General features: G+C 63.0%; 47 protein-coding genes (2 of these 47 only partly in view). 23 read left to right on the forward strand and 24 right to left on the reverse strand.

From position 1 onward, the window contains the following. Positions 1–97 carry the 3' portion of a LacI family DNA-binding transcriptional regulator gene (locus HNQ60_RS21395; protein ID WP_184334807.1) on the forward strand. Its footprint begins 983 nt before the window's first position, so the window shows 97 of its 1,080 coding nt (coding positions 984–1,080); its start codon lies beyond the left edge, outside the window; its stop codon occupies positions 95–97. A gap of 2 nt (positions 98–99) precedes the next feature. Here HNQ60_RS21395 and HNQ60_RS21400 read toward each other — a convergent pair whose 3' ends face one another. Further along, the gene (locus HNQ60_RS21400; RefSeq protein ID WP_184334808.1) at positions 100–501 is read right to left on the reverse strand and encodes an SRPBCC family protein; all 402 of its coding nucleotides are present in this window, start codon (positions 499–501) and stop codon (positions 100–102) included. A 108-nt stretch (positions 502–609) separates the two neighbouring features. On the opposite strand from HNQ60_RS21400, the gene HNQ60_RS21405 reads away from it, so the two are divergent. Beyond that, positions 610–1,128, forward strand: coding sequence for a DinB family protein (locus tag HNQ60_RS21405; protein WP_184334809.1), 519 nt, complete (start codon positions 610–612; stop codon positions 1,126–1,128). A 7-nt stretch (positions 1,129–1,135) separates the two neighbouring features. On the opposite strand, the gene HNQ60_RS21410 is transcribed toward HNQ60_RS21405, so the two are convergent. Then, positions 1,136–2,011, reverse strand: a complete 876-nt coding sequence (locus HNQ60_RS21410) for a class I SAM-dependent methyltransferase (protein WP_184334997.1) — start codon at positions 2,009–2,011, stop codon at positions 1,136–1,138. A 167-nt stretch (positions 2,012–2,178) separates the two neighbouring features. On the opposite strand from HNQ60_RS21410, the gene HNQ60_RS21415 reads away from it, so the two are divergent. From HNQ60_RS21415 to HNQ60_RS21435, 5 genes are read left to right on the forward strand one after another with little or no spacing between them, the layout of a single operon-like run. Continuing rightward, a complete protein-coding gene (locus HNQ60_RS21415; protein ID WP_184334810.1) occupies positions 2,179–3,132 on the forward strand; it encodes a hypothetical protein in 954 nt (317 codons plus the stop codon). Continuing rightward, positions 3,129–3,941 (forward strand): 6-phosphogluconolactonase, encoded by an 813-nt coding sequence (locus tag HNQ60_RS21420; RefSeq protein ID WP_184334811.1) that lies wholly within the window; start codon positions 3,129–3,131, stop codon positions 3,939–3,941. The genes HNQ60_RS21415 and HNQ60_RS21420 overlap by 4 nt, the downstream gene beginning before the upstream one ends. Further along, entirely contained in the window at positions 3,934–5,211 is a 1,278-nt protein-coding gene (locus HNQ60_RS21425) for a family 4 glycosyl hydrolase (RefSeq protein WP_184334812.1), read from the forward strand. Before HNQ60_RS21420 ends, HNQ60_RS21425 begins: the two co-directional genes overlap by 8 nt. Position 5,212: 1 nt before the next feature. Continuing rightward, positions 5,213–6,049, forward strand: a complete 837-nt coding sequence (locus HNQ60_RS21430; RefSeq protein ID WP_184334813.1) for a polysaccharide deacetylase family protein — start codon at positions 5,213–5,215, stop codon at positions 6,047–6,049. 2 nt (positions 6,050–6,051) lie between these two features. Further along, positions 6,052–7,422, forward strand: a complete 1,371-nt coding sequence (locus HNQ60_RS21435) for an MFS transporter (protein ID WP_184334814.1) — start codon at positions 6,052–6,054, stop codon at positions 7,420–7,422. 71 nt (positions 7,423–7,493) lie between these two features. Here HNQ60_RS21435 and HNQ60_RS21440 read toward each other — a convergent pair whose 3' ends face one another. Together HNQ60_RS21440 and HNQ60_RS21445 are read right to left on the reverse strand one after the other, a co-directional pair. Next, on the reverse strand, positions 7,494–8,816 hold the full coding sequence (locus HNQ60_RS21440; RefSeq protein ID WP_221304366.1) for a sulfatase family protein: 1,323 nt from the start codon (positions 8,814–8,816) through the stop codon (positions 7,494–7,496). 12 nt (positions 8,817–8,828) lie between these two features. Continuing rightward, a complete protein-coding gene (locus HNQ60_RS21445; RefSeq protein WP_184334815.1) occupies positions 8,829–11,021 on the reverse strand; it encodes a TonB-dependent receptor in 2,193 nt (730 codons plus the stop codon). A gap of 73 nt (positions 11,022–11,094) precedes the next feature. Here HNQ60_RS21445 and HNQ60_RS21450 point away from each other — a divergent pair, with 73 nt between their 5' ends. After that, a complete protein-coding gene (locus HNQ60_RS21450; RefSeq protein WP_184334816.1) occupies positions 11,095–11,790 on the forward strand; it encodes a TetR/AcrR family transcriptional regulator in 696 nt (231 codons plus the stop codon). Then, positions 11,787–12,308, forward strand: coding sequence for a YidB family protein (locus tag HNQ60_RS21455; protein WP_281382810.1), 522 nt, complete (start codon positions 11,787–11,789; stop codon positions 12,306–12,308). The genes HNQ60_RS21450 and HNQ60_RS21455 overlap by 4 nt, the downstream gene beginning before the upstream one ends. A gap of 2 nt (positions 12,309–12,310) precedes the next feature. Here the strand turns inward: HNQ60_RS21455 and HNQ60_RS21460 are convergent, their stop codons facing one another. Next, positions 12,311–13,285, reverse strand: coding sequence for an alpha/beta hydrolase fold domain-containing protein (locus tag HNQ60_RS21460; protein WP_184334818.1), 975 nt, complete (start codon positions 13,283–13,285; stop codon positions 12,311–12,313). 84 nt (positions 13,286–13,369) lie between these two features. Between HNQ60_RS21460 and HNQ60_RS21465 the strand changes: the two genes are divergently transcribed. Together HNQ60_RS21465 and HNQ60_RS21470 are read left to right on the forward strand one after the other, a co-directional pair. After that, positions 13,370–14,212, forward strand: a complete 843-nt coding sequence (locus tag HNQ60_RS21465; protein WP_184334819.1) for an AraC family transcriptional regulator — start codon at positions 13,370–13,372, stop codon at positions 14,210–14,212. Between the two features lie 301 nt (positions 14,213–14,513). Next, positions 14,514–16,739: a TonB-dependent receptor gene (locus HNQ60_RS21470; RefSeq protein ID WP_184334820.1), complete on the forward strand. Its 2,226-nt coding sequence runs from the start codon at positions 14,514–14,516 to the stop codon at positions 16,737–16,739. Positions 16,740–16,936: 197 nt separating this feature from the next. Here HNQ60_RS21470 and HNQ60_RS21475 read toward each other — a convergent pair whose 3' ends face one another. The 3 genes from HNQ60_RS21475 to HNQ60_RS21485 all read right to left on the reverse strand — a co-directional run bounded on the left by HNQ60_RS21475 (position 16,937) and on the right by HNQ60_RS21485 (position 22,099). Then, a complete protein-coding gene (locus HNQ60_RS21475; RefSeq protein WP_184334821.1) occupies positions 16,937–18,082 on the reverse strand; it encodes an amidohydrolase in 1,146 nt (381 codons plus the stop codon). Between the two features lie 47 nt (positions 18,083–18,129). Continuing rightward, a complete protein-coding gene (locus HNQ60_RS21480; protein WP_184334822.1) occupies positions 18,130–21,396 on the reverse strand; it encodes an amidohydrolase family protein in 3,267 nt (1,088 codons plus the stop codon). Positions 21,397–21,475: 79 nt separating this feature from the next. Next, positions 21,476–22,099, reverse strand: a complete 624-nt coding sequence (locus tag HNQ60_RS21485) for an FMN-binding negative transcriptional regulator (protein ID WP_184334823.1) — start codon at positions 22,097–22,099, stop codon at positions 21,476–21,478. Between the two features lie 187 nt (positions 22,100–22,286). Here HNQ60_RS21485 and HNQ60_RS21490 point away from each other — a divergent pair, with 187 nt between their 5' ends. Then, on the forward strand, positions 22,287–23,078 hold the full coding sequence (locus HNQ60_RS21490; protein WP_184334824.1) for an SDR family NAD(P)-dependent oxidoreductase: 792 nt from the start codon (positions 22,287–22,289) through the stop codon (positions 23,076–23,078). An 11-nt stretch (positions 23,079–23,089) separates the two neighbouring features. Here the strand turns inward: HNQ60_RS21490 and HNQ60_RS21495 are convergent, their stop codons facing one another. Together HNQ60_RS21495 and HNQ60_RS21500 are read right to left on the reverse strand one after the other, a co-directional pair. Further along, the gene (locus HNQ60_RS21495; RefSeq protein WP_184334825.1) at positions 23,090–23,905 is read right to left on the reverse strand and encodes an isocitrate lyase/PEP mutase family protein; all 816 of its coding nucleotides are present in this window, start codon (positions 23,903–23,905) and stop codon (positions 23,090–23,092) included. 170 nt (positions 23,906–24,075) lie between these two features. Then, entirely contained in the window at positions 24,076–24,480 is a 405-nt protein-coding gene (locus HNQ60_RS21500; RefSeq protein WP_184334826.1) for a GFA family protein, read from the reverse strand. Between the two features lie 89 nt (positions 24,481–24,569). Here HNQ60_RS21500 and HNQ60_RS21505 point away from each other — a divergent pair, with 89 nt between their 5' ends. Continuing rightward, positions 24,570–25,433, forward strand: coding sequence for a DMT family transporter (locus HNQ60_RS21505; RefSeq protein ID WP_184334827.1), 864 nt, complete (start codon positions 24,570–24,572; stop codon positions 25,431–25,433). Between the two features lie 35 nt (positions 25,434–25,468). Here the strand turns inward: HNQ60_RS21505 and HNQ60_RS21510 are convergent, their stop codons facing one another. Next, positions 25,469–26,833 (reverse strand): FGGY family carbohydrate kinase, encoded by a 1,365-nt coding sequence (locus HNQ60_RS21510; RefSeq protein ID WP_184334828.1) that lies wholly within the window; start codon positions 26,831–26,833, stop codon positions 25,469–25,471. A gap of 19 nt (positions 26,834–26,852) precedes the next feature. Next, the gene (locus HNQ60_RS21515; RefSeq protein ID WP_184334829.1) at positions 26,853–27,656 is read right to left on the reverse strand and encodes a DeoR/GlpR family DNA-binding transcription regulator; all 804 of its coding nucleotides are present in this window, start codon (positions 27,654–27,656) and stop codon (positions 26,853–26,855) included. Positions 27,657–27,858: 202 nt separating this feature from the next. Between HNQ60_RS21515 and HNQ60_RS21520 the strand changes: the two genes are divergently transcribed. Both HNQ60_RS21520 and rhaI read left to right on the forward strand, forming a co-directional pair. Then, a complete protein-coding gene (locus HNQ60_RS21520; protein ID WP_184334830.1) occupies positions 27,859–29,994 on the forward strand; it encodes a bifunctional rhamnulose-1-phosphate aldolase/short-chain dehydrogenase in 2,136 nt (711 codons plus the stop codon). 62 nt (positions 29,995–30,056) lie between these two features. Next, positions 30,057–31,364: an L-rhamnose catabolism isomerase gene (rhaI, locus tag HNQ60_RS21525; protein WP_184334831.1), complete on the forward strand. Its 1,308-nt coding sequence runs from the start codon at positions 30,057–30,059 to the stop codon at positions 31,362–31,364. A 131-nt stretch (positions 31,365–31,495) separates the two neighbouring features. Here rhaI and HNQ60_RS21530 read toward each other — a convergent pair whose 3' ends face one another. The 10 genes from HNQ60_RS21530 to rhaS all read right to left on the reverse strand — a co-directional run bounded on the left by HNQ60_RS21530 (position 31,496) and on the right by rhaS (position 45,263). After that, positions 31,496–33,433 (reverse strand): glycoside hydrolase family 97 protein, encoded by a 1,938-nt coding sequence (locus HNQ60_RS21530; protein ID WP_184334832.1) that lies wholly within the window; start codon positions 33,431–33,433, stop codon positions 31,496–31,498. An 80-nt stretch (positions 33,434–33,513) separates the two neighbouring features. Continuing rightward, positions 33,514–35,031 (reverse strand): MFS transporter, encoded by a 1,518-nt coding sequence (locus tag HNQ60_RS21535; protein WP_184334833.1) that lies wholly within the window; start codon positions 35,029–35,031, stop codon positions 33,514–33,516. 125 nt (positions 35,032–35,156) lie between these two features. Continuing rightward, positions 35,157–36,263, reverse strand: coding sequence for a beta-galactosidase BglB (gene bglB, locus HNQ60_RS21540; protein ID WP_184334834.1), 1,107 nt, complete (start codon positions 36,261–36,263; stop codon positions 35,157–35,159). A gap of 49 nt (positions 36,264–36,312) precedes the next feature. Beyond that, positions 36,313–36,627, reverse strand: a complete 315-nt coding sequence (rhaM, locus tag HNQ60_RS21545; protein ID WP_184334835.1) for an L-rhamnose mutarotase — start codon at positions 36,625–36,627, stop codon at positions 36,313–36,315. A 20-nt stretch (positions 36,628–36,647) separates the two neighbouring features. Further along, the gene (locus tag HNQ60_RS21550; RefSeq protein ID WP_184334836.1) at positions 36,648–39,560 is read right to left on the reverse strand and encodes a TonB-dependent receptor; all 2,913 of its coding nucleotides are present in this window, start codon (positions 39,558–39,560) and stop codon (positions 36,648–36,650) included. A gap of 154 nt (positions 39,561–39,714) precedes the next feature. Further along, positions 39,715–40,830 carry a rhamnogalacturonan acetylesterase gene (locus tag HNQ60_RS21555; protein ID WP_184334999.1) on the reverse strand — a complete coding sequence of 372 codons (1,116 nt, stop codon included), beginning with the start codon at positions 40,828–40,830 and terminating at the stop codon, positions 39,715–39,717. Further along, positions 40,830–41,783, reverse strand: coding sequence for an ABC transporter permease (locus HNQ60_RS21560; RefSeq protein WP_184334837.1), 954 nt, complete (start codon positions 41,781–41,783; stop codon positions 40,830–40,832). The genes HNQ60_RS21555 and HNQ60_RS21560 overlap by 1 nt, the downstream gene beginning before the upstream one ends. Further along, positions 41,780–42,739 carry an ABC transporter permease gene (locus tag HNQ60_RS21565; RefSeq protein WP_184334838.1) on the reverse strand — a complete coding sequence of 320 codons (960 nt, stop codon included), beginning with the start codon at positions 42,737–42,739 and terminating at the stop codon, positions 41,780–41,782. The genes HNQ60_RS21560 and HNQ60_RS21565 overlap by 4 nt, the downstream gene beginning before the upstream one ends. Further along, entirely contained in the window at positions 42,732–44,204 is a 1,473-nt protein-coding gene (locus HNQ60_RS21570; protein ID WP_221304368.1) for a sugar ABC transporter ATP-binding protein, read from the reverse strand. Before HNQ60_RS21570 ends, HNQ60_RS21565 begins: the two co-directional genes overlap by 8 nt. A gap of 90 nt (positions 44,205–44,294) precedes the next feature. Beyond that, positions 44,295–45,263, reverse strand: coding sequence for a rhamnose ABC transporter substrate-binding protein (gene rhaS, locus HNQ60_RS21575; protein WP_184335000.1), 969 nt, complete (start codon positions 45,261–45,263; stop codon positions 44,295–44,297). A 246-nt stretch (positions 45,264–45,509) separates the two neighbouring features. On the opposite strand from rhaS, the gene HNQ60_RS21580 reads away from it, so the two are divergent. After that, complete coding sequence (locus HNQ60_RS21580) at positions 45,510–46,658, forward strand: alpha-hydroxy acid oxidase (RefSeq protein ID WP_184334840.1); 1,149 nt, start codon at positions 45,510–45,512, stop codon at positions 46,656–46,658. A 96-nt stretch (positions 46,659–46,754) separates the two neighbouring features. Here HNQ60_RS21580 and HNQ60_RS21585 read toward each other — a convergent pair whose 3' ends face one another. After that, entirely contained in the window at positions 46,755–47,246 is a 492-nt protein-coding gene (locus HNQ60_RS21585; RefSeq protein WP_221304370.1) for an SRPBCC family protein, read from the reverse strand. Positions 47,247–47,312: 66 nt separating this feature from the next. Beyond that, positions 47,313–48,530 carry an oligogalacturonate lyase family protein gene (locus HNQ60_RS28165; RefSeq protein WP_221304371.1) on the reverse strand — a complete coding sequence of 406 codons (1,218 nt, stop codon included), beginning with the start codon at positions 48,528–48,530 and terminating at the stop codon, positions 47,313–47,315. Positions 48,531–48,878: 348 nt separating this feature from the next. On the opposite strand from HNQ60_RS28165, the gene HNQ60_RS21595 reads away from it, so the two are divergent. The 7 genes from HNQ60_RS21595 to HNQ60_RS21625 all read left to right on the forward strand — a co-directional run. After that, complete coding sequence (locus HNQ60_RS21595; RefSeq protein ID WP_221304372.1) at positions 48,879–51,686, forward strand: TonB-dependent receptor; 2,808 nt, start codon at positions 48,879–48,881, stop codon at positions 51,684–51,686. A 495-nt stretch (positions 51,687–52,181) separates the two neighbouring features. Then, positions 52,182–52,646 carry a helix-turn-helix domain-containing protein gene (locus tag HNQ60_RS21600; RefSeq protein WP_184334842.1) on the forward strand — a complete coding sequence of 155 codons (465 nt, stop codon included), beginning with the start codon at positions 52,182–52,184 and terminating at the stop codon, positions 52,644–52,646. A 100-nt stretch (positions 52,647–52,746) separates the two neighbouring features. Continuing rightward, entirely contained in the window at positions 52,747–53,289 is a 543-nt protein-coding gene (locus HNQ60_RS21605; RefSeq protein ID WP_184334843.1) for a DsbA family protein, read from the forward strand. Positions 53,290–53,303: 14 nt separating this feature from the next. Next, positions 53,304–55,007 carry an FAD-dependent oxidoreductase gene (locus tag HNQ60_RS27970; protein ID WP_184334844.1) on the forward strand — a complete coding sequence of 568 codons (1,704 nt, stop codon included), beginning with the start codon at positions 53,304–53,306 and terminating at the stop codon, positions 55,005–55,007. A gap of 4 nt (positions 55,008–55,011) precedes the next feature. Beyond that, on the forward strand, positions 55,012–55,617 hold the full coding sequence (locus HNQ60_RS21615; protein WP_184334845.1) for a sulfite oxidase-like oxidoreductase: 606 nt from the start codon (positions 55,012–55,014) through the stop codon (positions 55,615–55,617). Between the two features lie 148 nt (positions 55,618–55,765). After that, positions 55,766–56,527: a ferredoxin reductase gene (locus tag HNQ60_RS21620; RefSeq protein ID WP_184334846.1), complete on the forward strand. Its 762-nt coding sequence runs from the start codon at positions 55,766–55,768 to the stop codon at positions 56,525–56,527. A 68-nt stretch (positions 56,528–56,595) separates the two neighbouring features. Next, positions 56,596–57,671 carry the 5' portion of an acetyl-CoA C-acyltransferase gene (locus HNQ60_RS21625; protein ID WP_184334847.1) on the forward strand. The gene runs 208 nt beyond the window's last position, so the window shows 1,076 of its 1,284 coding nt (coding positions 1–1,076); its start codon is at positions 56,596–56,598; its stop codon lies off the right edge, out of view.

The raw sequence follows: 57,671 nt of genomic DNA on the forward strand, positions 1-57,671 counted from the left end.
GCTGACGTTTCGCCAATCGACCGGTCCCGCGCCAGATCGCCCTTTGGCCAAGCACGTTCGCAATGCGCGCGCGGCTCGGGTTGCGGAGACGACCTGACTTCAGCTCCCGGCGTCGTCCAGGGTTTTCTTCATCGCGTGCGAGCCGAGTTCCATCATCTGCCCGATCGCGCCGGCGATCTCGTCCGGCAGCAGATCGGCGATCCAGATGACGTGGCTGCGATCGGCCCCTTCGCGGATCACTTCGAAAGATCCGTTGTGATGAGTGGGCTTGCCTTCGACGACTGAATAGACGAGGCGGTGCGCGGCGTCATCGATCGTCACGATTCGCTCTTTCGCGACGAGTCCGTTTGCAAACGTGACGGTGCGAAGTGTTCCGTCCAGTTGGCAATCCGTCACGAAGTCTCGTGCGAGGCGCGTATGGATCGCGCCGACATCCCGGAAGGCAGCCCAGACCTCATCGGCGTTCGCCTGGACAGTGAATTCTTTGCGGATGGTTGCCATGGGTTTTCCTCCATGCGACTGTCAGAAGCATGATCCTCCGGCCCGCCCGCCCGCACTTGGAGAAAGTTGCGGACTCGCGCTGCCGGTACTTAGGAGTTTCTCCGACGCATGCCGCTCCGCGATAGCCTTCTACGTCAGTTCGACACCGCGTGGAAATTGACGTCCTATCACCTCGACGGACTCACGACCGAGGAGTGCCTCTGGCGCCCGGCGTTACGTGGCCTGCATATATATGACAGCGGGAACGGGCAGTGGCGCGTCGACTGGCCCGAAAGTGAAGGCTACGAGATCGGGCCGGCCAGCATCGGCTGGCTGAGCTGGCACATGATCTTCTGGTGGTCGATGGCGGTCGATCATTCCTTCGGCGATGCGACGCTGGCGCGCGATCGCGTCGTCTGGCCGGGAAGCGCGGAAGGAGTACGGAAGAGGCTGACCGATCTGCACGATCGCTGGCACAGCGAACTGGATCAGCTCAGCGAGGGAGATCTCGAATCAACGGCCCGTACCCGGTGGCCGATGCGCGAGCGGCCGTTCGGCGACGTTGCTGCATGGGTCAATATCGAACTCATGAAGAACGCCGCCGAGATCGGTTACGCCCGCTTTCTCTATGCGGTGCGCGCGGGTTGAGGCGAAATCAGCCCGTCGGCGCTGTCGGCTTCTGGAACCTCAGCGTCATCCGGTCCGATTCGCCGATCGCGTCGTACTTCGTGCGATCGAACTTCGGATCATTGGCGTCAGCGCCTTCGCTGTATGGACGCGTGCGCGAGCTCGGGGGCAGCGTCCAGACGCCGAACGGATGATCCGCCGTGTCGGCCGGATTCGCGTTGACCTCTGAGCTCGCGACGAGCTCGAAGCCTGCCTTCCTCGCAAGGTCGACCACGTAGGCTTCGGTGACATAGCCGCTCGCGGCTTTCGGATCCTGATTGCCCGGCTTTGCGCGATGCTGCTCGACGGCGAGGATGCCGCCTGGCTTCAGGGCGCCATAGAGGTCGCTGAACACCTTGTCGGCGACGCCGCCGCCCATCCAGCCGTGTACGGAGCGAGCGGTGAGGATGAAGTCGAACGTATCGGCAGGCAGCGGCTTGGACTTCGCTCCGAAGTTGACCAGCGTCACTGTGCCGTAGACATCGGGTTTGGCAGCGAAGCGGGCCTCGAAGTCCGATCGTGCCTTGCGAGCGCCTTCCGAGAGCTCGGGATTATCGAGATCCGCGCTGGTGGCGTAGTACTTGCCGCCCGTTGCATGGGCGTAGGGCGCAAGGATCTCCGTCCACCAGCCACCGCCGGGCTGCACTTCCAGGATGATCATGCCCGGCTGCAATCCCCAGAACTCGAGCGCTGCCTGCGGATGCCGGTATTGATCGCGAGCTCGATCCTCCGCGCTGCGCGTCTCGGAATTCACCGCGGTGGCGATCGGATCGGCCGCAGCTGCGGCGGGCGGAGCGCTTTCGGCAGGCGCCGTCGCGGCCGATTCTTCCTTCTTCGAACAGGCGGCGAGGGTCGCCAGCAACATCAGAAAACCAATCCGGACAGCAGTCATTGGATTCTCCAGTAAGTGTTACCCCTGAACAGGGCGGCAGTTAGTCAGTGCAGCCGCGTCCTGTCAACGCTGTGCGCTGTTGCGCAAAAACCTAGCGAGTGCTAAGTTTTATTCCATCACGAACAGAGGATGGCGGGGGAATGCTGCTCGGCTTCGATGGGGGTTGGAACAAATCAGCGCTGGCGCTATGCAGCCTGGAAGGCCGGTTGCTCGCGCGCCTGCGCGGACCGGGAACGGCCATTGTCGGGCTGCCGACCGAGCGCTTCTTCACAGTCGCCGAGTCGATGGTGCAGGAGATCTGCAGGCTCGCAGGCATCCAGCAAACGCAGATAAGTCATCTGGCACTGGGACTCAGCGGCGTCGACTTCGACGATGAGCGGAAGGCGCAGCATCACTGCATTGCCGACGGGCTCAGGCTCGATCCCGCACATCTGACCCTGGTGAACGATGGCGTCGCTGCTCTCTGCGGCGCATCGAAAGCCGAGCGGCTCGTGATCGTCCAGCACGGCAGCGGCATCACGCTGTCATGGCGTGCGAAACCGGGCGAAGAGCAGGTCTTCGACAGCCTCGACGTCGCGAATGTCTTCGATATTCGCCGCGAGGTCACCATTCAGATCGCTCGAATGATCGACGGCCGGGCCGAGCCTACGCGGCTGCTCGGGCAGGTTCTGCGGCATTGCGATGTACCCCCGGAGCAGTTCGCCGAATGGATGTTCCGCGACCCCATTGCGCGACTGCGCCAGACGCTGCTGGAAACCGTGGTGTTCAAGGCCTGGCGGGAAGGCGAGTCAGTCGCGACAGACCTCGTGCAACGTGCAGCCGCGGACTATGTGCTCGCGGCACGCGCGATGGGTGCGCGCATGCCTCGTGGTGCGGGTTTCGTTGCCGCTTTCGGCGGCGGCGTCATTACGCAAGGCGGCGCCGACTTCCAGCAACTGTTGAGTCGTCGTCTGGGCGAGGCGTGTCCGGAAGCAACGCTGACTTCCGTGCAATTGCCGCCCGAAGCGGGTGCCCTGGTTCTCGCCGGTCGTCGCAGCGGCATCGATGCGAGCATGTTGTTCGACCGGTTGCTCGAACAGTGGAGTGACCTGTGACATCCCTCGCAGTGAGCGTGCTTGCATCGGACATCGATGTCGGCGAAGCCGCTGCCGACATCGTGCTCGCTGCACATCAGCAGGCAACAGCAGAGCGGCGCGCATTCGTGCTCGGGTGTCCCGCCGGGCGTACTCCACGATCGACGTACGCCGCGCTGGCGAGACGCGTCGCTGCCGCGCAGGTCGACCTCTCCAATACTCGCATCGTCATGATGGATGAGTATGTCGAGCACTCGACCGGCGATTGGCGCTGGTGTCCATCCCACGCGCACTACAGTTGCAGAGGTTTCGCCGAGCGCGAACTGCGCAGTGTCATCAACGCGGGCCTGCCGGTGTCGAAGCAGATTCCGGCGCACGCTGTTCATACCCCGGAACCAGAACGCCCCGAAGAGTACGAGAGGCTGATCGAGGCGCTCGGCGGCATCGACGTGTTCCTGCTCGCGACTGGTGCTTCGGATGGCCATGTTGCCTTCAATCCGCCAGGTACCTCACTCGGGAGCGTGACGAGAGTCGTCGAGCTCGCACCAACGACGCGCAGCGACAATGTCGGCACGTTCCCCAGGTTCTCATCAGGTGATGAAGTCCCGCGCCATGGTGTCAGCGTCGGGCTGGGAACTATCGTCCGGCTCTCGAGGCGCACGCTCCTGCTGATCTGCGGCCCTTCGAAGCGTGCGTCCTTCCGTCGCGTCATGAGCAGCGGCGGGTTCGATGCTTCGTGGCCGGCGACAGTGATCTGGACGTGTGTCCACGGTGAAGTGCTCGCGGACGAGGCAGCGGCAGGGAAGAGAAAGGACAAGAGATATGCGTGAGTTGAAAGTATGTGTCGTCGGAGCAGGTGGCAGCTACACACCGGAGATCGTCGAGGGCTTGATCACGCATCGATCGCAGGGACTCAATGTGCGTGTCCTGGGTCTTTGCGATACCAATCGCGATCGGCTCGAAGTCATGGCCGGACTCGCGCGCCGCATGATCGATTCAGCCGGTGCCGACATCGAAGTGCAGGTCAGCCAGGAGCTCGGCGAAGCCGCGCGGGATGCGGACTTCGTGGTGACGCAGATTCGTGTCGGCGGCATGCAGGCGCGTCGGATCGACGAAGTCATTCCCGCGAAGTACGGCATCATCGGCCAGGAGACGACGGGCCCGGGCGGCATGTTCAAGGCGCTGCGCACGATTCCCGTCATGCTGGACGTCGCTCGAGTCGTCACTGAGGTTGCGCCGCGGGCATTCATTCTCAACTACACCAATCCCAGTGGCGTGGTTACGGAGGCGGTTCTGACGCTGACCCGGGCGCGCCTCCTCGGGCTGTGTTCGAGCATTCCCCTGATGCAAGTGCAGTTGCGCAAGCTGCTGCAGCCCCGATTTGGCGACGTCCGGATCCACAGTGTCGGGCTGAATCATCTGGGCTTCATCTTCAGGATCGTCGCCAAAGAAGCCGATGTGACGAGTGCGGCAATCTCATGGGCGCGCAGAAACCATGGCGGTGAGGATTCACTGCTCACGTCCGCGCTCGAGGTCGCCGAAACCATCGGCGCGATTCCGGTGCCGAAGTACGGCGATCTCTACTTCCATCGTCGTCGCGAGGTGAAGTTGGCTGCCGAGGCGTCTCGCACGCGGGCCGATGTTGTGATGGACATCGAGGCTGCGGTCCTGAAGGAAGCCGCCGATCCGCACACTGTTGGCAAACCCGCTGCTCTCCTGCGGCGCGGAGGTGATGGCTACAGCAGCGTCACGTTCTCGACGATGCTCTCCATCGTCAGCAATCGCGGCGACGACATCGTGATGAGTGCCATGAATCGCGGCGCGGTGAGTGATCTACCGGACAATGTCGTCGTCGAGACGAACTGCCGTGTCGATGCGCTGGGCGCCAATCCCATTCCCGTGGGATCGCTGCCGCTCGCCATTCGCGGTCTCGTTCAGGCCGTGAAGACGCATGAAACGCTGACGGTGCAGGCAGCGGTAACGAAGCGGCGCGACCTGGCGCTCCAGGCTCTGCTGGCCCATCCCCTCGTAAGCGACATCGATGTAGCTGTGCCGCTGCTCGATGAGATGCTCCAGGCCCACGGACTCGAGTACCACTGACATGAACCTGCCCTCGCTCGCCGAGCGGCTCGGCTACGGCGCCGACGACCGGCTGCTCATCGTCAACTGCGACGATTTCGGCTCCAGTCGCGATGCGAACAACGCAACGCTCGAGTGCTTCGAGCGAGGGATCGCATCCAGCGCGACATTGATGGTGCCGTGTCCCTGGGCGCTCGATGCAGTGCGCAGGTCGACGCAGTATCCAGTGGGTGTCCATCTGACATTGACGTGCGAGTACCCGTCGTATCGCTGGCGGGGGCTCACGAACGGCGCTTCGTTGCTGGACTCAGAAGGGTTCCTGCCCAGAACTGTCGAAGAAGTGCACCGCGCTGCTTCGCTCGACGAGGTCAGGCAGGAGTGTCGGGCGCAGATCGCGCAGGCGCTCTCATGGGGACTGGACGTCACGCACATCGATGCTCACATGGGAACAGCGCAGACCGATCCGCGCTTCTTCGCCGTGTATGTCGATCTGGCGGCCGAGTTCGATCTGCCGCTGAGAATGGTCGGCACGGATCTGGAGGCGACACTCGGATTTCCATGCAGGGATGTCGCCGTGGCGCGTGGACTGATCTTCCCCGATCATTTCGTTTCGCCGTGGGGACGTCCAACCTACGAGGTTCTGCTTGAGGCGCTCGACGTGCTGCCGCCGGGCGTAACCGAGATCTACGCGCACCCCGTCACCGATGGAGACGAGCTTCGGACGTATGACCCAAAGCACGCCGATGTCCGTGTAGCCGACTATGCGTGTCTCATGGATTCCGGGATCCGGGAGCGAATTCAGTCGGCCGGCATTCGTCTGATCAGCTTCCGCGAGTTGCGCGAGCTGCAGAGATCGTAGTCATGAGTGCCGTCGAAGCAGTGTTTGCTCAGGCTCGCGCTGCGCCCACGGCGAGAGGCGCCCGACTAGGCTACGCCGCGGGCTGCTTTGGCACGGATGTCTTCTGGCAGGGCACGAGCTTCTTTCTGCTCTTCTACTACACGGACGTTCTCGGTATCAGCAGCACAACAGCTGGGCTGGTGTTCGCGGCGGCGATGATCTGGGACGGCATCACTGATCCGATCATGGGGCTCATCGCCAACCGGACGCAGTCCCGCCTCGGCCGATATCGCCCGTACATCCTGTTCGGTGCCGTTCCGCTGGCGGCTTCCTACGTCGTGATGTTCGCGCAGCCGTTTGCCGCCGCTGGATTGATCGTCTACACGCTGCTGGCGCAAATGCTGTTTCGCACGGCCTACACCGTCGTTTCGATTCCTTACGGGGCGTTGTCCGCCTCGATGACCAGCGATGCCGCGGAACGCAGCCGGCTCGCGACCTTCAAAGTGCTGGGTGGGGCGGTCGCGGCGCTCTTCGTGGCACTCGCCACTCAACCGTTCATTGCATTGTTTCCGACCGCGGAAGAAGGCTGGTTCGCCCTCAGCATCCTTCTTGGCGCGTGTTCTTGCCTTGCGCTGTACGCGACGTATCGGACGGCGAGCGAGAAAGCGGACACCGTCGAATTGCAGCAGCCGCCGGTCCGACGGCAGCTGGAAGCGCTGTGGCGAAATCCGTCGTTCATCATCGTCATCGCCGCGATCATGTTGTCGAGCATTGCTTCGGTGATCAGCTCGAAGGTGACTGTCTATTACTTCACGTACTACCTCTCGAAGCCGGATCTCGCCGGCATCGGGCTGGCGATCCAGGTCGTCGCAGTCATGGCGTGCACGCCGCTCTGGGCCTGGGTGGCGCGTCGCTATTCGAAGCGCATCGCGTGGCTGGCCGGCGCTGCGATCGCAATCGTGGGGCAGGGCGTGTTCTACGCATACGCAGGTACCGACTCGATCATCGTGATGTCGCTGGTGGCAGTGATCTGGATCGGCGGGTCAGCCGTGCCGGTGATCTTCTGGAGCATGGCACCGGACACCGTCGAAGTCGGCGAGTGGCGCACCGGTGCACGCAGCGAAGGTGCGGCGTTCGGAATCGTATCGCTCGGCCAGAAAGTCGCGCTCGGCATCGGCATCGGACTCACGGGAATTCTGCTGGATGTCATTCGCTACGTTCCCGGCGCTCAGCAGTCCGCGGTGACGCTCGAAGGCATGCACGCAATGATGACGTTGCCGGGGCTCGTTGCGGCCGCTGCGTCGGGCGCGGTGATGTGGTTCTATCGGCTGGATGGGACGCTGCATGCGCGTCTTGTGAAAGCGCTGCAGTGGCGGGCGAAGAAGCGCCGGTAGTGTCATTCCCGCGGAAGCGGGAATTCAGGCCTTTGCTTCGGGTGGATTCCCTCTTTCGCGGGAATGACGAGTCAGGGCTCTGCCGCAACGCGCGGCTCGGTAATCCCAAAGGCCTGCCGCGCCTGCCCCATCCGGGCCGCCATGTCCTTCATCACATCCGGATGCCGGGCAGCCACGTTGTAGTTCTCGCCAGGATCATTCTTCATATCGAACAGCAGCGGATACTTGTAAGCACCGAGCGGAATGCTGACGGTGCGGTAGTAGCTCTCGACGACATACTTCCAGCGATCAGTGCGCAGCCCCGCAAGCGATTCGTTGTTGAACAGCAGCAGTTGTTCGTGGGGAGAAATGGAGCGGGATTTCAGAACCGCGGAGATGTCCTTGCCATCGATCGTCAGCCCGGCGGGCAGGTTGCGGCCCGCCATCGCGACCACCGTCGGCAGCAGATCGATGTTCATCGTGATTGCGTCGGAGACTCGTCCTTGCGGAATGACGCCAGGCTGTCGCGCGATGAACGGCACACGATAGCCGCCGTCCCATCCTGCGCCGCCTTTGCGATCCCGCAATCCCGCAGTGGAGCCTTCAAACCAGGGGCCGTTGTCGGATGTCACGACCACGAGCGTGTCGCGATCGATACCGCGTTCGCGCAAGCGATCGAGCAGGCGGCCCATCTGGTAGTCGAGCTCTTCGACGACGTCGCCGTAATCGGCGGCCGCCGACCGTCCGTGAAAATCAGGGTGCGGGTCCAGCGGAATGTGCGGCGCCGTCGGTGCGAGCACCATGAAGAACGGCGAGTCGTGCCTGTCGTCGATGAAGCGCAGCGCGCGATCGAAGAATCGCTGTGTCAGGCGCGGAAAATCCACGCCCTCCTGAGTGAGCTCCACGCCTGGCCCGGCGGTCTCATACAGCGACAGCGGCTTCATGTCGTGGCTGTACGGCAGGCCGAAGAACAGATCGAAGCCCTGCTGGGTCGGCGGCCAGAACGGCGCTACATGGCCGAGGTGCCACTTACCAACGAACGCTGTCGCATAGTCCGGCTTCAGTGCTTCAGCGATCGTGACCTCTTCGGGCGGCAGTCCATTGCGATCCGTGGGACGAATGACATCCTTCGCAAGGCCGGTGCGGATCGGCATCCGACCCGTCAACAGGCCCGCGCGAGAAGGCGTGCAGACATTTGCTGAAGCATAGGCGTTCGTGAGCCGGATGCCTTCCTTCGCCATGCGATCGAGCCGAGGCGTGCGAATCAGCCGATTGCCGTAGGCGCTGAAGTCGCCGTAGCCGAGATCGTCGGCGAGCACGACGATGAAGTTGGGACGTCGCGCCGCCGCTGGCAAGGCAGTGAGCGGCGCGAGTGTTGCGGCGAGGGCGCCGCCGAGAAAGTGACGGCGCTTCATGGGCTCCTGCGATCAGAACTGGAATGCGATCTCGGCCCCGTACGTCCGCGGATCGCCGCGTTCGACGAAGCGCGTGCCGAAGAAATCGCTCGTCCGGTTCGTGAGGTACTCTTCTTCCAGCACGTTGTTGCCGAACACAGCGAGTTCCCACCGGTCCGCGAAGCGCAGGGCAATCCGCGCGTTCAGCAGTCCCCGCGATTCGAGATACTGCGCCGGGAGATTTTCCTGGCCCGCATACGTGTCCGTACGATACGCATACTGCGCGAAGACCACCAGATCGCCATTCCAGGCTGCGATCGGCTGCGTGTACTGCGCCGATACGCTGCCTGACCACTCCGGAGAGAAGGGGAGCTGGTTGCCGCTGGCATCTGCTCCCGCGGCGCCACCGCCCGGGAAGTTCTCGAAGGAGCCGTCGATGTAGGCTGCATCCAGTGTCAGACGCAGTTGATCGAACGGCACTGCCTCGATGCTGAGCTCAGCGCCTGTCGTGGCGACTTCCGCTGCGTTGCTCAGCTGGATGACCGTGATGCCGCCGAAGCGATTGAAACGGTTGATCTGATAGTCGCGATAGTCGGCCTGGAACGCGGCGATGTTGACCCGGAGCATGCGATCGAAGAACTCCGTCTTCGCGCCGATCTCGTACGACTTCACCGTCTCGGTATCGAACGCAAAGTCGACGCGCCCGTCGCCGTTGAGGTCGAGCACCTGGTTGCGATTGAGGAAGTCGATGTTCCAGCCGCCGCTCTTGAAGCCTTCGGAGTACTTGGCGTAGAGGTTCGAGGTATCACTGATCTTCCAAGTGAGTCCGACGGCGGGCGTCAGCTTGTCTTCCTCGTCGTCGTCGCGGAAGTTGTTGAGCGTTGCAATGCCGACCAGGCCGCTCGTCGAGCCATCGAGATTGAACAGCAGGTCGCGCTTCTCCATCGTGTAGCGGGCGCCGGCGTTCAGGATCCAGTTGTCCGTGATGTTGAAGTCGACGGAGCCGAAGGCCGCGTAGGAATCCGTGACGATTCGCGCGTTCGAGGGTGTGTTCGAGTTCGGTGCCAGGCCCAGTCCGAGACCGCCGGCGCCCGCGCCCCAGAATGCAATGCGCTCGGTTTCCGCCGTTTCCTGCAGGAAGAACACGCCAGCGACGAAGCGAACGCGTTGATCCGTCGGCGACGCGATACGCAGTTCCTGCGAGATCTGCTCGAAGTCGTCGGAGTAGCGCGTGTACACGAGATCGGCGGGGCTGTAGTCGTTGTCGGCCTGGATGAAGAGGCGGCTGTCCCGATAGGCGGAGATCGACGTGAGCGTCATCTCGTTGGCGAACTCGTACGTGATGTTCAGGTTCGCGCCCTTGTTGACTGCTTCCTTCATGCGCGGCGTGTTCGTGTTCGTTTCGAACGGCGCAGGCGCATTCGGGTCGGTGGTGCCGCCGCCCGTCAGATTGGAAACGGACTCAGGTCCTGAGCGGAAGGAGTCGTCCTGCGTGTAGTCGACGATGAGATCCATCGTCAGTGCATCGGTAGGCAACGCCCGCAGGCCGAGGCGCCAGGACTGCAGATCCAGCGAGCCGATGACGTCGTCGCCGCTGTAAAGGTTGGTCGTGAAGCCGTTGCGACGCTCATCGGAGAATGACAGCTTCGTGAGCAGTTTGTCTTCGACGAGCGGTACGTTCACGCCGGCCGTCACGCCCCGGTAGTCATAATTGCCGCCGGAAACGCGCACGTCGCCGCTGAAATCACTGCTGGGTGGGGCGGTGATGATGTTCACTGCACCCGATACCGTGTTGCGACCGAACAGCGTGCCCTGCGGGCCGCGCAGCACTTCGACGCGTTCGATGTCGAGCATCGGCTGATTCAACGCGGAAGGCTGACCGATGTAGACGCCGTCGAGGTAGACGCCGGCGCGCCCGGTGAATCCGATATTGCGACCACCACCGCCGACGCCGCGGATGTAGACCGTGTCGTTGGCGGAACCGCGATCCAGGCTCAGACCCGGTGCGACGTTGGCCAGATCGGAGAGACGCGTCGCGTTCAGTTGCTCGATCCGGTCAGCGCCGATCGCGCTGATGGCAATGGGCACGTCCTGCAGGTTTTCGGTGCGCTTTTGCGCGGTGACGATGATCTCTTCGAGTGCCGCCGACGGTGTCTCCTGTGCGGCGCTGACGCCAGCCATGCCGGCCAGCCCGGCGCAAATCGCGGTCGATACGAAACGCTTCATGACTCCCCCTGTTGTGCCAGGACGCTGTTCCTGTGTTCCCTAGTGGTCACTAGGTATTGTGTAAATATCTAGCATGCACGAGGTATTTCGTGCAACACTTTTCGCGATGGCGGCAAGACGCAAGAACACCAAAAGCCCGACGGATACGGGGCCGGCACGGGTTGTGCTCCCGGCAGGTACGCGACAGTCGCGTGGCCGTGCGCGGCGCAAAGCCGTATTGCAGGCGGCCCGACGGCTGTTCGCGCAATCCGGTTTCAAGGGCACGAGCCTGATGAGCGTCGCGAAGGAGGCGGGCATCACCGATGCCGGCCTGCTGTATCACTTCCCGACGAAGATCGATCTGCTGCTGGCAGTGATCGAAGAGGGCGATCGCGAGCAGGATCTGGCGCTAAGCCGCGTTCCCGACGATTCAGGCATGGCGCTCATCGAACGCATGGCGACGTTCGGCGCGGACCTCGAGGATGATCCCGTGTTGACGGCTCTGGACGTAACGCTGTCGGCGGAGCACTTGCAGGACGAGTCGGCGGTCAACCGATACTTTCGCGAACGCTATCAGCGTTTCCGTCGCCAGATCGCCAATGCGTTTACCGATGCGCGCGACAAGGGAGTCCTCTCGAAAGCGACGGATCCCAAGACGGAGGCCGAGCTCATGATCGCGGTCCTCGACGGCCTGCGGCTGCAGTGGATTCTTAGCGGGGGCAAGGTGTCGATGGCGACCGGAATGCGTCGCTACGTGCAGAGCGTCTTCGAGCGACTGAAGGTTCGCTGACTCCGTCGAGTCAGCCGCTTCCGTGCGGTGGTGTATTCCCCGATGCGAATCGTGAACCCGGCGCGCATGCTCCGCGCGCACGGGATGGTTCACGCGGAGATGAAGTCATGGGTCTACTCGATCAGGTCGTCGGCGCTGCGCTCGGCGGGGGCGCGGGTGCCAAGGGCGGCGGTCTCAACGCCGTGTTGTTGCAGCAGTTGATCGGGATGCTCAGCAAACCCGGCGCGCTCAACAACCTCATGGCTGCATTCCAGCAGCAAGGGCTCGGCAACATCCTGCAATCGTGGCTGGGCACCGGAGCGAATTTGCCGATTTCGCCGTCGCAGGTGCAGCAGGTGTTCGGCGACGGGGCGTTGTCCGCGCTCGCCAAGGGTGCCGGCATCGGCGTTCCGGAAACCGCCAACGCGCTTTCCGGCTTGCTGCCGCAGGTGGTCGACAAGATCTCGCCGGGCGGCAAAGCACCGTCCGCGAACGACCTGGGTGGCTTGCTCGCCTCGGTCGGTAAACTTCTGGGATAGCTTCAGCCAAGCTGATCGCGAAGCCACTGGGACGTTTCAGCGAGCGCACGGTCGCTGACAGCCGCGATGGAAACGGCTTCGAGAAAGCTGTGTGATGCACCGCTGTAGATCGCGCTATGCGCGGGAACGCCTGCGGCTCTGAGTTTTGCCGTCAGCGCAACACTTTGCTCGGCCAGGACATCCAGCTCCGCAATCGCAAGAAAGGCCGGCGGCAGTCCCGAGACATCGGCGCGCAGCGGACACGCCAGAGGATTGTCAATGTCAGTCGCGTCGCGAAGATAGTTGAGCCAGAACTGTTCCATCTCCGCGGCCTCCAGCATCGCGCCCGGCGCTCCGAGCCGACTCGCTGCGAGGTCGGAGATGCTGCGATCGAACGCGCCGTAGTTCAGCACCATCGCTCGCACCGCATCGTCATCGCCGGTGTCCCGCAGTGACAGGCAGGTGGCGAGAGAAAGATTCGCGCCCGCGGAATCTCCACCGATTGCAATTCGTGCCGCATCGATATCGATATCCTGCGCATGCTGTCGAAGCCAGCGAACGACGTCGACACTTTCATGGAGTGCACGCGGAAATTTCGACTCTGGCGATAGCGAGTAATCGACACCGATCACAACGATGTCGGCGCGCGCCGCATATTCGCGCATCAAGCGGTCGTGAGTGTCGATGCTGAACAAGGTCCAGCCGCCGCCGTGCAGATAAACCATGGCGGGCTTGCCTGGGGCAGGTGATGGATCATGTATCCGCACGCGCACGGTTGCTTCGCGCGTCGGCACCTGAAGCTCGCTTCGGCGATGCATGGCCGGTCCGCCGGCGGTCCAGGGGGCGCGCACTTCTTCAGCGATCCGTCGCCGTTGCGGTGGCGGAAGGTCAGCGAAATCAGGGTATCGACTGAATCCCGCGCCCACGGCTGCATTGAAGCGGCCGACCTCGGGGTCGAGCAGCGTCTGCGGTACGGCATCCTTCCCTGTGGCGCTCAAGTTCGGGGGCTCCATTCGCGGCGGTTCGAATCTGTGATATGAGTGAAAAAATCTACTGACCTCACCCCGCGGGTGCCGTCGCCGATGGAACAACAATCGTCTCGTCCGGGCCAGATCCGGAAAGCGCCAGGCGCTCCGGAACGCAGCACTCGCGGCATCGACTACCAGGATGTGCCGAGGCCGGTCGCCGGTCTCGCCGATGAATATCCTGGAGGATTCGTCGATCCGCGGCACTCGCACAAGCGGGCACAGTTCCTCTACGCGATCACTGGCGTTACACAGGTAACGACGGATCATTCGAGCTTCGTTGTCCCGCCGCAGCGCGCAGTATGGATTCCTGGCGGCGTTGCGCACGAAGTCCACTGCCGTGGCCATGTTTCCGTGCGCACGCTCTATATCGATCCGCGTGCACGGCCGGATCTGTCGGACACCTGTCGCGTGCTCGAAGTGTCCGATTTACTGCGCGAGCTCATCCTGGAAGCGACACGCATGCCGGTCGAGTACGACGTGAACGGCCGCGATGGTCGCGTCATGGCCTTGATTCTCGATGAAATTGCAGCAGCCCCCAGCGTGCCGCTGCACGTTGCCATGCCGCAGGATCCGCGATTGACACGAGTGTGTCGCGCGATTCTCGCCGATCCCGCGCACGCCGATACGCTCGACGACTGGGCGCGCGTCGCCGGTGTGGGACGTCGCACTTTCACGCGGATGTTTCGCCGGGAAACGCGCATGAGCTTCGCGGCATGGCGTCAGCACGTGCGGTTGATGGAAGCGCTGTCCCGGCTGGCGACTGGCGAGGCGGTCACGGCTGTGGCGCTCGATGTCGGTTACAACAGCCCCAGTGCTTTCACAGCAATGTTTCGCAAGGCGTTCGGTGCCGCGCCGACCCGGTACATCAAGGAAAGCGCGTCACACACAGCGGAGTGACGCGACGAGGCAACGACCGATCCGGTCGTTGCTGCATTCAGGTTGTGCATGACCTCGTCCTCCCGCCTCAGCGCGGTGCGCAGGCCGTCCGTTCCGCACAACAGCCACGACCCGGTGGCCCGATCTCAATAGAGATCGACCCTGCCACATCGGCGAACGACCAGCCCCCGGGCGCAAGCTTTTGTCCTACGTCCATAGAGCCGGCCGCTCGAAGCATCGATCGGAACCGGTCGTGGCGGTTGATACATGTCGGCCGACCACACTGGCGCCACGGGGCAACGCTGAATAGATCGAGGGGACCATGCGTCACAACACACTGCGAACCATCATCAGATCCACTCTCTGCCTGGCGGCTGGCTCCGCCGGCCTCGCGGCATCCGGCGTAATGGCGGCGGAGAACCTGAAGGACGACGTGCTCGTCGAAGTCATCGTGACGGCGAACAAGCGTGCGCAGGAACTGCGGGACGTCGCCGGATCGGTGAGCGCCTACACAGGCGATCAGCTCAAGGAGCTGGGTGCGCAGAGCCTCTCCGACTACATCACGCGCCTGCCGGGTGTCGTCTTCAACGACTATCAGCCGGGCGTTTCCGAAGTCGTGATCCGCGGCATTTCAGGCACGACCTATCACGAGCAGGGCCAGGCCGTGGTGGGTTACTACATCAACGAAATTCCCCTGAGCGAGCCGGGCTGGCCGATCGTCATCCCGGACGTGGACACGTTCGATCTCGAACGCGTCGAAGTGTTGCGCGGCCCGCAGGGCACGCTGTTCGGTTCGGCGTCTCTCGGCGGTCTCGTGAACTACATCGTGAAGGAAGCGGACACCGAAGGCTTCGACGCAGCCGTCCAGACGTCCGCGTCACAGACGCATGAGTCCGACGACTTCAACTACGGCATCAAGGGCATGGTCAACGTGCCGCTGTCGGACACGTTCGCCGTGCGTGTTGTCGGTCTAGAGCGCCGCGACGCAGGCTTCGCGGACAACGTTCGCACGGGCCAGGACGACTCGAACGATCTGACGACGCGCGGCGCGCGCTTGTCGGCGGTCTTCGAGCCGAGCGATGCAACGAAGCTGTCGTGGCTCACGCTCTACCAGAAGACGGATCTGGAAGATCAGACGTATGTGACGATGCCGACACTGACGCGCGATACCTATGTCGCCGAGCCGCACAAGACCGAGATGCTGGTGAACAGCCTCCGGCTCGATCAGGACCTGAGCTTCGGTTCGCTCACGATGCTGGGCGCGCTCGCGAACAAGGAAAGCGATCTGATCTTCGACTACACGCGCGATTTCCCGACCGGCATTCTCGGCAGCGGGCTGGGTACGCCGGTCTATGGCATCGGCGAAGCGGAGTCCGAGTCGAAGAGCATCGAAGTGCGCATCGCGTCGCCCGGCGACAGCAAGATCGGGTGGGTGATCGGCGCGATGTATCTCGAAAGCACGAAGGATTCGCTCGACAGCATGCACCAGGACGGCTTCGCGGGTTTCCTCGATGACGAAGGATTCGACGGCGACGCACTCGCGCCCGGCGACAACCAGGATCGCTACTTCGTGCATCGCAAGGACGAAGAAATGGCGCTGTTTGGTGAAGTGACGTTCAGCTTCACGGATACGGTGTCGCTGACGGCCGGCGGGCGACTCTTCGAAGCGAAGAGCGACAACAACATCGGCCGTCTGCCGCAGGCGGTGTTCGGAGCGGAGGGAATCGAGGCTTCGCCGGGTTACTCCTACAGCGAAGACAAGAAGGATGATGGCTTCACTCCAAAGGTGACGCTGTCGTGGAAGCCGAACGAAGACTTCATGGGCTACGCGTCCTATTCCGAAGGTTTCCGCGTCGGCGGCGCCAACCCGAATCCTCCGGGCCTCACGCCTTCGCAGCTCACGTACGACAGCGACTCGGTGCAGAACTACGAAATCGGCGTGCGCTCGACGCTCGTCGGCGGCGGCTTGCTCGTCGATGCCACTGCGTTCCACATCAAGTGGGACGATATCCAGGTTCGTCTGTTCGGGCCCGCACCGACGTACTACGCCTATGTATCGAACGCAGGCGGCGCCGAAGTGGATGGCGTCGAACTGTCGACGACCGTTCGCGCCGGCCAGGTGTTCGAGTGGCAGGCGAACGTGTCGTGGATCGACGCAGAAGTCACGGCATTCGTGCCTGACTCGTTTGCGCCGAACGGCGGTTACCCGATCGGCACGACGTTGCCGGGTTCGTCGGAATGGACGGTGTCCAACACGATCTCGCTCACCTTCGACGACGTGTTCCTGAGCCCGCAGTTCGTTCTGGCGCACCGGTACCTGTCCGAAGCGCCCGTGGCCTTCGCGAACGTGAGCGAAAAGGGTGACTATCACCTCGTCGATCTGCGTGCGAGCACGCGGTTCGGTGACTCGGTCATGGTGACCGCGTTCGTGAACAACGTGTTCGACGAGTACGGCATCCTCAACTGGCCGTTCGGCGACTTCGGCGTGCCGCTCGCGTCGGTGACGCGCCCGCGGACGATCGGGGTGAGCCTGGACTGGTCGTTCTGAAGAAGTGGATGGCGGATAGCGGATAGCGGATAGCGGATGGCGGATAGTGATCGGGACTATCCGCTTTTCCTTGTTGTGGGTCCGGCTTTAGCCGGACGTCATCGCCGTAGGCGATCCGGCGCCTCCGTCACTCCCGCGCACGCGGGAGTCCATCTGGATCAAAGGCATGGATTCCCGCTTTCGCGGGAATGACGAACTCAACCGAGCAGCTTCGCGATCAGCTCCCGGTAGATCCCCAGCCCCGTCCCGATCAGCTCATCCGGAAAATCATAGTCAGGGCTGTGCAGCGCAGGTGCGTCGACGCCAGCGCCCAATCCAAACATCGCGCCCTTCGACACCTGCGTGAAGAGTCCAAAATCCTCGGACCAACGGAAGGGCTGCGGAAGACGCTGCGAGTGGAGGCCCAGCGATTCGGCTGCCGCGACGATCAATCGAACGGCTTCCGGATCATTCATCGTCGCGGCGAAGTCGTCGTGCCACTGCACATCGAGTGAGAGATTCGCCGCCTTCGCGGCCTGCGTGACCATCGCGACTGCACGAGTCTTCAGTGACTGCAGATCCGAATCCTTCGCTGCGCGCAACGTCGCAAGAACCTCTGCAACGCCCGGCGCGATCCCAAACGATCGCTCGCCCAGCGTCGCGTGCGTCAGTGTGACCAGGCGGAACTGATCGATGTCCGATGTATCCCCGAGCGACGGGAGTTCACCCAGCAAGCTTGCGACGGCGGACGCCGGGCTCACGCCGAGTTCGGGCTGCGAAGCGTGCGAGGTGCGGCCTTCCAGTCGCGCAGCCATGCCGACCGATGCCATCGCGAATGTCCCTTCGCGTGTCAGCACCTGGTGCAATGGGTAGCCCGGCATGTTGTGAATCGCGAAGCAGTAGTCCGGGGCAATCGCCGCAAAGCGTGGATCGCGACGGATTGCGGCCGCGCCATCTCCAGTCTCCTCCGCGGGTTGAAAGAGCAGAACAACCCGACCGCGCGCGAGCGGTGACCGCACCAGCAGCGGTGCAATGGCCGCGACCATCGTCATGTGCCCGTCATGGCCGCACTTGTGCGAGACATGCGCATGCTGCGAGCGATGTCCGAAGTCGTTGGGTTCGTCGATCGGCAGCGCATCGAGCTCGCTGCGGAACAACACCGTCGGTCCTGGCGCTGCCCCCCGATAGATGGCCGCAACGCCCGTGCCGCCCAGTCCTGTGATCACTTCGTCGGGCCGATGATCGCGAACGAAATCGACGATGGCGCGCGCCGTACCCGTCTCACGGTTGGAGATCTCGGGTTGTCGATGCAGCTGATGTCTCAGCGCGACGGCATCGCGAACGATGGAGGTGTCGACGGCCATGGGCATCTCGTCAGGCGGGTTTGACGCGGAGTATGACGCGGAATCGATCATGGCCGGTCATTGCTGAACCACAAAGCAGGCAACGCGCGCTCGCGCGGCCAGACTTCTTTCAGTGTATCCGCGTCGTAGAGCCGGCCGTTCTTCATGACCTGTCGCAGCGACAGAGTGTTGCGGATGTCTTCGAGCGGATTGTGCTCGAGGATCAGGAGATCCGCGAACTTGCCCGGCTCGAGGCTGCCGATCTCGTTCGAGCGACCGATGATGTCGGCACTCTGCATCGTTGCGGCCCGCAGGAGTTCTTTCGGGGTCAGACCGCCGGAGGCCAGTGCCTGCAATTCCCAGTGATAGCCGAGTCCCTGGAACTGCCCATGGCTGCCGACGCCGATGCGTCCGCCGGCACGCATGATCCTTGCGGCGCCTTCGGCGAGCTGCGGATAGATCTGATCGCTGTCGCGGAACCAGATGGCGCGGCGCGTGCGTGCGTCGATGACATCCGGCGGCATGAAGCGGCGGATCTTCGGATCGTCCGCCGGAGCCTGTGTCATGAAGAAGTGGTCTTCAGCGAAAGGTCCGCCATAGGCCACGAGTGCCGTGATCGTGTAGCCGATCCCGCTGCGCGCAAACAGCTGAACGACATCCTCGTAGAGCGGCACGGTCGGCAACGCATGCTCGTTGCCTGCGAACCCGTCGAGTGCATGTGTCAGATCGAGTTTGAAATCCAGCGCGCCCTCGGTGGTAGGCATCATGCCGAGCTCCGCGGCAGCAGCGACGACGAACTGTCGTTCGCGACGATTGCCGATGGCGTACGACTTGAGATTTCGCGTGCCGTAGAAATCTCGATAGCGCGTCAACAGGTCACGGGCCTCCTGCATTGATTTCAGCCGGTTGTCGGAAAACATCCCCGGCCCGGTGGAATGAGCGCGCGGTCCCGGCATGAGGCCGGCTTCGATCATGTCCTCGTAGACGAACATGTCGCTGGTGAACGGCTGCACGTCCAGTCCGGTCGTGACTCCATAGGCGAGGTTCGCCAGGAAGCTCCAGTTCTGCAGATCCAGTACACCGCGCCGGATTTCGAACCAGTGGGCGTGCGTATCGACGAAGCCTGGGACGATGAAGCGCCCCGTGACGTCGCGAATCGTCGCGGCGGCTGGAATCGAGACGGTACCCTGCGCGCCAATGGCTGCGATGCGGTTGTTCTCGATCACGACATCCGCGTTCTCGATCACCTCATCGCCCTTCATGGTGATCGCGGTTGCCCCTCGAAGCACTACGGTTCCGCCAGGAACGTCTCGCGGCAACTCGACTTGCGCGACGAACTGCTGCGGCTCGCTCTTCGGCGGCGAGGTCGGAGCCTGCGATTCGCCAACGCTCTGCGGCTGATCGAAGGTGATCTGTTCGAACGGCAGGCGGAAGAATGTGGAACCCAGTGACCATGTCACCGTCTTGCCGCCATCGGCCCAGGCAAAGTAGTCGGCACCGAACTGCGTAACGCGCTTGTGGGGAACACTTGGCTGCGCGAGGTTGACGGAGAAGTCCGTATCACCGGTCTGCGGCACGGCGATGAGATGCAAGTGTGAGCCGAGGCGGGCAAGCGCCCACTTACCGTCGGGACTGAGCTGCGCGTCGAGTGCATTCACCGGATCGGGCTGCACGCGTTGTCCAAGTCCTTTGACTTGCACATGGGTTCGACGATCGCTGCCGTCGAGCCGCACCGATTGCAGTCCCCCATCGGAATAGAAGAACACGCGCTGCGTATCGGAAGTCAGGTGCAGGCTGCGTGCGCCTGATGCGTGAGAGATCAGCGCAACGTCACCACCGCCGGTGGGGATGCGCACGATATCGGCAACGCGGCCGGGCGAGAGGTCAGTCAGGGTGCGCGTGCGCGCGTAGTTGCTGGAACGCAGCGCAAAGACGCTCTTCCCATCGGCAGCGAACAAGGGATCGCTGTAATAGCCCGCAACGGTCGTCAGGCGCTGAGGTGAGCCACCGCCGTCCGCTCGCGCCTTCCAGATGTGACCCCCATTCGCGGACCACGTGACATACGTGATCCATCGCCCATCCTGCGACCAGGAAGGATGGAACTCAGCATCGTTGCTGCGAGTAAGCCGCTTCGGCGCCGCGCCGTCGCGCAAAGGCATGACGTAGAGCTGGCCGAGTGCGGAAAGAACGAGCGTCTTGCCGTCGGGCGACTGACGTGGCGTTTGAACGACGCGAGCGCGAACGGGACCCGTCGGCGTCGTTTGTTGACCGCGAAGATCGGGGCCGATGTCGAGTTTGACACGCGCGGTGAAGGGGACTTCCGCAGCCGTGCCGCTGTCGACAGCGATGCGCCGGATCTTCCCGCCGTACGCGATCAGGATCGCCTGGCCATCGGGCGTGAAGTCGTAGCCCGGCATCAGGTCGCGGGACGTCATTGCTTCCTGCTCGTCGCGCTGCACCGGATAAGCGAGCCAACGATCTTCGCCGGTGTCGAGATTCCTCAGGCGCAGACCCGTCTTGCCCTCGAAGCGCGTCGCGTAGGCAAGCACCTTGCCGTCATGCGAAACGACCGGGCGCATGGCGCTGCCGGGCGCGGAGATGAGCGTCTCTTCCGTGTTGCTGCGCAGGTCGCGCCGCAGGATGCTCCACATGGGCAATTCTGCGTTGTACTCGAAGCCACCGAGTTTCTGTGAGTAGTAGAGGTAGCGACCATCGGGAGACGGTGCGGCTCCCATGGCGTTGGGGCGCACATCGACGGGCGATGCGGCGTGCATGTCGCCGCCGCCACCCTTGGCGCCGGCTCCATTCGCGCGCGTGATCTGCACACCGCTGCCGCCCTGCACGTGATACATCCACAATTCGAAGATGCCGTAGCTCGGAATGGATCGGGCCACGTAAACGTACTGACCGTCCGGCGACCAGGCGGGCGACACGAACGTGCGATCGTCTTCGTCGCGAGTGAGTTGCTGCGCCGAAGAGCCGTCCGCGTTTGCAATCCAGAGGTTCTCACTGCCCGAGCGGTCCGAGAGGAAAGCGATCTTCCTGCCATCCGGCGAGAACACCGGCTGCGATTCGAAGGGCAGGCCGCCCAACAGCAGCTTCGCTTCCCCGCCGCCCGCGTCGATCGAATAGATGTCGCCGAGCAACTCGAAGACGATCGTGCGCGCATCCGCGGAGATGTCCAGCGAAAGCCACGTCCCTTCGTGTACATCGAACTCGATCTGACGGGCCGGCTTCAGCGGCGATTCGTCAGCGGCCGTCGCGAACGGGGCAGTGCCGGCGAGACTTGCGATGGCACAGCACTGGAGCAGGAATCCGGAGAACGTCGCTTTCATTACGCGCGCAACCTCGATCGATTCATGAATGCATTGTGCCGCGAGGACAGCTTCGGGCGAAGCTCGCTCGCTGCCCGGATCAGGCAGGCCTTTGCGGGTTGAACTCTTTCATCCATTGCAGCAGATCGTGCTGACCTTCGCGATTCAGCGCGACTGTGATATCGCCGAGAACGGCATCGCGCTCGTCCTGACCCAGCTTGAATCTGGCCCGGGTCTCGACGATCCGCGCGCGGAAGCCGGTTACGTGCCGGGCGAGCGTCGCATAGCGCGGGCCCATCAGGCCGATATTCCAGGCTTCCGGGCGACCGGCCTCCATTGTGGTCACCAGCTCGCTCAGGTGCTCATCGGTGTACGCGGGATCGTCGATGAACTCGATGTCCACTACGAACTGCACGGCCGCGTAATTCCAAGTCGGGCCCCAGGTCTTGTCGTGTATCCACGAAGGCGAGATGTAGCCGTTGGGTCCCAGAAACAGGACCAGGGCGCGCGACTGTGCGCGCAGCTTCTCGATGTGGTCGTTCGAGCGTGCGAAATGCCCGGCCAGCCCTTCGAGGCCTCCCGAGGGACCGAGGATCGGAAGCAGTGGCAGAAGGGTGGCCTGAAAGTCCCCGTCGTTCGCCGAGACGACCCACGCCAGGCGTTGGGTCCGGACCAGGTTCACGATGTCTTCGCCCGAACGCGGGGCGAAGCGATGAGTCGTCACGGGAGAAACTCCGGAAGCCTCGGCCTGATCGCCGATATCCCTTGGAAATTAGGCAGCGGCGGCGGATAGAGCCCACCGGGGCGGGTCAATCTTCGGCGAGTTCGGGCCAGACCGGCGCCCGTAGGAATGCGACTTGCGCGGTTGAACCGGGCAGTCGACGATCCGGCCTCACTCGAACGGAGCGCCCATGGATCTGCAACTCAAGAATCGACTGGCACTGGTCTCCGGCAGCACTGCCGGCATCGGCTTCGCCATCGCCGAAGCGCTGGCTCGCGAAGGCGCCAGAGTCATCGTGAACGGCCGCAAGCAGGCGGCGGTCGATGAAGCGATCGCGAAGATTCACGCATCGACGGGCGCGCAAGTGCTCGGGTTCGCCGGCGATCTCAGCACGGCCTCCGCCGCCGAGTCCCTGGTGCAGCGTCATCCGGGCATCGAGATCCTGGTCAACAATCTCGGCATCTTCGAGCCGAAGCCGTTCGAGCAGATTCCCGATGAGGACTGGATGCGCTTGTTCGAGACCAACGTGCTCAGCGGCGTGCGCCTGACGCGTCTGTGCCTGCCGGCGATGAAGCGCGCCAATTGGGGCCGCGTCATCTTCATTTCGAGCGAAAGCGGCGTGCAGATTCCGGCCGAGATGATCCACTACGGCGTGACGAAGACAGCGCAGCTCGGCGTCTCGCGCGGACTCGCCGAGGCGCTTGCCGGCACGGGGATCACGGTGAACTGCGTTCTGCCCGGACCGACGCGTTCTCGCGGCGTGGGCGATTTCGTCGATGCCCTCGCAAAGAGCGAAGGCAAATCTTTCACCGAGTTCGAGAAGGAGTTCTTCGAGAAGGTCCGCCCGACGTCGCTGATCAAACGCTTCGCGACGCCGGAAGAAGTCGCGGCGCTTACGGTTTACCTGGCGAGCCCGCTTGCGTCCGCGACGACGGGGGCGGCGGTCAGGGTGGATGGGGGGACGATCAAGAGTGCGTTCTGACGGGTCACCCGTCACCTCTTCATGAACCGGTTGATGTCCTGCAGCCCCTCGACATACCCGAACGTGCCGCTCTCCCTGATCTCATTCGCTGCGTGGATGAGTCCGCTCATCGCTGCGCGATACAGCGACGTCGCGAGGCTGATGCGCTTCACGCCGACGGCTTCGAGCTGCGCCTTGCTGAATGACTTGCCCGGCACGCCGACCATGAAATTCACGGGTTTCGAAACGGCGGAGCAAACCGCTTTCACCGTGGCCAGGTCGGGAAGAAGCGGCGCGAAGAGCACATCGGCACCGGCTTTCTCGTAGGCCTGAAGTCGCCGGATCGTGTCGTCCAGATCGGCGATGCCATGCAGGAAATTTTCGCAGCGACCGGTCAGCGTGAACGGAAACGGCAAGCTGCGAGCGGCAGCGACGGCTGCCGCGACTCGATCGACAGCCAGTTCGAAGTCGAAGATCGGTTTCGCACGGTCGCCGGTGGCGTCTTCGATCGATCCGCCGACGAGACCCGCTTCAGCGGCGAGCCGGATCGTTTTCGCAGCGGCTTCGGGCGAATCGCCGAACCCCTTCTCGAGATCGCCCGAGAGCGGCAGGTCCGTTGCGCCTGCGATCGATCTGATCTGCGACACCGCTTCATCGAGCGTCACCTTGCCATCGAGACGTCCCAGCGTATTGGCCGACGCGCCGCTGGAAGTGGCCAGCGCTTCGAATCCAAGACCGGCCATGATGCGAGCCGATCCCGCATCCCAGACGTTGGCGATGACGAATGCGCCAGGCCGCTCATGCAGTGACCTGAAGGCGCGGGCGCGATCGGCTTGGGAGATCGTCATGAGGGCATCCTGTTGATCGAGATCACGATGGGCCGGCGTGCGCCGCCAGGTGTTCGCCACTATCGCGCGTCAGCATGGCTCGGCTCGAGGCGCCTGGCGATGACGGCGAGTATGGATTCGCTGCTGCGAAAACACTCGCTGTTTTCGGACTTCGCCGAGGCGCGACGTTGTCAGAGATGCCGCGTTTCTTCAGGCGTCCGTTCCCAGTGATTGTGCCGACCGTCGAAGTACTGCACGGGCGCGGCAATGAGCTCCGCGGGTCCGACGTCATCCAGCGCGCCGAGGTTGATCGAAACGAAATGACCGCCGATCTCCTCGATGTAGCCCCGACCGAAGGGCCGGATGCCGCAGTGCCTGCAGAACAGATGATGGACGCTGTTGCTGTTGAACTGGTAGTCCGAAAGATCGGCCTCGCCGCTCAGCAGGCGGAAGGCATCCGGCTTGATGGAGGTGCCCCAATGACGTGCCTTCGTGCAAATCGAGCAATTACACTTGCCGGTGCCGGCGCTCAGGTCGATGTCGGCTTCGAACTGAACCTTGCCGCAATGGCAGCTGCCCCGATACGTCTTTTGCATCGCAATCGCTCCTGTTGTTCCTGCATGCCGTTATATCGACTAACCATGACAAGTAATGTCGTGAATCGGACTTCACTCACCGGAAGCCCATGCCGCTGACCGCTCTGCTCGCCGTGTTGCTGGCCGCAGCAACTCATGCGACATGGAATCTCTACGCGAAACGGGCCGCGGGATCGCGCCACTTCGTCTGGCTCTATTCCATCGGCTCGGTGGTGATCTATGCGCCGATCGTGCTCTGGATCGCCATCGTGGAACGCCCGGACTTCGAATTGCGGCACTGGATCGCGCTGACCGCCACGGCGATTCTTCATCTCGGCTATTCGCTGGTGCTTCAGGCCGGCTATCGCGCTTCGGATCTGTCGCTCGTGTATCCGATCGCGCGCGGATCGGGCCCGTTGATGTCGTTCTTCGCGGCAGTGCTGCTGCTCGGCGAGCGCATCACGTTGCAATCGGTGCTCGGCGTAGTGCTCGTCGTGTCCGGCATCGTGCTCGTCGCGGGTCTCTTGCGAGAGCCGCACAAGGCGCCGCGAGCGGGCATTGCCTACGGGTTGGTCACGGGGGTGTTCATCGCCGCCTACACGATCAACGATGGGTGGGCGGTGAAGGTGCTGCTGATCTCGCCGTTCATCGTCGACTACGCGGGCAATCTCTTCCGGATCATTGTGCTGTCGCCGCAAGCCTGGATGGATCGCGTGCGCGTCCGGGAAGAAATCCGTCTGTACCTGAAGCCGGCGCTGGTCGTCAGCATCCTCGGTCCGCTCGGCTACATTCTCGTCCTCTACGCGATGCGCGTCGCGCCGATCAGCCATGTCGCGCCGATGCGCGAGCTGGCGACGTTGATCGGGACGTACTTTGGCGCGCGGTTGTTGAAGGAGAAGGCGGCGCCGGAACGGATGGTAGGAGCGGCGTGCATCGTCGCGGGAGTGATCTCGCTCGCGATGGCGGACGTGTAGGAAGGCTACTGGCGACTGGCCAGACAGGGAGAAGGTCAACTTGGCAGGTGTCGGCGCCAGGTGGAGCGATAGGTGTCGAGGTTTGGAATCGTGCACGCGCGGACGACAGCGTATTTGTCGTCGCCAGGGAGTTCGTAGCCCGCGAGATAGGTTGCTGCTCGGGTGCAGGCGCCGCTGGCGGAGCGCGATAGAACGCCGGACTGCGGGCGCCACGTTGCGAGCAGGGAGAGAAAGAGAGGATTCGACGCGAACGGGCCGTCGACGAGTACGTCGCCGCTGGCACCGAGTAAGTCGAGTAGCAGATCGCTGAGCAGAGCGCAGTAGGCGCTGGCGAGCGCCTGGCGTTGCGGATCGGTCAGATCAGATGCGTTCAGCAGATGGCCTTTCGACCCCGCGAACGGGCCTGCCGGCGCGAATGCCGGCAGGGCGAAGGCGCCACGCTTCACGATGGCCGCGAGATCATCTTCGGTCGCAGCGCCTGCCCGTCCGGCAATCGCCTCATACTCGCGGCCGCCCATGAATCGCGCTGTTGCAACCGGTGAGCCGAAGGCATCGACGTTGGCGAGCATGTCGCGCTGGTCGTCGAGATTCGAGAGATCGCCGCGGTTCGCCATGAGCACCGTCCAGGTGCCGCTCGAGATCACGGCGAAAGGCTGCTCGCGCGGACGATCGATCAGGTACTGCAGATACGACGCATTCGAATCGTGGATACCGCAGATCACGCGGCAGCTGCGCGGCAGTCCGGTCTGGACAGCAATCGATTCCGACACCGTGCCGAGTGCTTGTCGCGCAGGCAGAACATCGGGCAGCAAGCGATCCCATCCATTCGCGCGTGCCAGCGCCGAGAACTGTCCGGCATGCGGCCGCCACAGATCAGTGTGACATCCCAGCGATGTCGCCTCGCTCGCCATGACGCCGCTGAATCGCCAAGCCCAGTATTGAGGATATAGAAGGACGTGCCGCGCGCGATCGTAGGCCTCCGCCTGGCGATGCTTCAGATAGAACAGTTGGCGCGCGAGATTCAGACCGAGCGGCAGGGCAGGTGAGAGCGTCTCCACGAACGGATCGCGCTCGCGGGCATAAGCATCATTGATCTGCTCGAAGCGCGGATCTTCATAGTCCGGGGCGGCCACGACATCGCCGTTCGCATCGACCAGCACCGCGGTTGCGCCGTGAGCAATCGGCACGAGTGCTGCGACGTGAGCCGTTTCCGGCGCTGACCGAAACCGTTCGATCAGCCAGCGCTCGATGCCGGCGACATCGAGTTGTCGGCCGATCGCCGAGTCGATACTGGCGTTCGCGTGCTTGTGGCTCGAAGCCTCGCGGCCGGTGGCCGCGTCGATGAAGCTGAGCTTCGAATGCGTCTTGCCGATGTCGATGATGGCAATGAACGTCGGCATCGCGCGATTCGAGGCCCGCTCAGGCCAGCTTCTGCTGCGAGTCTTCGTCGGTGGCTTTCGCGAGAATGATCTTGATGCCGGCGGTGCGGAAGGCTTCGAGCTCTTCTTCACGCGCTTCGTCGTCGGTGATGATCGTGGAGATGCGATCGAGGCCGGTGACGATCATCGCGGATTTCTGTCGCAGCTTGCTGCTGTCGGCCATCACGATCACTTCCTCCGTCCGCTTCAGCAGCTTCGTTTGCGCCTGCACGATCAGCGGATCGGCTTCCATCATGCCGAAGCGGTTGATGCCGTAGCAGCCGGTGAAGAGTTTGTGGCCCCAGAAGTTGTCGATCGTGTCGTTGCTGAAAGGGCTCAGCACGATGTTCTGTTCACGGTAGATCGTGCCGCCGGGAAGGGTGATGCGATTGCGGCTGGTGGCGAGCAGCTTGGCCGCGATGGGAAAAGAGTTCGTGAGCACATCGAGATCGTGGTCCGCCAGGAATTCGACCAGCGCGAACGTCGTCGTGCCGCCGTTGATGATGATGCTTTCGCCCTTGTTGATCAGCGCCGCGGCAGCTCGTGCGATGGCTCGCTTCTGACCGACTGCGATGTCCTGGCTCACCGAGAACGGCATCCCGACCAGATGCGACTGCAGTCGCGGCCGCAGGGCCTCGGCACCACCGCGGATCCGGCGCAGCTCACCGCGTTCGGCCAGCGTATTGATGTCGCGGCGGATGGTGGCTTCGGAGGCATCGAGCAATTCCAGCAACTCGGCGACCCCCACGAAGGAGCGTTCCTCCACGAGCTTGAGAATCAGATGGTGCCGTTCGCGTTCGAGCATGAGCCCCCCTTGATGCGCGCCTCTCTTCCCCTCCGACCAAACCCTCCGACCGGGCGCACTGGCCCGGATCCGGCCCGGAACCGGATTCGCGAAGTTGATCGAAAATGCGCGATGCTGATTGTAGCTGATCGATTCGTATGATACACAGTGCGCCACAAGCCCCGGGGTGTCACCCGTGGGTCAATGCTGACGGGGGAGTCTGATGGACGCGTCCAAGTTCAGGCAAGCGGCGGAGGACGTGCCTCCGTCCAGGCAGAACTTGCTGGAAAATCGCTGGGATACGTCGGTCGCCGCCAAGCTTTCCCCGCCCGAGCTGCTCCTCTATCGATCGAATCTGCTCGGTTCCGACAAGCGCGTGACCAATTTCGGCGGGGGCAACACCTCGGCCAAGGTGACTGCAAAAGACCCCCTGACCGGTCATCCGGTCGAGGTGCTCTGGGTGAAGGGATCCGGGGGCGACCTGGGAACGATGAAGCTGGACGGCTTCGCCACCTTATATATGGAGAAGTTCCAGTCGCTCGAGGGGTTCTTCCAGGGACCCGAGAGTGACGCGGAAATGGTCCGGCTCTACTCGCACTGCACCTTCGATCTGAATCCCCGCGCCGCCAGCATCGACACGCCTCTCCATGGGCTCGTGCCCTATGCCCATGTCGATCACATGCATCCCGACGCAATCATTGCGATTGCCGCTTCCGCCGACAGCCGGGCGCTGACGCAGAAGATCTTCGGCGAAGAGATCGGCTGGTTGCCGTGGATCCGACCCGGCTACGAGCTCGGATTGCGGCTGCGCAAGTTCGTGCGCGAGAACCCGAAGGCGCGCGGCGTCATTCTCGAAGCGCACGGTCTCTTTACGTGGGCGCAGTCGTCGGTCGCGTGCTACGAGAACACGATCGACATCATCAACCGCGCGACGCAGTGGCTCGAAGGCCAGAGTGAAGGCCGGCAGCCGTTCGGGCCGCAGAAGTCCGCGCCACTGTCGGCAGAGAAGCGCCGCGAAGTTGCCGCGGCAGTAATGCCACGCGTGCGTGGTTTGATCTCGAAGAACGTCCGCAAGATCGGACATTTCGACGACAGTCCCGCGGTGCTCGAGTTCGTGAACAGCGGCAAGCTCGACGAACTCGCCGCACTGGGCACGTCCTGCCCCGATCATTTCCTGCGCACGAAAATCTGGCCGCTGGTTCTGCCATTCGATCCCGCGAAGGAAACCGTCGAGCAGCTGATCGCGCGCATCGGCCCTGCAGTCGAAGACTATCGAGCGCGTTATGCGGCCTACTACGAGCGCTGCAAGCGACACGGATCGCCGAAGATTCGCGATGCGAATGCCGTCGTCTATCTCGTTCCCGGCGTCGGCATGTTCACGTTCGCTGCCGACAAAGCCACGGCGCGTATCGCCGGTGAGTTCTATCTCAACGCGATCAATGTGATGCGCGGTGCAAGCGCCGTGTCGACCTACCGCGGCCTGCCTGAGCAGGAAGCGTTCGATATCGAATACTGGGATCTCGAAGAAGCGAAGCTGCAGCGCATGCCGAAGCCCAAGCCGCTTGCGGGCCGCATCGCGCTCATCACCGGCGGTGCCGGCGGCATCGGAATCGCAAGCGCCCAGCGGTTGCTCGACGAGGGCGCATGCGTCGTCATCTGCGACATCGATCGCGATGCACTCTCGGGTGCGGAAGAACGTCTGCGGACGCAATACGGCAAGGACAGCGTCGCCGGCTGCTGGGTCGACGTGACGCGCGAAGATGCCGTGGGCAAGGCATTCAGCGATCTCGGCTGGATCTTCGGCGGGATCGACATCTGCGTGTCGAATGCGGGCATCGCATCCGCGTCGCCGATCGATGAAACCTCGCTGGCTACATGGCAGCGCAACATCGATATCCTGGCGACGGGCTACTTCCTGATCGGCCGCCAGTCGTTCCAGCTCATGAAAGCGCAGGGCATCGGCGGATCGATCGTCTTCATCGGCTCCAAGAATGCTCTGGCTGCGTCGGCTGGTGCGGCTGCGTACTGCACAGCCAAGGCCGCCGAGCTGCATCTGGCACGCTGCCTCGCGCTCGAAGGCGCAGTCGCGGGCATTCGTGTGAACGTCGTGAATCCGGACGCCGTATTGCGCGGCTCGCGCATCTGGCAGGGCGAATGGGCCCAGCAGCGCGCCGAGCAGTACAAGACCAGCACCGACGAGCTCGAATCGGTTTATCGTGAGCGCAGCCTGTTGAAGCGCAGCGTGTATCCCGAGGACGTGGCGGAAGCCGTCGCGTGGTTTGCCTCGGAGCGCTCGGCGAAATCGACGGGTAACATCATCAACGTCGATGCGGGGAATGCCCAGGCATTCACGCGCTGACGACATCGAGCGGCCCGCGGTCGTTACGACATGACGGGCCCCGGACGACGAGGGGGTAGGTCATGACGGGAAATCCCGCAGCCACGTTCATCCAGGCGCGTGCGATCGAGCAAGCGAACGCACGCCTGCAGGCGGATCTCGAGCAGGACTATCAGCGCCTGGGCGAGCTGCTCACGCGCAACGGTATCGAGATCGACTCGGTCACGAACGCCGTGGCTGCATTCGAAGTCGCGATTCCTTCGTGGGGTGTCGGCACTGGCGGGACCCGGTTCGCGCGCTTTCCGCAGCCCGGTGAGCCTCGCTCTGTTTTCGAGAAGCTCGAAGACTGTTCCGTGATCCAGCGATTGACCGGTGCGACGCCGCGAGTCTCGCTGCACTTTCCGTGGGACCAGACGGGCGACATCGCGGGGCTGAAAGCCTGCGCCGATGAGCTGAAGCTCGGCTTCGACGCGGTCAACTCGAACACGTTCCAGGATCGTCCCGGGCAGACGCAGTCCTACAAGTTCGGCAGCCTGACGCATACCGATCCCGCGGTACGAGAGCAGGCAATCGCGCACAACATCGAGTGCATCAAGATCGGTGCGCAGCTCGGCTCAAAAGCACTGACGCTGTGGATCGGCGACGGAGCGAACTTCCCGGGCCAGCAGAACCTCGCGCGTGCGTACGAGCGGTATCTCGAGTCTGCTGCAAAGATCTACGCAGCGTTGCCTTCGGACTGGCGGCTGCTCATCGAGCACAAGATGTACGAGCCGGCGTTCTATGCGACGGTGATCCAGGACTGGGGCAGTTCACTGATGGCGGCGCAGACGCTCGGTCCGAAGGCATTCTGCCTCGTCGACCTCGGCCATCACGCGCCCAATGTGAATATCGAAATGATCGTGAGCCGGCTCGTGCATGCGCGCCGTCTCGGCGGCTTCCATTTCAACGATTCGAAGTACGGTGACGACGACCTCGATGCGGGATCGATCGACCCGTACCGGCTGTTCCTGATTTTCAACGAGCTCGTCGATGCTCAATGGCGCAAGACGCCGGACCTCGCGCTCGCGCATATGCTCGACCAGTCGCACAACGTCACTGACCCCGTCGAGAGCCTCATGAGCAGCGCGATCGAGCTGCAGCGGGCGTACGCGCAGTCCCTGCTCGTCGATCGCCGCACACTCGATGAGTACCAGCAGGACAACGATGCGCTCATGGCCTCGCACACGCTCAAACGTGCGTTCACGACCGACGTCCAGCCGATCCTCGCGATGGCCCGCATGCGTCGCGGCGCGGCGATCGATCCGATCGGCACCTATCGCAGCAGCGGTTATCGCGCGGCCTGTGCGGCGCGCAGGCCGGCGAACCTGAGCTTCGGGGGCGGAATCGTCTGAGGCTTCGACTGTGGGTCCCGCTTTAGCGGGACGTTATCGCCGACAGGCGATCAGCATCGTCATTCCCGCGAAAGCGGGAATCCACTCTGCTTCGTCATTTCCCGCGTTCGCGGGAATGACGAGTGTGGCGCCTACTCCGCCGTCACCACGAACCCACCTCGTGCCGCGATCGTCAGCTCGAGCGCCTTGCCGCGCTCAACCTGCATGCTCTGCGTCCGGAACGACAGGTTCCCACCCGGTCCATCGGTGATCAGCGTGCCCTTGCTCACGCCGAGCTCATCGAGCCTCAGCGTCACGCTTCGCGATTCCTTCTCCGCATTGATCCCGCACAGATACCACCGCTTGCCGCTGCGACGAGCGAGCACGACGTAGCGGCCGGGAAAGCCATCCAGGAACTTCACCTCGTCCCAGACGCTCGGGACACCCTTCATGAATTCGCGCACGTAGTCCGGGGCGCGTGCCATGCCTTCGGGAATCTCCGCGTAGTGAGTGATACCCGAGGTGAACAGAACCGACAGCGCCAGCTCGAAGGCGCTGCTCGTGCGCCGCTCGATGTTGTTGATGCGATCGAGCACGACGGGCGTGAAGTCCATTGGATCGAACACGTTGCGCGTGAACGGCAGCATCGCGGCGTGCGTCGGCTCGTCCTCGGCGTTCTTCTGCTCGAACGTCACGAACTCGAGCCCGCGCACCGCTTCCATCGTCATCAGGTTCGGATAGGTGCGCTGCCAGCCACGCGGGAGCGTCGAACCGTGGAAATTCATCAGCAGTCCGAAGCGGGCGGCATCTTCGAGAATGTCGTGGTAGTACGCGATGGCGGACTGGCCGTCTCCAGGCAGGAAGTCGACTTTGAGCCCAACGACGCCCAGCGCCTTCACGCGGGTGAATTCGCGTTCGCGATCCTTTCGCGTGAGGAGCAGCCCGCGTGGCGTTTGCGGCGCCGTGTTCCAGTCACCGGCCGAGTTGTACCAGGCAAGAACGCTGACGTTGCGCGTGCGGGCGTAGTCGACGAGTTCCTTCATCTTCGCATCGCCGATCTGCTGGTCCCACATGCTGTCGATCAGCGTGTAGCGCCAGCCCATGTCCGCCGCATAGTCGATGAAGCGCTTCTGCGTGTCGTAGGTCGTGAGCGGATCGCCGAGCAATGGCCAGCTCCAGGAAGCCTTGCCCGGACCCGGTCCGGGGATTTTGGCGCCAGGCGCGGGCTTGTCCGCGAGATCGGTGCCGAGTGTCGATTCGACGATCGTCTTCAGGCTGCCGACGACGACGAGTCGCCACGGTGTCTGCCAGGGCAGCGTCGACTGCGGATTCACCGGACCGTTCTGGAAATGCTCCAGTGGATCCGGGAAGCCGACGCGGTATTCGGTGCTGCGCCAGGTGCCTTTCAGTCGTGTGCCTGGGTAGTTGCGATCGAGTCCCGTCTCGCTGATCAGCAGCCAGGTGTCGCCGCTGCGGAAGAGTCCGGGATAAACCCAGCCGGCGCCGGTCGGCGAGGGCGTGCCGACGATCCACTCGCGATCGTAGATCTCCTCGTAGGAGGGATTGGTTTCGCTCCAGCCCGTCTTCGCCGCCGCGATCGGCTGCAGCCAGGTCATCGTGCCGGGCAGGAAGTTGAACGACGAGGTCTCTTCGCTGAGCCGATGCACCCGCGAGCTCGTTTCGGGGAACCGATAGCGGAAGGCCACGCCGTCGTTCGAAACCTGGAAGACGATCTCCAGCTTCTGGCCCGCTGCGGTCTGCAGCGATGCGACCTGGCGATTCGCCCGATACTCGTTGAGCCGGCGCTTCGAGGTCAGCAGCTCGTAGCGATCGACGACGGATTCCGATGCGGATACTGACGTGAGCCGCAATGCGCGAGTGAAGTCGGCGTCGTCTCGCACGAGACCCAGCTTCGAGGATTGCAGTAGAGGTTTGCCGGCGAGCTCGATGGAGTAGCGAGGCGAGCCTTCGGTGCTCACGTCGAACACTGCGACAACGCGCCCGTCGGGGCTCGTGATGCGCGTCGGTGCCGCGATGGCGAATGCCGTGGGCAGAAGGATCAGGGCGGTCGTCGCGATGGCTTTGAGCATCAGGGCTTCCTTTGGTATTCGAGCGGCGAGAGTATCGCCGACCTTTCGTCACACCCGCGAACGCGGGTGTCCATCTCCATCTAAGGCATGGATTCCCGCGTACGCGGGAATGACTGAGGAGGGTTGGCCGCCGCCCCGCGCCCCCACAACCGCTCATACGGCCACCCCGACAGATCTTCCACGATGCGCCGGTTCTCCGGCGTCGGCTCGGTGCCGGGTTGTTCCTTGAAGCGTTTGATCTCGCCCATCAGGACTTCGTGCGTCTCCCGGTTCAGATGGAAGCGCAGCGACACGAAGAAGCCGAACGTGAGCAACGTCAGCGTGCCGAGTCCCATCACGATGAGAATCGTGGTGACAGCTTCGGACGACTGCGTCGCACTGCCGGCCACGAACCCGCCTGCCTGCAGGATCAAACCGACGCCCATTACCGCAGCGGCCTGTGTGGTCTTGCGCACGAAGGTCATCACGCCCGCGAACGCACCCTCGCGACGCCGGCCCGTCACGATCTCGTCGACGTCAGCCATGTAGTTGTAGACGTTCCAGGGAATGTAGTTGAGGCCGCCCCGGCCGAGGCCCGCCACGAGCACGGGCACATAGATCCACCAGGCCTGCGCGGGCTGAGCGTGATGCAGCGCCAGAAATCCGAGCACGGCGACGCCGAACAGCGATACCGCGATTCGATACGAAGGCGCGGGGTGATAGTGCAGGCACATCGGAATGAAGACAGCGACGGAGAGCAACTGGGCAAATGCCATCGCTCCAAGATAGTTGGATGCAGCGACCACCGTGCTGCCGAGCGCGAACACGACGAAGTACGTGAACGCAGCGTTGAATATGTCCTGGCTGATATAGCCGCCGAGATACATGCCGAGATGCAACCGGAACGCGCGAATGCGCATCGTCGCCCAGAGATCGGAATAGAGGCGACGCAGGCTGCGCAACGGCGAAACATGATCTTCGCTGGCGATGCTTTCGATCTCTTCGCGCGGTCGTTCCCAGCTGAACGTGAAGACGGCCAGTGCAACCAGCATGAAGATGACCGAGAAGATGATGCCCAGGTACAGGAACGTCTCGGCCGACTGCTTGCCGAAGTGCTCGATGATCCGGCCAGGCAGGACACCTGCCAGGATCGCGGCGATCTGCCCGCAGAGGATGCGTGCACCCGCGAACTTGGCCTTCACCTTGTAGTCGGGCGACATCTCCGCGGCGAGCGTCTCGTACGGAATCAGCTCCATCGCATACACGACTTCGAAGAAGACGTATGTGACGAGGTAGTACCAGAAGCTCTGACCCTCGATCCACATCAACGCGAAGCTCGGCAGCAACGGCACGGCCAGCAGCACGAAGAAGCGCCGGCGACCGAATTTCCTGCCGAGCCGCGTGCGATGGAAATGATCGGACAGATAGCCGATCAGCGGGCTTGCCACCGCATCGAACAACCGCGCGATAGCGAAGATTGCCGCCGCCTGCACCGGCGTGAGCCCACAGAACGTCGTATAGAAAAACAGGATCCAGCCGCTGATGACGGCCATCGCGCCGGCACCGAGGAAATCGTTGGAGCCGTAGGCGAGATAGTGGCCGAAGCGGACGGGGCGCATGGAGGTGACTGTGAGCTATGAAATGACCAGGTCAGGGCTTCTCGTCATTCCCGCGAAAGCGGGAATCCATCGGAAGCCAGGGAAGGATGGACCCCCCGCTTGCGCGGGGGTGACGACGTTGATGCTCAGATGAACGCCCTCTTGAACTCCACCAGCGCCAGCATCGCCATCGCCTGCCCATACGGCATCGACGTCAGCGGCACTTTGCGATAGCCATCCAGGTCATCGAAGACCGGGGTGCCGAACGACACGTTCCGCAGTTCGCCGGAAGGAGCGATGTTCGCGATGACGGCCTTGAGGGCGCGGACGCCCGCGTCCTCGTACTTCGCGTCGATGTAGCGCTTCCGCACGGACTTGAGGATGCCGTAGGCGAATCCCGCGGTGGCGGAAGCTTCGAGATAGGAGTTCGGATCGTTGATCAGCGTGTGCCACAGGCCGCTCTTATCCTGGTGGCGTACCAGCGCGTCGATCTGTGCGACATGTGTTTCGAGCAGGAACTCACGCAACGAATCGCCGGGCTGCAGATCCAGCAGCTCGATGAACTCCGGGATCGCGATCGTGACCCAGCAATTGCCACGCGCCCAGAGCGCTTCGGCGAAGTGATGGTGGCCCTGGAACGTCCAGCCATGAAACCACAGACCGGTCTTGCGATCGACGAGGTACTTGATGTGCACCATGAACTGCCGCCGGGCCTCTTCGACGTACGCCGGACGATTCAGCAGCTTGCCGATCTTCGCCAGCGGCAACACGCTCATCATCAGCGTGTCGTCCCAGAGCTGCTGCGGGTTCTCGGAGTTGAACACGATGTGCTGGAAGCCGTTTTCCTGCGTGCGCGGCAGGCCGTGCATCACCCATTCGGCCCAGGTGTCGAGATAGGGCAGGTAAGTCTTGTCGCCGTGCTCCTCGTAAAGGTATGCGAGCGTCAGCAAAGCGGCGACCGTGTTGATGTTCTTCGTCGGCGTACCGCTGTGGAAGCGGTCGCGGAACCAGCTCTGCATGATCGCAAGGCAGCGCGCGCCGTTCGTGAGCTGGTAGTACTTGTAGATACCGTACAGGCCGACGCCGTGCGTCCATTCCCAGTCGTTCCAGCCCTTGGTATCGATGACCCGGCCGTCGTCGAGGCGCAGCAGGAACTCTCCGGAGCTGTCCTTGATGTCCACCAGGTTGCTGATCAGAAGCTGGATGTGACGCTCGACATCGGCGGCATCGATGCCATGGGCAAGATTCGGCACGTCAGGTCCTCGGTACGTTCATTCGCACACGCTGCCAGTATTCACACAATCAATCCAGATGGAACAGCGGCTGCAGCGGCCATTCGCGCGGACGATTGTCCGGATGCGTCTCCATCAGATCGGCCATGTACTTCCACCAGCGCTGCATCACAGGATGCCGCGGCAGCGCCTCGCGCTGATTGTCGGGCGTGAGCTTCAGCACCGCGAAGAGGTGCAGCGTTTCCTCATCGAGGAAGATCGAGTAATCGTAGATGCCGGAGTCCGTCAGCAGCTGTGACAGCTCCGGCCAGATCTCGTCGTGCCGGCGTCGATACTCTTCCACGACGCCGGGCTTGAGCTTCATACGGAATGCATGGGTCGTCATGCGGGTCTCGCTGCAGTCTCCTACTGGAACCGGTACTGCACGCCCAGGCTGAACTGCCGGCCCGTATGGCCATACACGAACGTGCTGTCGCGGTCGGAGTCAATGTACTGCCGCTTGTACTCATCGAACAGGTTCAGCGCCTCGAAAGTCAGCTTGAACTGGTCGTTGAGGCTCCACGAAGCGGAGGCATCGAAGGTCAGCATCTCGTCCGTGCCCTCGACGTCCTGCAGCGGATTGTTCGCCGGCAGCGCTTCGAGGAACTTGTCGCGATACGATGCCGACAAGCGGGCGCTGACAGTCGTGTTCTCCCAGTAGACCGTCGCGTTGTATGCGTTCTTCGACAGGCCGAGCAGATCGTCGCGCGTCGTGGTCGTTGCGCTCTGCGCGAGGTAGTACTCGATCTCGGAATCCACCCACGTGTAGTTCAGCAACGCGCCGAAGTTGCTCATCCAGCCCGGCAGGAACGAGAAGGCCTGCTGGTAGTTGATCTCGAAGCCCTTCAGCGGACCGCCTGGGGTGTTGACCGGACGGCTCACGGTGAACGGTGTGTTGTCGGGATCGAGATTCGTGCCGATCAGCAGCGCGAGCGGCAGGCCGGTCTCGCGGAAGCTCATCTGCTGCGACTGGTTCTGGATGTACGTCTCGATGTCCTTGTAGAAGAGACCCAGCGCCAGCAGCGAGCTTTCCGCGAAGTACCACTCGACCGACACGTCGTACGTCGTCGCGAGGATCGGTTCGAGGAACGGATTGCCCGAGCTCACGCCCGGTGTGCCCGTCAGATTCACAGCGCCGCCAGGTGTCAGGAACCCGATCTCAGGCCGCGACATCACACGTGCGACGGAGAAGCGACCGATCAGTTCGTCGCTGAGCTCCGCGGCCAGATTCAATGCCGGCAGGAACTCGCCGTAGTCGTGATCGACGGTGACCTGCACGGGAGTCGTGGCGACCTGATAGCCGGTCGATTCCAGGTCGGTCAGCACATAGCGCACGCCGATATCGCCGCGCAGCGGGATGCCGAACACATCGAAGCGGAAGTCCTGCTGCAGATAGACGCTGGTGTCCTTCTCCGTCAGGTGCCGGATATTGCCGCGCGGTCCGGGAAGCTCCGAGCCGCCGAGTACCCACAGGCCGGTGCCGCTGTAGATGTCGTACTGATCGATGAACTTGTCGTAGTCCGTCGTGAGCCACGACGACGGGAAGCGCCCCGAGAGACCGCCGTCACCAAAGCCGGTCACGAGACGCGTCACATCGGTGAGCTGCGCGGTAGTGAGATCCGGCACGAGGAAGTTGTTCGGACGCGCCTTGGCGTGAATGTCGTAGTCGAACTCCGTGAAGCGCGCGCCGAACTTCAGTGTCATGTCGTCGGCCCACGTCCACGCGAGACTGGCGTCGCCTGTGCGGTATTCGTTCTCGACCCAAAGCGGCGTCATGCGGACTTCGGCATTGCCCGCGCCGAACGTGTATTGCGCGGGATCAGTCACGTCGAAATCGTGCGTGAAGGTCGGGCGGTCGCGATCCTGGGTGAAATCGATCGTCATGCCCGCGTTCGGCCGCTGGAACATGATGGTCGTCTGCACCGGCTGATCGAGATTGTTCGTCGACTGGCCCGCGACGATGTTCAGCCGCAGCGTATCGCTGAACTCGTGCGATCCGGTGAGCGTGAACTGCATGAACTCGCTCTTCCACTCATCGTGCTGCGTATCGGCGCGCACGTCGACGCCCTCGAAGGTGCCGAGGCCGATGTCGAAGACGTCCAGCCCGAAGTTTGTGCCCTGTGTATTGCTCACGCCGACGGGGATCAGTTCGGCGAAGCGGATCGCCGTCTGCGGCTTGCCGTTCTGGGAAATCGCGCGCGCGAACGAGAAGCCTTCGAGCCAGCTTTCCTCGCGTTTCACGTCGTAGTCGCTGTAGAGCGCGTCGAGCGTAAAGAGTGTCGAGTCGGCGGGCTGCCATTGCAGCGAGGCGCTGACACCGAGCCGTTCCTGGTCGTGCTCGAAGCGGCCATAACGAGGCAGGCGGGGCAGGAATACGGTGCTGCGGTTCACGAGGTCGTAGTAAGGGTCGTTTGCGGCTGGACGTTCGACACCGGTGGCACAATTCGCCGCGTCAGTGCCGCGAACCGGATCGTTCGCCGGATTCTGCGGCGTGCGGCCGACAGGCGTGCAGAAGCCGCCGTCGACGGTGGCCGGATTCCAGCCGCCGGAGCCGAATTCTTCTTCGAAGTAGTGGCGCTCGGTGTAGGCGATCGACGCGAGTGCGCCGAACTTGCCGTCGGCCCACGTGTTGCTGATCAGCGCCGAGAAGCGCGGCTCAACGTCTTCGGACAGATCGTTGTAGTTGCCCTGCACGCTCGTGACGAACGTGAGGCCGGGGAAGTCGAACGGCCGTGCCGTCGTCAGGTCGACCGTCGCACCGAGCGAGCCTTCGACGATTTCCGCCGAGGTGGTCTTGCGAACGGCGATCGTGTTGAACAGCTCGGACGCAAAGACGTTGAAGTCGAAGCCGCGGCCGAGATTCGCGCCGCGGTCACTGACCGTGCCGCTCGCCGCGCTCTGCGCTTCCATCCCGTTGATGCGAACGCGCGTGAAGCTGGGATTCAAACCGCGAACGGTGATCGCCTTGCCTTCACCGGCGACCCGGGAAATCGAAACACCTGGCACCCGCTGGATCGATTCGGCGAGGTTCGAGTCCGGAAAGTCCGCGATGTCCTCGGCCTTGATGACGTCGACGACGCCGCTCTGTTCGCGCTTTTCGGCCAGGGCGCTCTCGAGACTCGCGCGATAGCCGGTGACGACGACTTCTTCGAGATTGGCGCCATTGGCCGCTCCGTTCGGAGTCGATGCCTCTTGCGCCGCAGCAGATGAGATTGCCAGGACCAGTGCCGGCGACAACGCCTTCACGGCGCACGAAATCTTCTTCGATCCTTTCGACATGACCCCCTCCGGTGATATGGCCCGGTTCGCGCCTCTACAGGCGTCTGCCGGCCTGCTGTTTCGATGCCGGCCGATCATGGCAGTTTGTGATCGAAAATGAAATATTATGATTGTAGTTGACCGATCAAGGCGGCGAGACGCCGCCGTCGATCGGTCATCCCCGCGCACGCGGGGATCCATCTGTCTCCAGCTGCTCGGCCAAATGACCCGTCAATCGCGCGTCCGCCGCCCGCATCCCCTCCACAACCCGCCTTGCCAGTTCATACGCCCCGTAGTCACTGTGATGAGTGAGATCGCGACCTTCGTCGGCGAAGGCGCGGGGCGCGCGTTGTGGGCCGAGCGATTCATAGAACTGTTTGCTAGCCGACCAGAGATCGATCACCGCGACGGATTCTTCCCGGGCAACTGCGCGAACCGCCTCCGGATAATCACCATGACTGTTCACGATGTGGCCGCCGTCGTCGAAGCGGCGCCGTTCCGGTGATGTGATCAGGATCGGCGTCGCGCCCCGTCGTCGTGCTTCGCCGATGTAGGCACGAAGATAGTCGCGATACGTTGTCGCCGCCTCGGCGTAGGTCTGCGGCCACTGCGCTTTCTGATCGTTGTGGCCGAACTGGATCAGCAGCCAGTCGCCCGGCTGCAGTGTCGAGAGGATCTTGTCGAGGCGCAGCCCAGTCATGAAGGACTTCAGCGTCTCGCCGGACTCGGCGTGATTCGCGATCGCGACATCGGGCTTGAAGAACCGCGGCAGCATCTGTCCCCAGCTCGCGGACGGTGCCGCTTGCTGGTCGGTGACCGTTGAGTCGCCGGCGAGATAGACAGTCGGCACGTTGGCGCGCTCGATCGTCACGGAGCGAGGACGCGCGCCGGTGAAGTCGAGCGTCAGCCGGTCGTCCCATGTGAACGTCTCGAGCTCACGAGGATTCAGCCGGACCTGGGTCCCGCCCGGCGCATTCTCCGGCAGCGGCGGAAGCGAGCGATTGCGAATGTTCACGATGAAGCTGCGTGTCGCGTTCTCAGGCCCGCTGTCGGGCTCGATCATCAGCCGCCGGGTTTCCGCGAGGATTCTGGCCGATCGGGCTGATGCAGCGTCGGCGAACTCCACTGTCACACGGTAGTTGCCCTCGGCGGCGCGGATCGAGAATGCAGTCGGCACCGATGTCTCGAACCCGTAGCCGCGCCGGTCGTCGTAGCTCTCCGTGCGCGTCAGATCAAATGTCTGCGCATCGACGATTGCCGGCGCCAGGAGCAGCAGCGGCACGAGCCGCATCACGGTCGTGCTCCGATGCGCAATCGCTCTCCAATCGCGGGAACCGCAACGACGGCAATCAGCAGCGCGCCGACGAAGATCGACATGACGATACCGGGAATGTTCAGCAGGCTCAGACCGAAGCCGAAGATGCCGAGCGCGACCGCCGCCATCAGCACACCAGGAATGGTCCCTTTGCCGCCCCAGACGGAGACGCCGCCGAGGATCACCATCGCGATGATCTCGAGCTCCCATCCCTGTGCGATGGACGGGCGTGTCGATCCGAGTCGCGACGTCAGGAGCACTGCCGCCAGTCCGCTGCACATCCCGGTTGCGGCGAACAGCATGAGGCGATAGCGATTCACGGCGACGCCCGAGAAGCGGGCGGCGACCGGATTCGATCCGATGGCGTAGATGCAGCGGCCCCAGCGCGTGAAGTGCAGAACCACGCCCGCAATCAGTGCGAGCACGACAACGATGCACAGCTCGTACGAAACGAGACCGAACACATAGCCCTGGCCGAGATGGGTGAATGACGCGGGATAGTTCTTCAGTACCCGATCGCCGAGCACCGCATAGGCGATCCCGCGAAACAAAGACATCGTGCCGATCGTGGCGACGATGGACGGAACGCGGCCGATCGTAACCAATGCTCCGTTGATGATGCCGGCAGCGAGACCCGTTGCGAGTCCGATGGCTACGAGTCCTCCGGTCGGTACGCCTTCTGCCGCGGCGAGTCCCATCGCGACCGAGGCAAGCGCAATGATCCCCGCGACGGAGATGTCGATGTCGCCGCTGATGATCACGAGCGCGAGCGGCAACGCGATCACGGCGCGTTCCGTGAAGCTGAACGTCGCATCTGACAATGTCAGCGGATCGAGGAAGTAAGGTGTCAGCATCGAGAACACGACGAACTCGCCGACGAGGACGAGCGCGAGCATCGATTCCCAGCGCAGCCACGCAGCCGCCTTCATGCACGCTCCGCTTCGAGAATCGATCGCTTCTCGGTGCGCTGGCGTGCACTCATCAGTGCCGCGACAGTGATGACGACGCCATTGATGTACATCTGCCAGAACGGTGAGATGCCGACGAGCGGCAGGGCGTTGCGGATCACGCCGATGAAGAGACAGCCGAGCAGGACGCCGGTGACGGTACCGATGCCTCCAGCAATCGCGACGCCGCCGATGAGGCAGGCTGCGATCACTTCGAGCTCGAAACCCAGCGCGATGTCGGTGTAGGCAACCGCGAATCGCGCGACCCAGAGATAGCCGCACACACCGGCGATCGCACCGCAGATCGTGTACGCGATGAACTGCATGCGACCGGGGTCGATGCCCGCCGCGGTCGCCGCTGAAGGATTTCCGCCCGCTGCGTAGAGGTCGCGACCCGTGCGCAGGTATCGCAGACAGATGAAGGCGGCGAGCGCTGCGATGACTGCAGTCCACGCGAGCGTAGTCAGCCCCAGGAAGCGATAGCGCACGAGATCGAGGAAGGCCGGCGACATTTCGTTGTCGTTGACCCATACGCCGCCCGACAACTGGTAGATCGCGCCACGAAAGATCGACATCGTGCCGAGCGTGACGACGATCGGCGGCAGGCGCAGCTTCCACACGAGCAGGCCGTTGCACGCACCGAGCAGGGCGCCGCAAACCAGTGCGATCGCGACCGTCGACAGGGCGCCCGCGTCAGGGAAATGGCGATTGAACAGCGCGGCGATCATGCCGCAGAGCGCGAGATTGGCCGCGACGGAGAGATCGATGCCGCGCGTCAGGATCACCAGCATCTGTCCGAGCGCCAGCAGGATGAGAATCGCGCTGTCGTTCAGCACGCCAGCGAGATTGTCGGGGCGGGCGAACTGCGGAAAAGCGGCCGTGACCGCGGCGAACAGCAGGAGCGTCGCGATGCCGAGCCGGAGATCGCGACTAAGCATCTGTTGCCGCCCGGACAATGGCTTCTGGCGTTGCCGCCTCGCGCTCGAAGACGCCTCGTGCTCGACCTCGCCGCATCACCAGCACGCGATCCGAAAGGTTGAGGACCTCGGGTAGCTCAGACGAGATCATCACGACGGCGTGACCTTTCGCGACGAACTCGCGCATTACCGCGTGCACGGCTGCCTTCGCGCCGACATCGATGCCTTTGGTGGGTTCGTCGACGATGAGGATGCGCGGCTGCCTCGCCAGCCATTTAGCGAGCACGACCTTCTGCTGGTTGCCTCCGGACAGCGCGCCGACGAGCTGATCGGGACCCGGCGTCTTCACCGACAGCGAGTCGATCCATTTCTGCGCGAAGGCGGATTCGCGATCGCGCTTGCAAATGACTTGCGGTGCGAGCGCCTGCAGGCTGGGCAGGCAGACATTCGCAGCGATGGAGAGCGACAGGATGGCGCCCTCGGTCTGGCGGTCTTCCGGGACGTAGGCGAGTCCGTGACGAACGGCGTCGGTGGGGCTGGCGATCGTGACGGGCATGCCATCGATCAGAATCCTTCCGCTGTCGACTGTCGACAGCCCGAAGAGCGCATGCGCGACTTCGCTCCGACCCGCTCCAACGAGGCCATAGATTCCCAGGACCTCGCCTCGGCGCACGGAGAACGAGATGCCGTTGAACTCGCCCCGGCGCGACAGTCCCTCGACACGCAGGAGTTCGGTCTCCGACGGCGCTGCATGTCCCGACACCGATGGTTCGACTGCCCGCCCGACCATCAGCTTCACGAGGACGTTGGTGTCGACTTCATCGATCCGTCCGGCGTCCACCGCGGCTCCGTCGCGAAACACTGAGTAGCGATGCGCGAGCGAGAAGACTTCCTCGAAGCGATGACTGATGAAGAGCACCGCACACCCGTCGCCTGTGAGCTGCCGCGTAATGCGAAACAGGTCTTCCGCTTCGCGATGCGACAGCGCTGCGGTCGGTTCATCGAGAACGAGCACCCTGGCGTCGCTGTCGAGGGCGCGCGCGATCTGCACGATGTGCTTCTGCGCGATGCTCAACCGACCCGCAGGCAGGTCGGGATCGAACGTTGCGTCGAGCTGTCGAAGCATGGTCTTGGCGCGTTCGCGCATCTGTCGCCACGATACGAGTCCGTGGCGCTGCGGACGTGCGTGAATGCAGATGTTTTCGGCAACCGAGAGGTTGTCGAACACCACGCATTCCTGGTGGACGATGCTGATGCCGAGTGACCTTGCGTGGTGCGCATCGGTGATGCGCACAGTGCGTCCGTCGAGCTGAATCTCGCCGGCGTCGGGTTGATGCAATCCCCCGATGATCCGCACGATCGTCGACTTGCCCGCGCCGTTCTCACCGATCAGCGCCGTGACTTCGCCGGCGTGCAGGGTCAGCGTTGCGTCGCGGAGAGCGTGGACGCCGCCGAAGGATTTGCGGATGTTTGCGAGGCGGAGCATTGGAACCCCGTCATTCCCGCGAAAGCGGGAATCCATCCGGAAAAGATGGGCTCCCGCTTTCGCGTGAGCGACAGGTCGCCTCCATTCCCATCAGAACACCCCCGCAAACTCATCAATATTCCTCGCGTCATATACAAACGGCTTGCCCATCGCACCGACGCCATTCGCATCGAACGTCACGCTGCCCAGGCGCTCGATCGAGATCGGCTGGGAGATGCTTTCGCCACGGGCAATCCGGGCCGCGATCTGCGTCGTGGCGTAGCCGAGGTCGATCGGATTCCAGATGGCGAACTTCGGGACCACGCCGCGCTTGACGTAGCCGGCGAGCTCGGAAGGTAAGCCGAGACCGGTCACTGGCAACTTGCCTGTGAGACCGCGATCTTCGACGGCGCGGGCAGCTGCAACGATGCCGACGGAACTGAGTGAGATCATCACTGCGAGATCGGGATGCTGCTGCAGGAGTGCTGTGGTCTCACGATACGACTTGTCAGAAACATCGTCGCCGTAGGCGACTGCGGCCAGTTCCAGTCCCGGATGCGCAGTCAGCGCCTGCTTCAATTGCGCGAGCCAGGCGTTCTGGTTCGTCGACGTCGGTGTTGCGGAAACGACAGCAATCTTGCCCTTGCCACCCGGTGCCAGTTCGGCCGCGAGTTGCGCGACTGTTTCACCGATGAGCTGATCCGATGACGGTGCGAGATGCGCGACGCGTCCTGCTTCCGCGACTGCGGAGTCGTACGAGATTACCTTGATGCCGCGCTGTGCTGCGCGCTGCAGTGCCGGTACGACGGCATCGGGATCGTTGGCGGAGATTGCGATCGCATCGACGCGCTGAGCGATCAGCGCGTTCACGACTTCGATCTGTCCTTCCGCCGTCGGTGTTGTCGGGCCGGTGAAGATCAGATCGACGTCGAGCGGCCCCGCTGCTTCAGCCGCGCCTTTGTGGACGGCATCGAAGAAGCCGTTGCCGAGTGACTTCGCGACGATGCCGATGCGCACTCGCTCTGACGCGTTCGTCGCATCGCGCGAGCCGCAGCCGATCAAAGCGGCTGGCAATGCCATCGCCAATGCGAGTGCCGCGAACGAAAGCCCCCGTCGTGTCATCGTCGTCCCCCAGCAAGGCCGGGTCTGGTGCCCGGCGTCGTGACCGAAGTTTATCGGAAATGATTGTATATGACCGATTCGCATGCTACACAGGATCCGCACGCGAAGCATCGGCGCTTTGCGCGCTGTCGTGCGTCCGCCTTATAAGAAGAGTGATCCGGGCCGGACGGCGCGACGAACATTGAACGGGACTCATCGGTTGTCATGACGGTCATCAACAGCATTGCCGACCTGCGCGAACGCGCGCGGCGGCGTATTCCGCGCGCGATCTTCGAGTACGCAGATCGCGGCTCGTACGATGAAGTGACGTTCCGGCGCAATCGCCACGATCTCGAAGCACTCGCGTTTCGCCAGCGTGTGATGGTCGATGTCTCGAAGCAGGCGCTCGCAACGACATTGCTCGGTGAGCCGGCGGCAATTCCGCTCGCCATTGCACCCACGGGGCTGACCGGCCTGTTCCATGCGGACGGCGAGATGCTGGGTGCCCGCGCGGCCGAGGCGTTCGGGATCCCTTTCTGCCTGAGCACGATGTCGATCTGTTCGATCGAGGACGTGCGCAGCGTGACGAAGAAGCCCTTCTGGTTCCAGATCTACCTGATGCGCGAGCGCAGCTTCAACATGGAGCTGATCGAGCGGGCGAAAGCGGCGCAGTGCTCGACGCTCGTCCTGACGGTCGATTTGCCCATCATGGGTCTGCGGCGCCGCGACGCGAAGAACGGTCTGAGCATTCCGCCGAAGCTGACGTTCGGGAATCTGTTCGACGTCGCCACCAAGCCGGCGTGGGGATTGAAGGTGTTGTTCGGGCGCCGCCGGACGTTCGGCAATCTCGAAGACCTGATGAAGCGGTCCGGTGGTTCGCTCACGACGCTCTCCGCCTGGATCGCTTCGCAGTTCGATCCGACGGTGACGTGGGCCGACATCGAGTGGGTCCGCAAGGCCTGGCCGGGCAAGCTCATCATCAAGGGCGTCCTCGATGCGGAGGATGCACGCCATGCCTGTGCCGCCGGTGTCGACGGCATCGTCGTTTCGAATCATGGGGGGCGTCAGCTCGACGGCGCGCCATCGACCATCTCCGTGCTGCCGGAGATCGTCGACGCAGTTCAGGGCCGCTGCGAAGTTCTGTTCGACGGTGGCGTGCAGTCGGGCCAGGACATTCTCAAAGCGCTGGCGCTCGGAGCTCGCGGCTGCCTCATCGGCAAGACGTTTCTTTATGCGCTCGCGGCGGGAGGCGAAGCCGGCGTTACGCAGGCGCTGGGTATCCTGCGAGACGAGCTTCGTGTGAGTCTCGCGCTGACGGGCGGCGCTGATGTCCGGAGTGTGGACTCGAGCATTCTGCGAACGGCACGCACCTGAACTTCGTCATTCCCGCGAAAGCGGGAATCCATCTTGATCCGACGCTTGCCCCGGATGGACACCCGCGTTCGCGGGTGTGACGACGAAATCGCCTCGTCATTCCCGCGTACGCGGGAATCCATTCCGGCTCTGACAATACGCTGCAAGGTTCGCGAGCGACGACGCCAGTCCCTGCTGATGGTCCTCCGGCCTGATTCCTGAAGGCACATCGGTCGCAGCGACCGCGACTCGCGTGCCCGCGCCCTCCGGCGAAAACGTCCATGTCATCGTCATAGTGCCTGCGAACGCAGGATCGTCCGCGACGAAATCGATCGCCCACACGATGCGCTTGTCAGGGATGAGTTCGACGAATCTTCCATCCACGACATCCGAGTTATCCGTCGTCTTGCCCTGATGTGCATCGAACACGAGTGTCACGCGGAGGCTGCCTCCTGCGTGAGGCTCGAACGCATCGATGATTGCATGCGCGCCGGTCGGCGGAAGCCACTGCGCGAGTGCCGACGGATCGACGAACGCGCGATACACGCGCTCCGGTGACGCCTCGATCAGAATCGACGCCCGATCGACGCGTTTCTCAGTTCTTTCCACGGTTGTGCCGCCGTGCATGGAGGGGGCACGAGCATAGCACTCAGTCCGCGGCGCCTCGGCACCAGGTCATTCCCGGCTCGCTGCCTTCGCGACTTCGACCATGTATGCGTAAGCGTCGCCGTGCATGTTCGACCGGAAGATGACCCACTTGCCATCGGGCGTGAAGATCACATTCGGCTCGAGCCTGTAGTCATGCGCCCGCATGTCGACGAGCTTCTCCGCACGCAGCTTGCCCGGACGAACGAGATGCTCGGCGTCTGGCGCCGAGATGCCGGCCACATCCTTGATCGGCTCCGGATAGAGCAGGTAGAGCCACTTCCCGTCCTTCGCTTTCGCAACCATCTCTTCATCGCCGCCGTCGCCCGCGAAGAACGTGCCGTCGGGAGAGATGTTGTAGTGAACGGACCAGAGATCGCGTTCGACGTGATACCACTGACGATTGCTGCCGTCGGCGTTCGCGCGCGCAAGCCAGAAGACTTCGCCGCGTGGAGTCTGCAGGTCGTACCAGATCGTCTTGCCGTCGATGTCGAAGAACTCATGCCCTGCAATCTCCATGTTCATCGTGCGCCGGTGAACGAGTTGCGGCGGCTTGTCGTCGCCCAGGCGCAGGGTCCAGATGCGATCGACTTTGTGCCAGGGACCTTCGTGACAGAACATGATGAGCGACGGATCGGTGGGAGAGAACTGCAGGTGATTCAGCCAGGCGGTCGACTGGTGAATGGCGCGCTGCTTTCCGGTCGCGACATCGATCGTGAACATCGTCATCGGGATCGCGGCCTCGACTCGTGCGTCGAGCCGGACTTCCTTTGCTTCCGCGAACGTGAGGGGTTTGCCGTCGCGACCGAGCGCCGCGTAGTTGTTGTCGAAGCGCGGGTCGCGCGGTCCGCTTTCGAGTGCGAAGTCGCGCTCCGCGTATACGCCGAGCAGCAGTGTCTCGTCGGCGTTCACGGAGCCGACGAACCCGCGCTCGAGTGTCGCGATCTTGCGCGCTTTGCCGCCGGTCGCCGCAATGGCGAAGATCGTCGTCGTCTTCTGCTGGCCTGAGTCGTTGGCATTCGAGGCTTCTCCATCCTCGATGCGTGAGAAGTAGAGCAGCCCGGTCCTGCGTCCGACGAACAGCGGATTCGCTTTGCCGGAGACGATGAGCTGGTTGCGACGCGTAGCGATCTCGACCGCGGTGATGCCTGAGTTTCCCGAGACGATCACGAACCGGCCATCGGGCGTGATGCTGTTCTGATGAAAGTAGAGCGATCGTGTGCCCGGCTCATCGGAAAGCCGGATCACGCGGTGTCCGGTTGACGGGTCAATCCATTCGCGGGGAGGCGTCGGACGCGACTCTGCCAAGCTCCCTGCCGATTGAAACAAACCCAATGCAATCAAGCCGATGGCAATGCGGCAACGATGGCGCACGGTGAGGTCCCCCTTCGATCTGTTTCCCGCAAGTCTAGTCGTCTTTGTTCAGAAAGTTGCAAATTCGTTCAAACAGGCGCAAATTCTTGCACGCGATGTCACCGGTGTCAGGGTGACGCGCGCGCGGAAGAGGGGCAAGAGCGGGGCACACCGCTTCGGCTGCTCCGAAAGCTACCTCTACGCGAATTAGAACTTCTGCAAACGTGCGAGGGGGATCGAGCCGTGGACAAGTCCAAGCAAGGTCGCTGGCGCCTGGGCGCTGGCATGTCGGTGTGTGCCGTTGCGGCACTGGTGCAGAGTGCAGCGTTTGCGCAGGAGGCGAAACCGGCATCGACACCGGCCAGCACCGAGCTCGAGGAAGTCATCGTCACCGGTATTCGTGCCGGTCTGCGTTCCTCGCTCGAAGCGAAGCGCGATTCGATCCAGGTCGTCGACGCCATCTCCGCCGAAGACATCGGCGACTTCCCCGACAAGAACGTCAGCGAAGCGTTGCAGCGCGTGACGGGCGTACAGATCAGCCGGCAGGACGGCGAGGGCCGCGGCGTCAGCATTCGCGGTGCCGATCCCAGCTTGAACCGCGTCGAGATCAACGGCTCGTCCGCGTTGTCGATGACGGTCGGCGGCGGTCGCGACGTGGACTTCCGCGATATTCCCGTCGAATTCATCTCGCGCCTCGAGGTCGTGAAATCCGCAACGCCGGAAATGACCGAGGGCGGCATCGGCGGCACAGTGCGCGTGATAACGCGCCGGCCCTTCGATGCAGTCGGCGGCTTCCTCGCCGGTTCGGCGCAGATGGTCTACAGCGATCTGGCCGACGAATATGATCCCAAGTTCGCACTCATCGGCAGCCGCACATTCTTCAATGACACGCTGGGCGTGCTGCTGTCAGCCACTTATGAAGAGCGGAACCTGGACAGCAACAACGCGCGCACGACGGGCTGGATCCGGCGCGATCCCAATGCACGCAACGCCCAGGGTGCGCTGATCAACCCGCCGGGTCGCCACACTGACATCAACGGCGATGGCACTCCGGAATGGATTCCTGAAATTCCGCGCTACATCATCGATCGTCGCGAGACGAAGCGTCCCGCGTTCAACGGCGTCGTCGAGTGGCGTCCTTCGGAAGACTTCTCGATGTTCGCCGAAGGAACCTACACGGAGGCGAAGGAGGAGGTGAGCAGCATGCTGATGCAGCTCTCGGGCTCCTCGGGAATCATCGACTATGCGAACACCGTCGTCGGCCCCGACAACACCATCGAGCACATCGAGATCACCAGCGGTGCCATTGGCACGACGCAGTTCCCGGTGGATCTCGCTTACCGCAACATCAACGGCACGCTGAAGCGCGATCAGTACACGACGGCCGTCGGTGCGAAATACGAGATCGGCAGCTTCGTGCTCGACGGTCGGGTGGCTTACGCGAACGCGGAAGTCCAGAACGACGAGAAGAATTCCACTGCCACGATCTTCGGTGTGCCGCGGGCGATCATCGACTACACCGGTGGCGAAGGCGCGCCGAATTTCACTTTCCCCGGCCTCGACACCACGACTGGCCAACTCGTGAACCAGCTCGCTGCGGTCTTCAATCCGCGCACGAACACGCAGGACGAAACGTCGGGCGAGTTCAACGTCGAGTTCAAGCCCGACCTCGCGTGGATGCCTTCGGTGAAGGCAGGCTACCGTCACAGCGACCTGACGATGGACAGCATCCTGTATCAGCGCACGATCCAGTTGAGCAGCCGCACGCCGTTGCCGGCGAGCAGCGGCGGCACAAGGACCATTGCGGCCTCGCAGGCGACCATCGCAGGCATCATCGATGCGAACTCGGGTGTCAACTCGATCCAGTTCTTCGAGACCGGCGACCTCGGTTTCGGGGGCGGTGTCCGCTACTGGAACGACAACGGCGATGCAACGTACGACGCAACCGTTGCTGCCAGCGGCGTACCGGGCGGCCTCGACCCGTACGGCGTGAACACCAACCCGAATACGAACGGCACATTCCAGAACTATCTCGATACCTGGTCAGTGGATGAGAAGACCAACGCCGCGTATCTGCAGGCGTCGTTCGAGTTCGAGCTCGGCGTTCCGGTGAGCACGACGCTCGGTGTGCGCTACGTCGATACGGACACGCTCTCGTCGGGCTACAACCGTGTGCAGACGGGCAGCGGCGCCAGCCAGGTCGTGACCTTCCCGCAGGCGGAGCAGGCTGGCGGCTATGCAAAGTGGCTGCCGTCACTCAACATGAAGATCAACCTCACGGATGAGCTCGTCGGCCGCGTCACAGCGGGCAAGGTGATGGCGCGCCCGAATCCTTCGCAGCTTGCGCTGCGCCGGTCGACCGACCTCGTGGGCCTGACGGGCTCGCGCGGCAACCCGAATCTGCAGCCGTTCGAGGCGACACAGTACGACCTGGGGCTCGACTGGTACTTCAGCGATGTGAGCTACGTGTCGGCAACGCTGTTCCGCAAGGAGATCTCGCAGTTCATCATCAACACGGCGACCCCCGAAGACGTCGACGGCACGATCTACACGATCATCGTGCCGGTCAACGGCAATGACGCCGTCACGATCACCGGCGTCGAAGCCGGCGGCCAGTACGCCTTCGACTTCCTGCCCGAGCCGTTCAACGGTTTCGGTGTGCTGGCGAACGTCACGTACTCCGATGACGAAGGCTTCAAGGGCACGAACCTGCTGACAGGCGAGTTGCTGCCGTTCCCCGGTCTCTCCGAGCTCAGCTACAACGCGTCCATCTACTTCGAAGGCGAGCAGTTCAGCGTCCGCACGTCGTACAACTGGCGCGAGGAATGGCTGATCACGGCGGCCGGCCGCGGCAGCCTGCCCGAGTTCAACGAAGACTACGGTTCGCTCGATGCGTCGGCGAGCTTCAGCTTCACGCCGAACTTCACGGTGTTCGCCGAGGCAATCAACCTGCTCGATGAGCAGCGCATCGAGAACAACAATCCGTATCGCCGGATCGGCAACGAAACGTTCGGCAAGCGCTACTTCGTGGGCTTGCGCGGGAAGTTCTGAAGGAACGAAGCGGTTAGCGGTTGGCGGTTAGCGGTTGGTTCGGAAGGAGACTAGTAGACCGCAGCCGATGTCTTTGGAAGTTTTGGCCCCCCGGAAGGCGCGAGGGTGGGAGTGTCCGTGCTCCTGTCCTCGCGCCGATTCTCCCGTCTCCTCCGTCATTCCCGCGAAAGCGGGAATCCATCCTTTCCGCTCTTGTGGGTCCCACTTCAGTGGGACGTCAGGCCGAAGGCCTCTCGCTGGCGCGATGACGTCCGGCTGAAGCCGGACCCACAGTCCATCTTCGTCAAGCCAGCGCGCATTTCCGATGGACAACCCGCGTTCGCGGGTGTGACGACGTGAAGGCTGGCGTCATCTCGCCGTCTTCTCCGGCACGCATGATGCACGACACCCAGGCACTCCCCCGATCGGGGGAGAGAGACGCTTCTCTTTACAGGGTGTCGCAATCGCGCGCTTGCACGCAGCATTACACCCGAGGTCCACGATGGCAGCATTCTCATGAGCATCGATCTGCACTCCTTCGAGCCGTCGCATGACAGCGCGATCCACTCGCCGCTGCTGCATCCGTCGGTGTTCCTGCACCAGAATGCAGCAGTGCCTCCCGTTCGAGGGCTGAGCCGCAGGGCACTGCGCCTGGCACTCACATATATAGAGCAGCACCTGGGCGATCCCTTCACGCTCGAAGATCTCGCTCGCGCGGTCGGTGTGAGCCGCTTTCATTTCGCGCGGCTGTTCAGGATCAGCACCGGCGAAAGCCCCATGGAGTTTCTGCTTCGCTCTCGTATCGAACGGGCCAAGCAGATCCTCGTATCGAGCGACCGGCGCATGAGCGAGATCGCGGCGACGCTGGGCTTCTGCGACCAGAGCCACTTTTCGCGGTCGTTCCGTCGGTACGCAGGAGTGACGCCGCGCCAGTTCGCGCGGACGCATGGCGAGGTGCTGCAGACCGCCGCTGGCGCGTAACTGCGGCGGTGCGGAAGGGTCATTGCGGCGAATGCAGGGCATCGTTGCTGCGCCGCGCGAGTAGTATCGTCGAAGCCTGAAGAATCCCCGGAACCCGCCCATGAACCGCAATCATCCGTTCGAGCTCAGCCTCCCCGTCACGGCGGTTGATCATCGCCTGGGCCCTGAACACGCACCGCTCACACTCGTGGAGTACGGCGACTTCGAGTGCCCGAACTGCAAGCAGGCTGCGCCTGCGGTGAAGTTGCTGCTCGAGCGCTATGCCGAGCGGATCCGGCTCGTCTTCCGTCATTTCCCCCTCGAAGAAGTCCATCCGCATGCGCTGCATGCCGCGGAGGCAGCCGAGGCCGCGGGTGCCCAGGGCAAGTTCTGGGAGATGCACGACCTGCTGTTCGACAATCAGCGACATCTGAAGCAGCAACAGTTGCACGGATACGCTGAGCGTCTCGATCTCGACATGGCTCGCTACACCGCGGAGATGGACGATGAAATCTATCTGCAGCGTGTCCGCGAGCATCAGCACAGCGGCACCAGCAGCGGCGTGCGAGGAACACCGACGTTCTTCCTGAACGGCCGGATCCAGGATGTGTCCTTCGGGATGCAGTCTCTGTTCGATGCCGTTGACGCGGCGTTGCGGCGTTAGCCCCAGCCGATTCCATGGCCACACAACCTGAAGTGACCACCGCCGCGCAATCTCTCTACGAATCGCGTCGGCCGCAGATGTTTCCCAAGCTCTCGGCGCAGCAGTTGTCGCGGCTGTGCCCCCACGGCAAGCGCGTGGAGACAAGGGCGGGAGAAGTGCTTACGGAACCTGGCCAGCGCCATGCTCCGATGTACGTGGTGCTCGACGGTGCCCTCGACCTCTCGCTGCCGGGTGCGGGTGGACGCATTACCGTTCTGACGAAAGGCGACTTCGGCGGCGAGATCAGCACGCTGCGCGGAGCGCAGGGGTTCGTGCGCATCAGTGTGGTCGACTCGGGCGCGGTCCTCGCGATCGACGAGGGGCAGTTGCGGGAGCTCGTGCAGACCGATGCAGAGCTCAGCGAGATCTTCATGCGTGCGTTCATCCTGCGACGGATGGGATTGATCGCCAGCGGGCAGAGCGACGTCATGCTGATCGGTTCGCGTCACTGCGGCGGCACGTTGAGACTGCGCGAGTTCCTCACACGCAACGCGTATCCGTTCACGAGCGTCGATGTCGAGAGCGATCCTTCGGTGCAGGATCTGCTCGATCGGTTTCACGTTCGCGAGAATGAGCTTCCCGTCGTCGTGTGCCGCGGAGAGAAAGTCTTCCGCCGGCCGCGCAACCAGGACATCGTCGAATGCCTGGGGATGAATCCGAAGCTCGACATCGAAGCAGTGCGCGATGTCATCGTCGTCGGCGCGGGCCCGGCCGGTTTGTCCGCAGCCGTCTACGCGGCGTCGGAAGGTCTCGATGTGCTCGTGCTCGAAACGATGGCTCCTGGCGGACAGGCCGGATCGAGCTCGCGAATCGAGAACTACCTCGGGTTTCCCACCGGGATTTCCGGTCAGGCGCTGGCGGGGCGAGCGCTCGTGCAGTCGCAGAAGTTCGGCGCCAACGTCGGCATCGGCTGGCAGGCGCAACGATTGCTCTGCGATCGCTGGCCCTACGGCATTCAGCTCGAAGATGGTCACGTGCTGCGGGCGAGAAGCATCGTCGTCGCAACAGGCGCGCAGTACCGCAGTCTGCCGCTCGAGAACCTGCAGCGGTTCATCGGCCTGGGCGTGTATTTCGCGGCGACGCATCTGGAAGCGAGACTGTGCAAGGACGATGAGATCGTTATCGTCGGGGGCGGCAACTCCGCGGGGCAGGCTGCGGTATTTCTCGCGAACAGCTGTCGTCACGTTCACATCGTCATCCGCGCCCCGAGCCTCGCGGCCAGCATGTCGCGCTATCTGATCCGACGCATCGAAGAAAATCCGAACATCACGCTGCACCCGCAGACCGAACTTACCGGCATCGAGGGCGGTGATCGTCTCGAGCGTGTGAGCTGGTTCTGCGGCGCCAATGGGGACGCAGTGACTGAGGACATTTCGCATCTCTTCCTGATGACGGGTGCGGTACCCAACACCCAGTGGCTCGAAGGCTGTGTGAAGCTTGACGACAAGGGATTTGTCCGCACCGGCGCTGATCTGACGCGTGAGGAGCTTGCGCAAACGGGCTGGTCGCTGCAGCGATCGCCTTATCTGTCCGAGACGACCCTGCCTGGCATTTTCGCGGTGGGCGATGTGCGTTCGGGAAGCGTGAAGCGGGTGGCGTCATCCGTCGGTGAAGGATCCATCTGCGTTCAGTTCGTGCATCGCGTGTTGACCGAAATGGCGACACGCGCTTCGGCATAGACGCATGGCTACCCGAGGCTTCGGTGGCCGACGTCCGCCTCGCGACACGGCAGGCCGCATTCCGCCCGGTCAGTCGGCCACTGACGGGTTTCCCGTGCTGGCAGCGACACCGACGCCGTACATTCCGCTCGATCAGTGGTCGTTCACGTTGAAGGTCGGACCGAGAACCGTCGCGACCTGGAACTGGGAGCAGTTCAACGCGCTGCCGCGCACGCAGTTCACTCGCGACATTCATTGCGTCACGAAGTGGACGAAGCTCGACACGATCTGGGAAGGCGTGTCGATCGATGATCTGCTGAAGGCAGCCGGCCTGGAGCCGCCGACGAAGTTCACGCTCGCTCATTCCTACGGCGGCTATTCCACCAACGTACCGATCGATGATCTGACCGGCGGCAAGGCGATGGTCGCATTGCGGTACGACGGCAAACCGCTCGAGCCGGATCACGGCGGACCCGCGCGATTGCTCGTGCCGCACCTGTACTTCTGGAAATCCGCGAAGTGGGTGAATGGGCTGCAGTTCACTCAGCGGGATGAAGCCGGGTTCTGGGAGCTGCGCGGATATCACATGAGGGGTGATCCGTGGAAAGAGGAGCGGTTCGCAGGAGACTAGTGATGGAGAAGCGGTTCGCGGTTGGCGGTTAGCGGTTGGTCCGGAGAAGAGACTCCTTCCGTTGTGGGTCCGACTTCAAGTCGGACGTCATGCCGAAGGCATGCTTCGCTGAAGCCGCACGCAGTGCGTCAAGGCTCTTGCCTGTTCCATGACAACAAACACCTCCACTCCCGATCTCCATCCAGGCCGCCTCCAGTGGCAATCCGCTGTCATCACCGCAATCGTTCCGCGCACCGCGCGCATCAAGAGCTTCTTTCTCCGTCTTCCGCAGCCGTTCGATTTCCTCGCCGGTCAGCATGTCGATGTGCGCCTGTCCGCTGAAGACGGCTACCAGGCGCAGCGCAGCTATTCGATCGCATCCGCACCGGACGCAAGTGGCGAAATCGAACTTGCCATCGAGCGGCTGGAGGACGGCGAGGTCTCGCCTTTCTTTCACGATATTGCCGTCGTCGGTGATGAGATCGAGCTGCGCGGTCCGATCGGTGGTTACTTCGTATGGTCGATCGGGGATGCAGGCCCAATTGTCCTGATTGGCGGCGGATCGGGGCTCGTGCCGCTCGTGAGCATGATTCGTCATCGCGCCAACCAGCGGGTCAATACGCCGTTCGTCTTGCTCGCATCGGCGAGGACGTGGGATGACGTTCTTTATCGGGATGAGTTGCTGCAGTATGCCGCGAGACAGGACGGCTTCCAGCTCGTGCTCACGACCACCCGGGAAGGAGCGCGGCGACCAGGGGATTTCGAGCGGCGGATCGATCGGCAAATGATTGCATCGATGCTGGCGTGCTTATCACAGACGCCTCGCCAGTGTCTTGTCTGCGGCTCCAATCCCTTCGTCGAGGCGGCATCGCAGGCACTCATCGCCGCAGCGGTGAATGCGGATGTGATTCGCACCGAGCGATATGGGTGAGAAGCTGATTGTGCAGGATGGACTCCCGCTTTCGCGGGAGTGACGAAATCTATTCCCGCGAGGTTGTCATGGCTCAAGCACACGCTCCGCAAGTCTGGCTCGCCGCCGGTGTTCGCACTCCCTTCGCCAAGGTCGATGGCGCACTGTCCAGGTTCGATGCGATCGGATTGTCGGTGCCGGTCGTGCGTCACATGATCGATCGCCTGAATGGTCAGGTACCGCAGTTCGCGGTCTGGGGCGCCGTCGTGCCCAATCTCACCTGGAGCAACATCGCGCGTGAAGTGCTGATGGAAGCGGGCGTGTCGCCGTCAGTGACTGCGTTCTCCACCATCATGGCGTGCTCGACGAGCATGATCGGTGTGATCGAGGCTGCCGGCATGCTGAATGGCGCGAATCGCGATCTCGCGTTGGTGGGCGGCGTAGAGAGCATGAGTCGCGTACAGCTCGGGCTCGCGCAGCCGCTCTCCGACTGGTTGCGGCAGTTCCAGCAGGCGCGCTCGCTCGGACAGAAAGTCTCGCATCTGACCGATCTCAGGCTCGGTGATATCCGGCTGTACATCCCGTCGGTGACCAATCGCGTAACCGGCAAAAGCATGGGTGAACACACGGAGATCACAGCGAAGGAATGGCAGATCGCCCGCGAGGACCAGGACCGAAATGCGCTCGACAGCCATCAGCGAGCGGTCGCGGGCTGGGAGCGAGGCTTCTTCGACGATCTCGTGATTCCCATGGGAGATCTGCGTCGCGACGGCATTCCTCGCAAGGACACGTCGCTCGAAAAACTCGCGAAGCTCTCGCCGGCATTCGATCGCACCAGCGGCAAGGGGACGCTGTCGGCGGGCAATTCGTCGCCGCTGACGGATGGTGCCGCGAGCATCTGGGTGGCGACGGAGTCCGGATTGAAGAAGCTGCCTTCCGACGTTCCGCGAGTGAAGCTCGTCGACTGGGAGATCGCATCCATCGACTTCCGTCATGAGGGCCTGCTCATGGCGCCGGCCTTCGCGATCCCGAAGCTGCTTGCACGCCATTCGCTCAGGTACGAAGACATCGCGCTGTGGGAGATCCACGAAGCATTCGCCGCGCAAGTGCTCTTCCACATCAAAGCGCTCGAAGACGAGAACTTCGTGCGCCAGAAGGCGGGGGA

The sequence above is a fragment of the Povalibacter uvarum genome (assembly GCF_014202975.1).
In the GTDB taxonomy this organism is placed as follows: Bacteria; Pseudomonadota; Gammaproteobacteria; order Steroidobacterales; family Steroidobacteraceae; genus Steroidobacter; species Steroidobacter uvarum.

Excerpts from the sequence above, each read along its gene's own strand:
- HNQ60_RS21445 (WP_184334815.1), bottom strand. The coding sequence starts at position 11,021 with ATGAAGCGTTTCGTATCGACCGCGATTTGCGCCGGGCTGGCCGGCATG.
- HNQ60_RS21510 (WP_184334828.1), bottom strand. The coding sequence starts at position 26,833 with ATGCCGACGTTCATTGCCATCATCGACATCGGCAAGACGCATTCGAAG.
- HNQ60_RS21410 (WP_184334997.1), bottom strand. The coding sequence starts at position 2,011 with ATGTTGCTGGCGACCCTCGCCGCCTGTTCGAAGAAGGAAGAATCGGCC.
- HNQ60_RS21480 (WP_184334822.1), bottom strand. The coding sequence starts at position 21,396 with ATGAAAGCGACGTTCTCCGGATTCCTGCTCCAGTGCTGTGCCATCGCA.
- HNQ60_RS21615 (WP_184334845.1), top strand. The coding sequence starts at position 55,012 with ATGGCTACCCGAGGCTTCGGTGGCCGACGTCCGCCTCGCGACACGGCA.
- HNQ60_RS21400 (WP_184334808.1), bottom strand. The coding sequence starts at position 501 with ATGGCAACCATCCGCAAAGAATTCACTGTCCAGGCGAACGCCGATGAG.
- rhaI (WP_184334831.1), top strand. The coding sequence starts at position 30,057 with ATGACGGGAAATCCCGCAGCCACGTTCATCCAGGCGCGTGCGATCGAG.
- HNQ60_RS21475 (WP_184334821.1), bottom strand. The coding sequence starts at position 18,082 with ATGGCCGTCGACACCTCCATCGTTCGCGATGCCGTCGCGCTGAGACAT.
- HNQ60_RS21530 (WP_184334832.1), bottom strand. The coding sequence starts at position 33,433 with ATGCTCAAAGCCATCGCGACGACCGCCCTGATCCTTCTGCCCACGGCA.
- HNQ60_RS21450 (WP_184334816.1), top strand. The coding sequence starts at position 11,095 with ATGCACGAGGTATTTCGTGCAACACTTTTCGCGATGGCGGCAAGACGC.
- HNQ60_RS21430 (WP_184334813.1), top strand. The coding sequence starts at position 5,213 with ATGAACCTGCCCTCGCTCGCCGAGCGGCTCGGCTACGGCGCCGACGAC.
- HNQ60_RS21535 (WP_184334833.1), bottom strand. The coding sequence starts at position 35,031 with ATGCGCCCCGTCCGCTTCGGCCACTATCTCGCCTACGGCTCCAACGAT.
- HNQ60_RS21440 (WP_221304366.1), bottom strand. The coding sequence starts at position 8,816 with ATGAAGCGCCGTCACTTTCTCGGCGGCGCCCTCGCCGCAACACTCGCG.
- HNQ60_RS21405 (WP_184334809.1), top strand. The coding sequence starts at position 610 with ATGCCGCTCCGCGATAGCCTTCTACGTCAGTTCGACACCGCGTGGAAA.
- HNQ60_RS21620 (WP_184334846.1), top strand. The coding sequence starts at position 55,766 with ATGACAACAAACACCTCCACTCCCGATCTCCATCCAGGCCGCCTCCAG.
- HNQ60_RS21560 (WP_184334837.1), bottom strand. The coding sequence starts at position 41,783 with ATGAAGGCGGCTGCGTGGCTGCGCTGGGAATCGATGCTCGCGCTCGTC.
- HNQ60_RS21565 (WP_184334838.1), bottom strand. The coding sequence starts at position 42,739 with ATGCTTAGTCGCGATCTCCGGCTCGGCATCGCGACGCTCCTGCTGTTC.
- rhaS (WP_184335000.1), bottom strand. The coding sequence starts at position 45,263 with ATGGCATTGCCAGCCGCTTTGATCGGCTGCGGCTCGCGCGATGCGACG.
- HNQ60_RS21550 (WP_184334836.1), bottom strand. The coding sequence starts at position 39,560 with ATGTCGAAAGGATCGAAGAAGATTTCGTGCGCCGTGAAGGCGTTGTCG.
- HNQ60_RS21570 (WP_221304368.1), bottom strand. The coding sequence starts at position 44,204 with ATGCTCCGCCTCGCAAACATCCGCAAATCCTTCGGCGGCGTCCACGCT.
- HNQ60_RS21605 (WP_184334843.1), top strand. The coding sequence starts at position 52,747 with ATGAACCGCAATCATCCGTTCGAGCTCAGCCTCCCCGTCACGGCGGTT.
- HNQ60_RS21500 (WP_184334826.1), bottom strand. The coding sequence starts at position 24,480 with ATGCAAAAGACGTATCGGGGCAGCTGCCATTGCGGCAAGGTTCAGTTC.
- HNQ60_RS21495 (WP_184334825.1), bottom strand. The coding sequence starts at position 23,905 with ATGACGATCTCCCAAGCCGATCGCGCCCGCGCCTTCAGGTCACTGCAT.
- HNQ60_RS21520 (WP_184334830.1), top strand. The coding sequence starts at position 27,859 with ATGGACGCGTCCAAGTTCAGGCAAGCGGCGGAGGACGTGCCTCCGTCC.
- HNQ60_RS21515 (WP_184334829.1), bottom strand. The coding sequence starts at position 27,656 with ATGCTCGAACGCGAACGGCACCATCTGATTCTCAAGCTCGTGGAGGAA.
- HNQ60_RS21470 (WP_184334820.1), top strand. The coding sequence starts at position 14,514 with ATGCGTCACAACACACTGCGAACCATCATCAGATCCACTCTCTGCCTG.
- rhaM (WP_184334835.1), bottom strand. The coding sequence starts at position 36,627 with ATGACGACCCATGCATTCCGTATGAAGCTCAAGCCCGGCGTCGTGGAA.
- HNQ60_RS21505 (WP_184334827.1), top strand. The coding sequence starts at position 24,570 with ATGCCGCTGACCGCTCTGCTCGCCGTGTTGCTGGCCGCAGCAACTCAT.
- HNQ60_RS21600 (WP_184334842.1), top strand. The coding sequence starts at position 52,182 with ATGAGCATCGATCTGCACTCCTTCGAGCCGTCGCATGACAGCGCGATC.
- HNQ60_RS21465 (WP_184334819.1), top strand. The coding sequence starts at position 13,370 with ATGGAACAACAATCGTCTCGTCCGGGCCAGATCCGGAAAGCGCCAGGC.
- HNQ60_RS21425 (WP_184334812.1), top strand. The coding sequence starts at position 3,934 with ATGCGTGAGTTGAAAGTATGTGTCGTCGGAGCAGGTGGCAGCTACACA.
- HNQ60_RS21415 (WP_184334810.1), top strand. The coding sequence starts at position 2,179 with ATGCTGCTCGGCTTCGATGGGGGTTGGAACAAATCAGCGCTGGCGCTA.
- HNQ60_RS21580 (WP_184334840.1), top strand. The coding sequence starts at position 45,510 with ATGACGGTCATCAACAGCATTGCCGACCTGCGCGAACGCGCGCGGCGG.
- HNQ60_RS21555 (WP_184334999.1), bottom strand. The coding sequence starts at position 40,830 with ATGCGGCTCGTGCCGCTGCTGCTCCTGGCGCCGGCAATCGTCGATGCG.
- HNQ60_RS27970 (WP_184334844.1), top strand. The coding sequence starts at position 53,304 with ATGGCCACACAACCTGAAGTGACCACCGCCGCGCAATCTCTCTACGAA.
- HNQ60_RS21435 (WP_184334814.1), top strand. The coding sequence starts at position 6,052 with ATGAGTGCCGTCGAAGCAGTGTTTGCTCAGGCTCGCGCTGCGCCCACG.
- HNQ60_RS21490 (WP_184334824.1), top strand. The coding sequence starts at position 22,287 with ATGGATCTGCAACTCAAGAATCGACTGGCACTGGTCTCCGGCAGCACT.